Below are 40610 nucleotides of genomic sequence, written 5' to 3' on the forward strand. Positions count from 1 at the left end.
GCTTACTCCGAAGTGAAACTTCGGAGTGGGCGGGGGAGTCTCGTAGCAGATGTCTTAAAGACGGATGCCGAAGGCGACCGGACTGCCGCATTCAGCAGGATGTGACAGTACTTAAGGAAAGTATTCAGAATAACAGGAAGTTAAGATAAACATTTTTATGCAGTTGTCAGGATACGAATCCTGAAACATAAATTCAGTGGCGATAGCTGCGGGGATCCACTGTTCCCATGCCGAACACAGCAGTTAAGGCCGCAAACGCCGAAAGTACTTGGGGGGAGGCCCCCTGGGAGGATAGGAAGCCGCTGATTCATAGAGAGAAGCACTTCGATAATGAAGTGCTTCTTTTTTCATGCAATGAAATAGAGTAAAATATCTTATCTCTTTAACGACGGATGCGAAGCGACGAGACTGCCCCATTCGGGTTCATTGGGAATCTGCTGGATAAATTCGGAGTGGGTGGGGGAGTCTGGCAGCAGATGTTTTAAGACGGATGCCGAAGGCGACTAGACTGCCGCATTCAATTATATTGCTCTTCCACAATCGAAAGTCACTGCTTCGGAGTGGGAGTCTGGTATCAGATATCTTTGACGGATGCGCAGCGACAAGACTGTCGAATTCAGAACCATTGGTATTTCCCAGACAGGAAGCCATAGGCCACTAGTCAGACGTTACCGATACCCTTTGGCATCCTTTTGACGGATGTTAAAGGACCACTCAGGAGCCTTCATGAACTAGCCTCAACAGACCACTCAAGCCTTAAGACTCCAGACTCATTCCTTCACTCCATACCATCATCAAATCTTCATCTCATCATTTAAACCCGTTAAGCGTCTGAGAACATAAAAACTGCCACCAGCTATGATGCTGATGGCAGTTACGTTTTTCCTGATGAAATTCACTTATTTTTACACGATGTCTGTTTCAGGATAATTCGTCGTTGTCGACCGTTATTGTTTCGTTGCTTCCTTTTACGGGGAAGATGACTGAAACGGTGGTTCCTACATTTACGGTACTGGTAAGGGTGATTTCAGCCTTATTGGCCTTGGCGATATACTGGGCAATGGACAGGCCCAACCCCGATCCGCCTGTAGCCTTGGTCCGCGATGAATCGACGCGATAGAAGCGTTCAAATACGCGGTTTAAATCCTTTTCAGGGATACCGATACCGGTATCGGCAACGCGATAGATGACTCTTTTTTCATCCGCTGTGCAGGACAAGGTGATTTGCTTTCCTGCCGGTGTGTATTTTATGGCATTGTCGATAAAAATACGGAGCATCTGTTTGACACTCCCCGGTTCAGCGATGATGACGGCTTTCGCGTTATCCGTAATGCGAATGTCGTGTTCCTTATCGATGAGGGTGATTTCGCTGTACACGTCTTGCAGCAGTTGGGCCGTATCGATTTCCGTAAAGTGTTTGATCAGGGTCCCGTTATTGGAGCGGGCAAAGAAGAGCAGTCGTTCTGTAAGCTGTTTCATGTAGTCCGTCTCTGATTTTATGGCCGTAAGACCTTCGTTGAGGACGGCCGGGTCTTCTTTTCCCCAGCGGTCGAGGAGATCGGCATAACCGGCGATGACCGTAATCGGGGTCCGGAGTTCATGAGAAGCGTCGCTGATAAACTGCTGCTGCTTCTTATATCCATATTCGATTCGGTCCAGGGCCTGATTGATGGTCACGGCTAAGTCGTGGAGCTCGTTTTTATTGTTTGACAGGGCAATGCGGTTGTCGAGGCGATTGACTTCGATGGTCTTTACGGTGTCATTGATGACCTTTAATGGGGCCAGCGACTTTTTCATGAAGTACATGCCGGTGACGATGGTTAGGATTAGGCTGATGAGAATCGAGGCCAATAGCTGTTTGGACAGGAGGGAAATGAAGTTCGTTTCCTTATCCGGCCGCTGTGAAAAACGGAGGTAATAATTCATCCCCTGCTTATTCGTCCAAAGGCGGTAGTAGGAAAATTCTGAAGCTTCGTTTCCTTGCACCTTCGTCGGCAGGGGATTTTCCTCCGGTGTGCTGATGGCGTCGTCGATATAACGGTCGCTGAGCTTTCGAACGGCGTGCGTCGGCCCGTTGTCGATGATGAGGTGGCCGGCGCCGTCATAGATCTGTAAATTCATTTGTGGCGGTATATTGGCTTGAACGAAGATGGTCGTATCGACTTTTCCATACGTATCCAAATAGTGAACGGCGGCTGCTGCATTATCCATCAGTTGATCGCGCAAGGCGTTGTTCATAATATAATGAATGCTGGTAAGTGTCGTGACGGATACGGTCAGCAGGATGAAGAAGACGATAGCGGAGTAGAGCAGGACCATCTTGGCAAAAATCGGCAGCGGTGCGATAAGGACTTGCCGGATCAGCCAGTGATTAATCTTCTGCCACATAGCCGACTCCCCGAACCGTACGGATATAGTTGCGGTAGTCAGGACCGAGTTTGCCGCGAAGATAACGGATATAGACGTCGACGATGTTGGTATCCCCGGCAAAGCCGTAGCCCCACACTTCTTCCAGAATACGCGACCGTGACAGGACGATATTTTTATTCAGGATTAAATAGACCAGGAGTTCAAACTCTGTCTTCGAGAAGCGAATTTTTCGGGGACCGATGACGGCTTCATGGCGGTCAACGAATACCGTCATTTCGCGCAGATGGAGATATCGTTCCTGATTTTCGAGCTGACGGCGTTCTCTCAGGAGTGCCCGGATCCGGGCGAAGAGTTCCTTGCTGTTAAAGGGCTTGGTCAGGTAGTCGTTAGCTCCGCTGTCCAAGCTGTAGACTTTGGTTTCGATATCATCCCTTGCCGATAACATCATAATCGGAACATTCGATAATTCTCTCGTACGTTTACAGATGCTCAGCCCGTCGATATCGGGGAGCATGATGTCGAGGAGTATGAGATCGAAGCGTTCCTGGCAAATGCGGTCTAAGGCGGCGGCGCCATTGTATTCAATCCCGCAGTCATAGCCTTCGTGCTCCAGTTCCATTTGGATGAACCGGGCGATTGGTTTTTCATCTTCAACGATTAAAATGCTTGTGTTTCCAGGCATATAAAAACCTCCGATCAAAAGTAGTTTTACACCCCGTTTACTTATATACTTTCTATTATAACGTATATCCTCTCTCTTTTGTACCGTTGGCTTATGTCTTTTTTGTATCGCTCACCTGGACATTATCACAAAAAAGTCACAACAATTTAATCTATTTTTCATGTTTAGGCATTTACTTTTTCCGAGAACCTGTTATGATAGTAAGTGTAGAAGAGATCATCTACGAGATGTTGGAGATTTAAGTCTGTTCATTACACCCCTCGAACACCCCTATCTTATTTCTTCAACTGCTGAGATATTGTCTTCCCCCGATGATATCTTGCAATAAGAAAAAGCCGGCCCCCCTCGCCGGCTTTTTTCTATGGGTGCAATCATGGCGCTGAACTATGATTTTGAATAAATTTTGAGAAAAATATTTTGTGCTATGCCAAAAAGCTAGGAAATACCTATATCTTCACCCTTTCGGTATTCATTGACAACTTTTAGTATTCGTGCAATAATGAAACAGACGACGGGGGTTACCCCGAACATTGATGTTGGGAGGTGAAAAATATGCATGTTATTTCCGATGAATGCGTAAAATGCGGCGCTTGCGCTAGCACCTGTCCTACGGGCGCTATCGAAGAAGGCGAAACGAAATACGTTGTAACTGATTCCTGCATCGATTGCGGCGCTTGTGAATCCGCTTGTCCTACCGGCGCAATTTCCGCTGAATAATTGCCAGGGCAATTCAATAAGAAAAGAGACATGTATTGACATGTCTCTTTTTTTATTGAATTGTGTCCTTGTCATATGCTAAAATAAAGTGACTGTAAGTTACATAGTAGGAGGAATTTACCTTGTATGTATTAGGCATTGCCTTGGCCGTTGCCTTCGTTGACCAACTCACGAAGTTCGTTGTGCAGCAGGAAATGGCGCTCCATGAATCCATTCCGGTTATTCCGGGATTTTTTCATATTACCTATATTTTGAATAAAGGCGCTGCTTTTGGTATTTTAGAACATCAACAGTGGCTTTTTTTAATTATTGCCCTTATGTTATTCCTTTTATACGGTATTTTTCGGAAGAAAATGCCGAACACTCCTGTGGTTTGCGGCGCAGCCGGACTGCTGTTGGGAGGGGCTTTGGGCAATGCGATTGACCGGACCTTTGCCGGTGCGGTGACGGATTTTTTTGATTTTAGAATTTGGCCGGTCTTTAATGTCGCTGATATCGGCATCGTCGTCGGCGTGGCCTTATTGTTGTGGTATAGTTGGACACATCTGTCGGATAAATGAGGTTGAAACATGGAAAATAAAGTATTGGTTATTACAGAAGAAGAAAAGGGGAAACGGCTCGATGTCTACTTGGCAGCGGCCCTCGAGGTTTCGCGCAGCTATGCGCAGCAGCTCATCCAAGGGGAAGACGTCGTCGTCAATGATAAACAGGTAAAGGCTAACTATCGCTTGAGTGAAGGCGATGTCGTCCAGGTTCAGCTAGACGTGCAGGAAGAATATAACGTTGAGCCCGAAAATATTCCGCTCGATGTCGTTTATGAAGATAAGGATATCATCGTCGTCAATAAGGCGCGCGGGATGGTCGTTCATCCGGCAGCCGGAAACTATGACGGGACCTTGGTCAATGCCTTGCTCTACCACTGTCAGGGGGAACTGTCCGGCATCAATGGCGTCATCCGCCCGGGCATCGTTCATCGATTGGATAAAGATACGTCGGGAGTCATGGTCGCCGCTAAGACCGACGAAGCCCATAAAGGCCTTGCCGAACAGATAAAGGCCCATTCGGCGCACCGAACCTACTGGGCCTTGGTCCATGGCAATATTTCCGAAGAAAAAGGCGTCATCGATGCCCCTATCGGCCGGCATCCGAAGGACCGCATACGGATGGCTGTGACCTTCAAAGGCGGCCGAGATGCCGTTACCCATTTCCGAGTCCTCAAACGGTACGGCGACTATACCTGGGTAGAATGCAAACTGGAAACGGGGCGTACCCATCAAATTCGTGTCCACATGGCTTATATCCATCATCCTGTCGTAAACGATCCTTTATATGGTTATAAGAAAGATGATTTTCCCATTGACGGGCAGGCACTTCATTCGCATTCGCTCGATTTAGTTCATCCCGTCACTAATGAGTTGATGCACTTTGAAGCGCCGGCACCGGCAGATTTTCTCGAATGCCTGAAGCGGGCCGAACAGAGGGAGTGACAGTATGTGGAAAGAAAAGACACTGCTCATGGACGAAAAAGCGATGGGGCGGGCCATTCGCCGCATTGCTCATGAAATCATTGAACATAATAAGGGCCTGGACAGCACCATCCTGGTCGGCATCCACACCCGCGGTGTGCCCTTAGCCAAAAGGCTGGGACAAGAATTGGAGGCCATCGAAGGGCGAAAGGTCCCGGTCTACGATCTGGATATTTCGGCGTACCGTGACGATGGCCGCAAAAGTCCCATTGCCATTACCGATGCCGGTAAGTTCGATGCCGATGGCAAGACGGTCGTTCTCGTCGACGACGTCCTGTTTACCGGACGGACGGTCCGGTCGGCCCTGAACGCCATCATGGAATTGGGGCGGCCGCAGTTCATCGAACTGGCCGTCCTCGTCGACAGAGGCCATCGGGAACTTCCGATTCGGGCCGATTACGTCGGCAAAAATGTACCGACGTCACGAAAGGAAGACGTTGCCGTTCAGCTGAAAGAAACGGACCGACAGGACCGTGTTCTGCTGCGGGAATTGACGGAGAAGTGAACAAGAGGCTGCCGCCCTGCGGCAGTCTTTTTTTATTGATTTCCCCTTTATTTATGCTATACTTAAGAAAAAACATACGTTTTGCTCTATATTCAGAAAGAAGGGGTTGTGATGAAAAAGATTTTAAATGATGTCGATCGCGTCGAAGAGGAAATGATTCAAGGCTTGGTCAAATCGGCACCAAAGATGCTGCGCAAACTCGATTACGGCACGATTGTCGTCAGAGCCGATAAAAAGGAAGGCAAAGTCGCCTTGGTCAGCGGCGGCGGAAGCGGCCATGAACCGGCTCATGCCGGCTATGTCGGCACGGGGATGCTCGATGGTGCCGTCGCCGGGACGGTATTCACGTCGCCGACACCGGACCAGGTTTTAGAAGGCATTAAAGCCGTGGCTACCGATCAGGGCGTCCTTTGTGTCGTCAAAAACTATACCGGCGATATCATGAACTTTGAAATGGCCGTTGAAATGGCGGCCGATGAAGATATCAAGGCAGATTATGTCGTCGTCAATGATGACGTCGCCGTTCGTGACAGTCTGTATACCACGGGGCGCCGCGGTGTAGCCGGTACGATTTTCGTCCATAAAATTGCCGGTGCCAAGGCTGAACAGGGCGCATCGCTGGCGGACGTAAAAAGCGTTGCCGAAAAGGTCGTTGCCAATGTCCGTTCCATGGGGATGGCCATTGAACCCTGCACCGTTCCGGCCGCAGGGAAACCGGGCTTTGAATTGGCCGAAGACGAAATGGAAATCGGGATCGGCATCCATGGCGAACCGGGGACTCACCGGGAAAAGCTGCGTTCGGCTAATGACATCGCCAAGATGCTCCTCGATGCGATTTTGGCCGACCTCGACTATAAAGGACACGATGTCGTCGTCCTGGTCAATGGCATGGGCGGCACACCGCTGATGGAACTGTATATCGTCAACAATTTTGTACAGGACTACCTTAAAGAGCAGGGAGTCCATGTCTATGATACGATGGTAGGCAATTACATGACTTCCATCGAAATGGCAGGTTTTTCTTTGACGCTCCTGCGCCTGGACGATGAAATGAAAGCCCTCTATGACGCACCGGCAGATACCTTAGCTTGGAAAAAATAAAGGGGATGAGTTCATTGGATACGAAGCAGATGGCAGCCATCATTGAAGGAATGGCTAAAAAAATTGAAGCAGAAAAAGACTATTTGACCCAGCTCGACAATGAAATCGGCGATGGCGATCATGGCATCAATATGGCACGAGGTTTTGCGGCGGTAGAAAAGAAACTGCCCGCTTTACGTGACGGCGACATCGGTGCCCTCCTTAAAGGCGTGGGCATGCAGCTCGTTTCCACGGTAGGCGGCGCCTCGGGGCCGCTCTATGGGACGGCTTTCATGAAAGCCGGCATGGCCTGCAAAGGCTTGACGGAAATGGATGGCCCGGCCTTTGTCAAAGCGATGGAAGCCGCTGTGGACGGCATCAAGATGCGCGGCAAGGCGATAGAAGGCGAAAAAACGATGCTCGACGCCCTGTGCCCGGCCTTAAAAGCCATGCAGGAAGCGGTCGCTGCCGGTAAATCGTTGAAAGAAGCCCTGACCGATGCCGCGGCAGCTGCTGAAAAAGGGGTAGAATATACGAAGACCATCATCGCTACGAAGGGACGAGCCAGTTATTTAGGTGAACGCAGCGTGGGCCATCAAGACCCGGGAGCGACATCGGCGCTCTATTTGCTGCAGGTCCTGGCGGAAATGGCATAACACATAGGAGTTGAAAAAAATGGTAGGAGTCGTATTGGTTTCACATAGTCAGAAAGCGGCCGAAGGGGCGGCTGAACTAGCCCTGATGATGGCACCGGATGCGCCGGTTAAGGCGGCCGGAGGTCTTGAAGACGGCAGCTTGGGCACGAGTTTTGAAAAAATCAGCGCTGCTGTCGAAGCGGCGGATCAAGGTGATGGCGTCGCTTTGATCATGGACATGGGCAGTGCCGTCATGACGGCTGAAATGGTTGCCGAAAGCATGGACGATCGAAAGATCAGCCTCTTGGATTGCCCCTTTATTGAAGGCGCGGTCATTGTCGCCATTGAAGCGGCCGGTGGGACGCCCCTTGCGGCCATGCAGGAAAAAGTTGAATCCAGCCGGGATAGAAAGTTGTAAACCCTCACGATGAAACGCTTTTTTAAACGACTTTTCGGCTTCCTTATTTGTCTGGCCGTCATCGTGACCGGTGTCGGCATGTATATCGGAAACCGGGCCTACGAAGAATTTTACGATGCACCGTGGGATCAGATTCTCGGGATTGAAAATCACAGCCGCGACGTCTCGACGATTCGGCAGTGGGAACGGGATCGGGATTGGGAACCGGTCCGGGTCAATGCGCCGGACGGAAAAATCCTGCGCGGGACCTATATTGAAAATCGCCGCGACTCACACAAGACGGTGATCCTCATCCATGGTTTGTACCAAAATAGAACGATGTGTCTGCCCTACATGGACGACTATCGCCGCCTGGGCTATAATATTTTACTCATCGATTTGCGGGGCCATGGTGAAAGTGAAGGCGACCACACGGAATGGGGAATAAGCGAAGTCGATGACTTACTGATGTGGTGTCAGTGGCTGAAAAACCGCGACCCGCAGATGACCATCGGCCTGCACGGCATTTCCCTCGGGGCGTCGATGGCCTTATTATACGCCGGCAGTGAATACGGGCAGGATTTATCCTTCGTCGTCGCCGACAGTGCCTATGGCAACATCATTTCCCTCGGTCGGGAAAAATTATGGCAGGCCGTTGGCGATAAACGGGCTATTTGGGGCTATGACCTCCTCGATCCATTCTTCCAGGCGGCCATGTTCTACCATACCCATAAAATGGTGTCGGCGCTGGAACCGGCACAGGCTGTAAAGCGGATGAAAGTACCCGTACTCTTTCTCCATGGCAGTGAGGATGAACTGGTCCCGGTCAAGACGGCCCGGAGTTTGTATGACAACTGCACGAGTCCTAAAAAAGAAATTCATATTTTTGAAGGATCCCCTCATGCCGTCGGCATTGAGACCAACCGAAGTGAATACATGCGGGTGCTGAGCCAATTCTTAGAGGAGGATGCCGATTCGGTCTAAAAAAAGTCTGAACCTATGCATTTCCGATACTTGACTATTTCCCTATACCCGACTATTATTAGTATAGTACAAAACCGCCATCTACTAGATATGGTAGATGGCGGTTGTATGTCTAGGCTATATTATTAGAGGAGGAAATGGCATGAACGAACAGGAATGGCTCGGCAGTGACAATCAGCTGGGGCTCGATATTTGGAAGAATAAATACTGTAATGACGGTGAAACTTTTGATCATTGGCTTGAACGAATCAGCGGCGGCGACCGCGAAGTGGCTGATTTGATCAAGAAAAAAAAGTTTCTCTTTGGCGGTCGTATCTTAGCGAACCGTGGTCTGGAATGTGAAGGGAAAAAAATTACCCTGTCCAATTGCTACGTCATGACCCCGCCGGAAGACAGTATCGAAAGCATTTTCGACCGGGCCGGAAAACTGGCACGTACCTATAGCTACGGCGGTGGCTGCGGTATCGACATCTCCCAGCTCAGTCCGAAAGGTGCTCGCATCAACAACGCGGCCAAAGAAACGAGCGGTTCCATTTCCTTTATGACCCTCTATTCACTGGTTACGGAACTGATCGGCCAGAACGGCCGTCGCGGCGCACTGATGATCTCCATCGACTGTGCTCACCCCGATGTGCTGGATTTCATTAAGCTTAAGACCGACCTCGATAAAGTTACTAAGGCCAATATTTCCATTCGCCTGAGCGATGAATTCATGGAAGCCGTCAAGGAACACAAGCAGTTCCGCCTGCACTTTACCCGCAAAGAAACGGGGCAGGTCATCGAAAGCATGGTCAATGCCGCTGATGTATTTCGCCTGGTGGCTGAAACGAACTGGGATTATGCCGAACCGGGAGCTCTCTTTTGGGACCGCATCAAGTCGTGGAACCTCTTGGCCAACACCGATGAATTTTCCTTTGCCGGCGTCAATCCCTGTGCAGAAGAACCTTTGCCGGCCGGCGGTTCGTGCCTCCTCGGCAGCGTCAACCTGGCAAACTTCGTAACCTCTCCCTTTACGCCCAATGCCTCTTTTGACTTCGATGAATTCAAGCGCTGCGTCGTCATTGCCGTCCGTGCTTTAAATGACGTCCTGGAAGAAGGACTTCCTCTCCATCCCTTGGAAGAACAGCGGGAAAGCGTCTCGTCATGGCGCCAGATCGGCCTTGGCATCATGGGCCTTGGCGACATGCTCATTCAGATGGGGCTGACCTATGGCAGTAAGGATGCCGTCGACTTCTGTCACGATATCGGCTTTGCCATGGCCGACACGGCGATTGCTGCTTCGGCAGACCTGGCACGCGAACGCGGTGCCTTTGAAAAATGCCATATCGATGAAATCATGAGCACGCCTTACTTTAAAGCCAATACGACGGACGCAACGGCTGAAAAGGTAAAGGAATACGGCCTGCGCAATTCGCAGCTGCTCACTATTGCTCCGACGGGGACCTTGTCGACGATGCTCGGTATTTCCGGCGGCATTGAACCGATTTACGCCAACTTCTACGAAAGAAAGACCGAATCCCTTCACGGGACAGACGTGTACTATAAAGTCTATACGCCAATCGTAGAACGGTATATGAAGGCCCATCACCTGAAAGATGACGGTGAACTGCCGGATTACTTCGTTACGGCTCTGACTCTCGACTATCGGCAGCGCGTCTCCATGCAGGCAGCCTGGCAGCGGCACATCGACGCATCGATCAGCTCGACCGTCAATGTACCCAACAGCTTCACCGTCGAAGATACGGAAAATCTCTACCTCTTGGCCTATGAAAACGGCTGCAAGGGCCTGACCTTATTCCGTGACGGCTGCAAACGGGCCGGCATCCTGACGACCCATGAAGAAGAACAAAAGGTACCGACGGCAGGGGTTGGACTGGAACGTGGTGAAATCGTCAGCATCGACGACAACGTCATCGGCAAGAAGCGCAAGCTCATCACGGGCTGCGGCAGCCTGCACTGCATGGCCTTCTTTGACCCCCAGACCGGGGCTCTTCTGGAAACGTATTTGAGTAAAGGCTCTACGGGCGGCTGCAACAACTTCATGATCGGCCTGTCGCGTATGATTTCCATCAGTGCCCGGGCCGGCATCGATATTTATACCATCGTTGACCAGCTCAATTCGACGGGGAACTGCCCGTCCTATTCGGTACGCCGGGTAACACGCGGCGATACCAGCCGCGGTTCGTGCTGCCCCATGGCCGTCGGCAATGCCCTCCTCGATATGTTTGACGAAGTGCAGCAGGAACTGCAGCAGTCGGCATCCGTTGCCAGTGGTCACACGCCGCCGGTCAAAAAGGCGCCGGTTCGTCCGAGAGCGGAAAAGAAAGTCACGGCTGAAAGCATCCTCTGCCCGCAGTGCGGTGAACCCCTGACCTTCGAAGGGGGCTGCAATACCTGCAAAAACTGTGGCTGGAGCAAATGTAGTTAAGTGAGCGTGGGGCGGCTCATCGACCCTTTCCCATCCCTTACAGGCTCTGCCGCCTTCTGCTGCGTTGTCGTCAGTCGACATAGCGCCGCTATGCCTCCTTCCTCCGCCTTGCATATGACGGCATATCCTGAAATGGATTGTGGGAAAAATCGATGAGTCGCCTCACTTCGTGATTCTGTTTCACTGCAGTTGTAAGTCTCGTAAAGTGTTTTTTACTAAAACCAGTATTGACAGACTGAGGCTTTATGTTTATAATATACATAATTTTACAGAAAGCGATGAAAGAGAAGCAAGTTACGGGTCTTTTCAGAGAGCTGCCGGTCGGTGCGAGGCAGTAAGGCTGTGAGGCGTTCCGCTCTGGAGCTGCAAATGATGAATTTGACGGGTACGCCCGATACAGCGGTACAAGTTGGCCGAAAGGCAAGTTGGGTGGCAACGCGGGAATACAACTCTCGTCCCTTTGATGGGACGGGAGTTTTTTTTATAGCTGAAGACTATCCCTGCGGTCTTCGCTGCATAAGAGGGGGAGAAACATGAAAAGAGTGTACAATTTCAATGCCGGTCCATCGGCAATGCCCTTGGAAGTACTGAAAGAAGTGCAAGACGAATTTCTCGATTTCAATGGAACCGGAATGAGTATCGTTGAAATCAGTCATCGCAGTGCCGCCTATCAAGCCATGCAGGACGACACCGTGGCTATGCTGAAGAAGCTCCTGGCCGTTCCCGACGACTATCATATCGTCTTTATCCAGGGCGGCGGCAGTATGCAGTTTACCATGCATGCGGCAAACTTCCTGAAGACGCGCGGCGGGTATCTGAATACCGGTGTCTGGTCGAACAAGGCCATGGAAGCCGCTTCTTTCTTTGGCGAAACCTATGAGGTCGCCTCGAGTAAGGCCGACGGTTTTTCGTATATTCCAAAAGCCGATACCTTTGCCGTAAAAGAAGGTACGGACTACGTCTATATGACGTCGAACAACACGATTCACGGGACGGAATGGAAAACCTTTCCTTCCTTCGACGTGCCGCTGTTTTGCGATATGTCCAGTGATTTCCTCAGCCGGCCTGTCGATGTCAAGCAGTTCGATTTCATCTATGCCGGCGTTCAGAAAAATGTCGGCCCGGCCGGTGTCGTCGTAGCCATCATCAAAGATGATCTCTTGAAAAACGTTTGCCGTGATCTGCCGGTCATGATGCAGTATAAGACCTACGTCGACCATGATTCGACGTACAATACGCCGCCGGTATTCAATATTTACTTCGTCAATAAAGTGTCTCACTGGCTTGACCGCAATGGCGGCCTTGCGGCGATGGCCAAGTGTAATCAGGAAAAAGCAGCCATCGTCTATGACGCCATCGACAGCAGCGACGGCTTTTACCGCGGCCATGCGGCTGTGGATTCGCGCAGCTTGATGAACGTCACCTTCAATCTGCCGACACCGGACCTTGAAGCGCAGTTCATCGCGGCTGCGGCCGAACAGGACCTCATCGGTATCAAAGGACACCGCTCTATCGGCGGCTGCCGGGCTTCGATTTACAACGCCGTTACCGAAGAAGGGTGCCGGGCCCTGGCGGATTTCATGAAAGATTTCCATAAAAAGCATTAAATATGTATATATAGAATCATGGTATAGGGGGATATGAAAATGAAAATTTTAGTCAGCGATGACGTATCGATGAAGGGCGTGGAGCTCCTTCGTGAAAATGGTTACGAAGTCGACGTCAAGAAAAATCTCGATGAAGAGGGTCTCATCGCCTGCATTGGTGAATACGACGGTCTCATTACTCGTTCGATGACCCACGTTACGGAAAAGGTCATCGCCGCAGCAACCAAATTAAAAGTTGTCGGCCGCGCCGGCGTCGGTGTCGACAGCATCGATTTGAAGAGCGCTACGGCTCGGGGCATTGTCGTCGTCAATACGCCGACGTCGAATACCCTGGCCGCGACGGAACACACCTGCGCTATGATCATGGCCATTACCCGCCACATTCCGCAGGCCCACAATTCCCTGATGGCCGGCAACTGGGACCGCAAGACCTTTACGGGCATCCAGCTCCAGAATAAGACCCTCGGCATCATTGGCGTCGGCCGTATCGGTTCGCGCATTGCCAAACGGATGCAGGCCATGGAAATGAAGACCATCGGGTATGACCCGTACATTCCGGAAGAACGGTTTAAACAGCTCGGTGTCGAACCCGTCGATTTGGATACCCTCCTCGAACGGTCGGACTACATTACGATGCATACGCCGCTGACCAAGGAAACGACGGGCCTCATCGGCAAGGATGAAATCGCTAAGATGAAAGACGGCGTGCGGGTCATCAACGTCTCCCGCGGTGCCGTCCTCGACATCAACGCCCTGGCCGATGCCTTAAAGAGCGGCCACGTCGCCGGCGCCGCCATCGACGTCTTCCCGACGGAACCGCTGACGACGGATATCAATCCTTTCGTCGGTATGGACAATGTCGTCATCACGCCGCACCTCGGCGCTTCGACGGTTGAAGCCCAAATCGGTGTTTCCGTCGACGTTGCCGAAGGCGTCATGGAAGCCTTGAAGGGCGAACCTGTTGCCACAGCCGTCAACATGGCTCCCGTGCCGCCTCACGTCTATAACGTCATCCATCCTTATTTCGATCTCATGGAACGGATGGGGAACCTCGGCGTTTACCTCGCCGATGCGCCGATGAAGGAAATCGAAGTCGAATATACGGGCGAACTGGCCGATACGGAAACGCGCCTCTTGACGACGGCCGTTCTCAAAGGGGCCTTGAATCCCATCCTTCAGGAATCGGTCAACTACGTCAATGCTTCTGAAGTGGCCAAGAGCCGGCACATTGCTGTCAAAGAAATCAACAGCCAGTCCAATAACTACTTCGTAAACTCGGTTACTGTCCGCGTCCGGACCAATAAGGGCGAACACGCCATCGTCGGCGTCTTGTTTAATGGGACGGAAGCTAAAATCGTCCAGATCGATGAATACCGCGTCGACTTTAAGCCTGAAGGCTACTTGCTCCTCGTACCGCACGTCGACCAGCCGAATATGATTGGTCAGATTTCGACCATCCTCGGCCAGGCTCATATCAACATCATGGGCATGCAGGTCGGCCGTATGACGACGACGGGCAACAACATCATGGCCATTGCCGTCCAGGACGATATTCCCAACGACATCATGGTTAAACTCCGTTCGATCAACGGCATTCTCGACATCAAGCTCATTCACTGTGACACACACTAAAAGGGGAAGATTATGGTACGCATCATACTTATTCGCCACGGCGAAACACAATGGAACATCGAAGGCCGTTATCAGGGCCAGGAAGATACGCACCTCAGCGAACGGGGACAGCTCCAGGGCCGCATGGTGGCCGATGGGTTAAAGAATACGCCCATTGACGTCGCTATTTCAAGTCCCCTCGAACGGTCTTATATGACCTGCTCGTTCTGCGCGTCTCTTCATGGCCTTACGGTCTTAAAAGACGATCGCCTCCTGGAAATCAATCACGGCGATTGGGAAGGGCGGTTGGCCGATGATATCAAAGCCAACTATCCTAAGGAATTTCAGCGCTGGCATACGGCACCTTACACGGTCACCATGCCGGGGAAGGGCGGCGAGTCCTTGGAAGATGTCCGTCGCCGCGTCCGGGCCGCCTTCGATGAGTACGTCCAGAAATATGAAGGCAAGACGGTCTTGGTAGCAGCCCATGATGCCGTCAACAAGGCCATCATCTGCGACGTCTTGGGCCTTGATATGAGCCATTTTTGGCAGATCAAGCAGGACAACACCTGCATCAACGTCTTAGAATATCAGGATGGGACCTGGCGCCTGGTCCTGCTCAATTCGACGAATCATATGGGCTATTTGTTCAGCGGTATTGAACAAAAAGGGTTATAAGACTACCGAAGCGAGGTAGTCAGAGTATATTTACAGAGGAAGGAAGCAGTTATCATGTTAGATACGAAATTCATCCGCGACCACGTAGAAGAAGTAAAGGAAAATATTAAGAATCGCCATGCTCATGCCGACGTCGACGCCTTCGTCGCCTTAGACGACAAACGGCGTGAAATCCTTCAAAAAGTCGAAGCCATGAAGAATGAACGCAATACCGTTACCAAGGAAATCAGTCAGCTCAAACGGAATAAAGAAAATGCCGATGCGCAGATTGCAGCTATGAAAAAACTCGGCGACGACATCGACGTCCTCGATAAGGAAGTCAAGGCCGTAGAAGCCGATATGCTCGCCATCCAGCTCATGATCCCCAATATGTGTCATCCGTCGGTTCCGGTCGGCAATGACGACAGCGACAACCCGGAAGTCCGTAAATGGGGCGAACCGAAACAGTTCGACTTTGAACCGCTGAACCATTGGGACGTCGGCGAACGGTTGGGCCTTCTCGACTCCGAACGGGCTGCCAAGGTCACCGGTGCCCGTTTCTACTACTACGTCGGTGCCGGCGCACGTCTCGAACGCGCTGTGTACAATTTCATGCTCGACCAGCATACGGAAAAAGACGGTTACACCGAAGTCATTCCGCCGTATATCGTCAACCGCGACTCCATGACCGGTACGGGTCAGCTGCCGAAATTTGCCGAAGATATGTATAAGCTCAATGTCGAAGGCGAAGAAATGTACATGATTCCGACGGCCGAAGTTCCGCTTACCAACTATTATCGCGGTGAAATCATCGACGGTGATAAACTGCCGATTTACTTTACGTCCCTGACGCCGTGCTTCCGCGCCGAAGCTGGCTCTGCCGGCCGTGATACGCGAGGCCTCATTCGCCAGCATCAGTTCCACAAGGTCGAAATGGTAAAATATTCGGCTCCGGAAACGAGCTACGACGAACTCGATAAATTGACTCAAAATGCCGAAGACATCTTAAAAGCCCTGGGCCTCCCTTATCACGTCGTCTGCCTCTGCACTGGCGACATCGGTTTTTCGGCAGCCAAGACCTTTGACGTCGAAGTCTGGTTCCCAGCCCAGGGGAAATATCGTGAAATTTCTTCGTGCTCCAATACGGAAGACTTCCAGGCACGGCGGGCCAACATCCGCTTCCGCCGGTCGCCGAAGTCGAAGCCGGAATTCGTCCACACCTTAAACGGTTCGGGCCTGGCTGTAGGCCGTACGGTTGCCGCTATTCTTGAAAACTATCAGCAGGCTGACGGCTCGGTCGTCGTACCGGAAGTCCTTCGTCCGTACATGCACTGCGACGTCATTACCAAACAGAAATAGAAAGCGCTTCTATCATGATGCGGCTAAAAAACTCCTGTTCAAAAGCAGGAGTTTTTTACTTTGCCTAGAAATAATACTATATATGTGTTTTCGTTATTTTTAGACAAGGAGGTTCCTTATGAATCGCGTATTGACCTTGGAGTTTGTCCGCGTTACAGAAGCGGCAGCGGTGAAAGCCGGCCGTCTCATGGGGAAGGGCGATAAGAATGGTGCCGACCAATTGGCTGTCGATGGTATGCATTCGATCCTGTCGACCGTTCCCATCGACGGCACCGTCGTCATTGGCGAAGGGGAAATGGATGAAGCCCCGATGTTATATATCGGTGAAAAAGTCGGCGCCGGCGGTACGGAAGTCGACATTGCCGTCGATCCGTTAGAAGGCACGAACCTGACGGCTAAAGGGCAGGACGGTTCCATTTCCGTCATGGCCATCGCCAAGAAGGGCGATTTGCTCCATGCACCGGACATGTACATGGAAAAACTCTGTGTTGGACCGCGGGCCAAAGGCCGTATCGACTTGACCCAGTCTATCCCGGAAAACCTGCGCCGCATCGCCGAAGGCTTAGAACGAGGCATCGATGATTTGACCGTCGTCATCCTCGACCGGCCGCGCCATAAAGATCTCATTGACGAATGCCGCAGCGCCGGCGCCCGCATCAAGCTCATTACCGACGGTGACGTTTCGCCGGCTGTCGATGCCGGTATCGAAGGCTCCGGTGTCCACGTCGTCATGGGGATCGGCGGTGCGCCTGAAGGCGTCCTGGCGGCAGCGGCTTTGAAGTGCCTCGGCGGCGATATGCAGGCCCGCCTCATTCCCTATACGGACGAAGAACGGCAGCGCTGTTTGGATATGGGCATCAAAGACATCAACAAAGTCATGACCCTTGACGATTTAGTAAAGGGCGACGACTGCATTTTCTCGGCAACGGCCATTACCGATACGCCCATGATGCGCGGCGTCCAGTATTTTGGTGGCGGTGCCCGGACGATGTCCGTCGTCATGCGTTACCGCAGCGGAACGATTCGTTTTATCGATACCTTCCACCGCTTCAACAAAGAGGCTAAATGGAGTATCCACCTATAACATTTCCTTTATAAGGTATTCTTAAAAAAGGGCTTGTTGCCTAGGCGACAAGCCTTTTTTTTTCTGTCCTTTTATGGTAGAATGATTTGATAGTAATTATATGCTCAATAAAATGGCATCTTCAGGCGCTGTGTCTTTGAAGGCCATTTAGATAAAACTACTCGAATACTATTAGGAGGCACCAGAATTGGAGAAACTTGTTATTCATGGTGGAAAGCCCTTACAGGGCACTGTTCGCGTCAGTGGGGCTAAAAATGCCGTACTGCCCATTATCGTCGCATCTATGCTGGGAACGACGAAAAGTACATTGACCGAGATTCCGAAGCTCGCTGACGTCCATACCGTCTGCGACGTCATCGAATCCCTCGGCGTCCATATAGAACATCCCGAGAGAGATACGCTTATCATTGATGCCCATGAGTTGACATCGACGACGGCACCGTATGACCTGGTCCGCCGCATGCGTGCATCCTTCTTAGTTATGGGACCGCTCCTGGCCCGCAAAGGCCGGGCGCAGATTTCTCTGCCCGGAGGCTGCTCCATCGGCGCCCGTCCCATCGACCTGCACCTCAAGGCTTTTGAAGCTATGGGAGCCGTCATCAATCTTGAAAACGGCGACATCGAAGCCGTGGCCCCTAACGGACTGCAGGGCGCTCAGATTTACCTTGATTTCCCCAGTGTCGGTGCGACGGAAAACATCATCATGGCCGCATCCATGGCCAATGGCAAGACGGTCTTGGAAAATGCCGCTGAAGAACCGGAAATCGTCGACTTGGCAACCTACCTGAACAGCATGGGGGCCAACATCCGCGGTGCCGGTACCAACGTCATCCGTATCGAAGGGGTAAAAGAACTCCACGGTGCCAGCCACGCCGTTATTCCCGACCGCATCGAAGCCGGTACCTTCATGATCGGCGCCGCCATGACGCAGGGGAACATCTTCGTTGAAAATGCCATTTCAGAGCATTTGAAGCCCCTTATTTCAAAATTAAAAGAAGTCGGTGCCGAAGTCGAAGAAGAAATCGACGGTATCCGCGTCATCGGCCATGCGCCTTTGCGCCCGGCCGACATAAAGACCTTGCCCTATCCGGGCTTTCCGACGGATATGCAGGCTCAGTTCATGGCTTTGACGACCCTTTGCCAAGGCACGAGTGTCGTCACGGAAACGGTCTTTGAAAACCGCTTCATGCACGTCGATGAATTTAAACGGATGGGTGCTAAAATCCGCATTGAAGGACGAAGCGCCATCGTAGAAGGCATAGAACAGCTTAAAGGCGCCTCGGTCAATGCCACTGACCTTCGTGCCGGAGCCGCTTTGGTCCTGGCGGGCCTGGTGGCTGAAGGCGAAACGGAAGTCGGCTATCTATACCACATCGACCGTGGTTACGATAATTTTGTATTAAAATTACAAAGGCTAGGTGCAGATATTGTTCGCGTCAATATTGAGGAAGAAGAAAACTAAAAAAAAGGTACAGCCGAGACAGTCCCGCTCGTTCTTTTTATCGAATTGGTTCGGCAGCGACATCGCCATCGACCTGGGGACGGCCAACATCATTGTCTTCGTTAAAAATAAGGGGATCGTCGTCAACGAGCCGGCCGTCATCGCCGTCGATACGATGGAAAATAAGGTCGTTGCCATCGGCCGCGAAGCCCAGGCTATGATTGGGCGGACGCCGCGCAACATCCACGCTTACCATCCCCTTCGCAGCGGCGTCATCGCCGACTACGATGCAACGGAGTACATGCTGCGGTATTTCATCCGCCGGGCCATCGGAAAATCCCTGTTTTTCAAGCCCCGCGTCGTCATCTGCGTGCCGTCGAGCGTTACTAACGTCGAACGGCGGGCCGTTATCGAAGCGGCCATGCAAGCCGGGGCCAGAAAGACGACGGTCATGGAAGAACCGCTGGCAGCGGCCATCGGAGCCGGTCTCGATATTGCCACGTCGAACGGGTCCATGGTCGTCGACATGGGCGGCGGTACGACGGACGTTGCCGTTCTCAGTCTAAGCGGGATCGTTATCAGTGAATCCCTGCGTATCGGCAGCAACACCTTTGATGAAGCCATCATCCGTTATTTGGAAAAGATAAAGCACGTCACCATTGGCCAGCATACGGCCGAAGAACTGAAGATCCTCATCGGCACGGCCATGAGTGACGGCCGCCGTATGACCGCTGACGTTCGCGGTCGCAGCACGGAAACGGGCCTTCCCGTATCGATCGATATCGATTCGCAGGAAATCCGCCTGGCCATCGACGAACCGATTCAGACCGTCCTCAAGACGATCGTTTCCATCTTAGAAAAAACACCGCCCGAACTGGCTGCGGATATTGCCGACCACGGCATCGTCCTCACCGGCGGCGGATTGCTTCTCGATAGTTTTGACCGGCTTATTTCTCAAACGACCGGTATGGCAGCCTATCTCTGCGAAGATCCGCTGCTCTGTGTGGCTCACGGTGCCGGCAAGGCCGTGCGGGAAATGGACCGCTTAAAAGATAGTTTTGATGATTTATAATTGTTTCGCTCTTTCAGTGAAATAGAAATGGAGGGAGCCGTCATGAAAAAACTTTACAGACTCGCCGTATTAGCCGGGCTCGCCGGCATGTTGTCGATGCCGGCAGCTGCGGCCGATGTATCTTATATAACGGTATTGAGCGGCAGCGTCGTCAGTGTAGCCCCTGTCGGTGCCGCTGTTAAAGAAGGAGATGTTCTCCTTACGGTCAATTCCTTAGCCGGTCCGATGCCGGCAGCCCGTTCTGATAAGGACGGCGTTGTCAAATCGGTCCTCGTCCAGCCGGGCTCGCAGGTACAGCAGGGCGCCGTTGTCGTCGTGGTGGAAACGAAATGATGAAATACACCTTGACGAAAAAAGCCTCTGCTTTACGGCGTATGATGGGCCGGGTCTGTTTGACTGCGGCCTTTTCCTGTCTTTTGGCGTTTTCGGCACAGGCTCAGGAATTTATGAACGTCAGTGACGTCCAGATCGGCATGACCGGCTATGCCAAGACTGTCGTCCAAGGGACGGAGATCCAGACCTTCCCCGTTGAAATCTTAGGGGTCATGAAGAATAGCGGCCCGTCGGGCGACTTGATCCTGGCCAAGTTTTCCGGCCCCCTCATCGAACAGACCGGCGGTATCGCCCAGGGGATGAGCGGCAGCCCGGTCTATATTGACGGCAAACTCCTCGGTGCCGTTGCTTACGGCTGGTCCTTTACCAATTCCCGTATCGGCATGATCACGCCTATCAACGATATGTTAAAGCTGTGGAATGTGCCGACGAAGGAAGAAATTCGGCCCTTCAATGCCCGCGAATCGTCGCTGATTCCCATTGCCACGCCCCTTATGATGTCTGGCTTTGATTCCGTGTCAGCGGACTGGATGAAGAGCAAACTGCCGGATTATAATTTCATGCCCGTCGATACGGCGTCGGCCAGCACCGATGACGTCGCCATGCCTTTAGAACCAGGCAGCAGCGTGGCTGCAGCCTTCGTCAACGGCGATATGAAGATGGGCGCTATCGGTACGGTCACCTATGTCGACAACGACCACATCGTCGCCTTTGGTCATCCTTTTTTGAAAAAGGGCAGCATCAATTACTTCATGCATAATGCCTATATCTTTACGGTTGTCAACAACCTGTCCAGTTCTTTCAAATTAGGCTCTATCGGGGCTGAAGTCGGCAAGATTACCCAGGACCGGGGCGCCGGTATCAGCGGCCAGTACAACTACCTGGCACCGGGCATTCCGGTTACGATTAACGTGCGCGATACCGATACCGATACGGCTATGACCAAGCGCGTCAAGATCATTGAAGATAATGAACTGACGCCGGTCCTGGCGGCGACGACGGTCTATAATACGGTCAATAAGACCATCGACCGCACCGGCGGTGGGACGGCGACCCTGTCCTATACCATTCGCTCGTCCAATGGCCGCGACAAGGATATCACCCGCCATAATATGTATTATTCCGAAGAAAACATCAATGAAAAGAGCATTGATGAACTGTACAACGTCCTCGATATCTTAAAGCACAACGAGTTTATCGACTATCCGGTCCTCGATATCACCATGAACGTCGATATCACTCAGGCCCGCAAGTCGGCGTCCATCGTCGATGCCACGGCGGCACCGGTCGTCGTAAGCCCCGGGGACAATGTGTACTTTAAGGTCAAGCTCCACCCGTACCGCGGTGTCGATGAAGTAAAGACCATGAGCTTTACCGTTCCCAAGGATCAGCCTTTAGGGGACATGGTGTTGGAAGTCCGCGGCGGCGGTGTCATTCCTCTGCCGTATTTAATTGAAAAGCAGCGCTACAACTTGACCGATGAAATCATCAAGCGCCTGCGCCGCTACAAGGACTTTGATGCCTTGAAGAAAGAAATCGACAAGGAAGACTCGAACAATGACTTGGTCATCGAAATCCTCGATCCCGGGGTCAGCATGATCAACGAAAGCGATACCAAGGTTTCCAAGGAAAAGATTCGCGGCAAAGAGCCCGGAACCAGTGCCAAGGATGTCGTCAAACCGAGTAAGCACAGTGTGGGCGATGACAATAAAAGTGATGCCAAATCGTCCATTGCTACGCCGTACATCGTCAAAGGCGACGGCCAGATTACGATTAAAGTCGTAACGCCGGAAAAACGCGATGCTTTCCTTGCTAAGAACCACAATATCAATGAAGCCAAGGCGATTATCGGTGATGAAGCGGAAGGGGCGTCCCAAGAGGATGACGTCGTAAAATCCGACAAGACCGATGACAGCAAGGACACGGATAAAAAGAACGACAAAGATCAGGATAAGAATCAAGATAAGGATGGCGGTAAGGAGAAAGATTCCGTCATCCGGTCGGTCGACCTCGATATGTTCCACTGAGCATAAAACGAGCCCTTTTATAAGGGGAGGCGGCCCAGCGGTGTATTGCTTGAAAAGGGCTGTCTTCGGACAGCCCTTTTTACTTGCCATTTTCCGCATAAAATGCTATTATTTTACCTATGGAAACTCAAATCATGAATTTAGTTTTCAGCCTTTATTTTCTCACAATTTAGGCACAATTAAATATTGGTGTTTTACATCCATTTTTAATAATGGTATAGTAAAAGTAGTCTAATACTTAGGGAAAGGGCGGTATTTCATGCAGAAACTTTTAGAAGACATCGGGAACTTTACCCTCCATGTCTTTGAACAAGTCGGTGTCATCGCCATCCTTTTTGCCCAAACGCTGCGCCAGCTTCCGAAGAACCAACGGCGGCTGATGTTTAACCAGATGGCTCATCTCGGCGTCAATTCACTGCCTATCGTCAGTATGACCTTGCTCTTTGCCGGCATGGTCATGACCTTGCAGATCGTCGACATTCTCCTGCGCTATGGAGCACAGTCGACCTTAGGCGGCGTCATGTCCGTTGCCATGGGCCGTGAATTGGGACCTATCTTAACAGGTGTCGTCATGGCCGGCCGCGTCGGCGCTGCTATGACGGCAGAAATCGGGACGATGAAGGTTACCGAGCAAATCGATGCCCTGCGCTGCATGGCCGTCAATCCTATTGCTTATTTGGTCGTTCCGCGGTTTATTGCCTGCGTCATCATGGTACCGATGCTGGCTTTTTACGGCTATGTCATCGGGACAGCCGGCGGCTACGGCGTAGCAACGCTCGGGGCCGGGCTGACGCATTTCACATATGTAAATTCTATTGAATTATTTACGAACATAAGCGATGTCGTCCTGGGCATGGTCAAAGCTATGTTTTTTGGCGGCATCATTGCCCTCGTTGCCTGCAATGAAGGCATGAATGCCAAAAGCGGTGCTGAAGGCGTCGGGCAGGCGACGACGAAATCCGTCGTGACATCGATTATATTCATTTTTATCTGCAATTATATCTTATCCGTTTTATTATATTGAGGAGGATCATGATTCGTCTTCGCGATGTGACCGTCGCCTATGGCGACAAAGTCATACTGGATAATATTAATTTAGACATTCATCAGGGGGAAACCTTGGCCGTCCTCGGTGCCAGCGGTTCCGGCAAGAGCACGATCCTGCGCCTCATCATCGGTCTGCAAAAGCCGACCAAAGGTCATGTTTTCTTTCAGGATACGGATATTACCGCTTATGATGAAGACCAGCTGATGGAGGTGCGCCGCCATATGGGGATGGTTTTTCAGTACTCGGCCCTCTTCGATTCGATGACGGTCGGAGAAAACGTCGCCTTCGGCCTTCGGCAGCACACGCACGACGATGCGGCGACGCGGCAGCGGATCGTCAAGGAAAAACTGCATCTCGTCGGCCTCGATGGGATTGAAGATATGATGCCTAATAATTTATCCGGCGGTATGAAAAAACGAGTCAGCCTGGCCAGGGCCATTGCCCTCGATCCGCAGGTCATCCTCTACGATGAACCGACGGCCGGCCTCGATCCGCTTCGCTGTATGGACATCAATCGCCTGGTCGTCAACATGCAAAAACAACTTCATGCCACGTCGGTCATCGTCACCCACGATATGGATTCAGCCTTTTTTGTCGCTGACCGGCTGGCTTATTTACAAGACGGGCGCTTTCGGCTCATCGCCGATAAAAAAAGTTTCGCCCAAACCGATGACGAGGACGTTCAGCGCTTTATCCACGGCGGTCGTCTTCCGGAAGAAAGAGGGGATAGTCTATGAAATGGAGTGCAGAGGCCAAGGTAGGTTTCGTTACCATCGTCGCTGTTCTCTTGTTCAGCGGCGTCATCATAAGTTTGGCCCATATTGAACTCTTTGGCAAGCCGGGCTTTGTCATCCATACCGAATTTAACGATGCCAACGGCCTGCAAAAGGGCAACTCTGTCCGCTACGTAGGCGTTCACGTCGGTAAGGTTGAAAAGGTAACTCCGTCGCGCAACGGCGTCGACGTGACTATGAAGATCGACAAGGGAACCGAAATCCCGCGGGATTCGAAAATCGTCATTACGACAGACGGACTCTTAGGGGAGAAAATTGTTTCTATTTCTCCCGGTTCCGACCGCAGCCATCTTCTGGTTGACGGCGATTATATCGACGGCAAACAGGGCAAGACCATGGACGATATGATGGACAGTGCCAGCAAACTCATGGGCAGTGCCGATGAGATGGTCAAGAGCCTCAATGCCGTTATCGGCGATGAAAAGACGCAGGCTGCCATGCGCGGTTCCATTCAAAATATCGATGCCATTACCGGACGAACGAGTCAGATGCTCGATGCCAATGCGGCCAACGTCGAAGCCATTACGGCCAATATGGCAGCGGTGACGGCGCAGATGAATGCGTCCATGCAGAATCTCGATGGAGATGGCGCAACTTCGGCCAATGCCCGGGAAACGGCTGCCAATATCAAATCTATTACCGATCGCTTTGAAAACATTGCCCAGTCGATGGAAAAAATGACGACCGACCCCAAGACCCAGGCCAATATCCAGACGACCCTCGATAACACGGCCCAGATCACGACCAAGGTCAATAAGATCCTTGGCGGCGCGTCGGATATCAAAGTCGAAGGGGAAGGCGGGCTCTTATATAACACGACCAAGAACGAAACGAGTGCTTCTGTAAATTTTAGGGTGTACCGCGGCGATACCTTTGGCCTGATCGGAGCTGAAAATATCGGTAACGGTACGAACCTCAACTTACAGTACGGCCGTCGCAGCGGCATCTTTGACCTGAGGGCCGGATTGATCAACGGCGACCTCGGTATCGGTACTGACTTATTCCACGACGGGCCGTTCCGCTTGTCCCTTGAAGGATACGATCCCAACGATTGGCGCTATCGCCTGAAAGCCCAGTATCGGCTGACGTCGGATCTCTATCTCTTCAGTCAGTTCACGCGGCCTATGAGTCGTCATGATGGCGGCAATTATTATGGTATTAATTATGCTTTTTAGCAAACTACATATAACCGAAACAGGGGGTACCCATGATGAACAACAAACTGTATAAGAAATTGGTCATCGCCATGATGATTACAACCATAAGCACAGTCGCCGTTGCGTCCGCAGACGATTCGACGGCATCGGTCCGTCCTGTCGATCTGTCGCAAGCCGATGCCGTTCAGGCCCGAGCCAAAGCGGAAGATAAGGAAATCAAAGCCCAGCAGGCCCAGCAGAAAAAGGCGGCCAAAGCCGAAGCCAAGGCTCGTGCGAAAGCGGCTGCGCAGTCCACGGATATTACGCCGGAAATGCGTGAAACGCTGGCTCAGCAGATTGCCGATGATTCGGCGAAATTGGCCGATAAAGAAGCGGCTAAGCGGGCGAAGAAAAATGAAACCGATCCGGTCATCGTCGTCGGCCGCGTGCCGACCAATGGCGTCGTCGATTTGACCTTGCCGCGCACCGTTCAGATGGCCCTCGATTACAACCGCGACATCAAGAATTCCAAGTATTCCCTGAGGAAGGCTGAATATGCTATTGACGAAGCCCGAGCCGGCAGAGCCCCCGTCGTCGATTATACCTTCAGCGCTCAGCGGGCCAGATCTGCTGCCGCTTCATCGAACAGCACCAACGCTATTTCCAACGCCTTTGGAAACACCCTGGCCGTGTCCATTCCGCTCTATACGGGCGGTAAGGTCGAAGGGAATATCGACGTTGCCAAATTGAGTAAAGTCAATGCCCAGGAAGAAATCCTGCGGGTCGAACAGGCGACGAAATATTCGGCCGTTGAAGGCTACTATGCCCTCCTTGCCTATCAGGAATTACAAGGCGTCTATCAGGAAGCCGTCACCAACCTCCAGGGCCATTTAGATAATGTACAGGCGCAGTACAACGTCGGGACGAAGGCCCGCGTCGATGTCCTGTCGTCTGCCGTTTCCCTGGCCAATGCCAAGACGACGGCCGTTACGGCAGAAAATAATGTGGCCATTTCCGAATCGAATTTAAATAATATCCTCGGACTGCCCTTACAGACGCAGCTCAACCTGGCCGATCACCAACTGCCTTTCAATACCTACAATATTTCCCTTCAGGAAGCGACGGACTACGCCATGAGATATCGTCCGGAAGTCCTCCAGGCGGCCCTTGCCGTTCAGGAAGCGGAACGAAACATCTCCATCGCCGATGCTGGCAATAAGCCGACCGTTTCCGTTAGCGGCGGCAACGGCTGGTCGGACGATAACTTCCCCGGATTCGATTCCGATCGCCGCAGCTGGAATATCGGAGCCGGCGTAACCTATACCTTCTATGACGGCGGCGCGACAAAGGCTAAAGTCAACCAGGCAAAACAAGACCTCCTCGTCGCCCGAGAAACAGAACAGGCTACGCGCGAATCGGTACAGCTGGCTGTAAAGCAGGCTTACCTCAATATCCGCAGTGCAGCTCAGAAGGTCGCCGAAACACAGACCATTGTCGACCAGGCTCGTGAAAACTATCGTATTCAGAACATTCGCTATCAGGCAGGGGTCGGCATCAACCTGGACGTCCTCGATGCCCAGCTCAGCTTGAACGAAGCTCAGGTCAATCATATCCAGGCTCTGTACGACTATAACGTCGGCATTGCCAAACTCGAACAGGTCATGGGTGTCGACGTCGAATCGGGCGTCATCCATCCGTCTTTCAACGGGACGGGCGGTCAATATTAAGGAAAGCCAGACGATGACAGGTTTTTAACAATTTTCGGAGAAACGTTCCGAATTGTCATCTATTTCTTGATTTTCCGCAATACCCTAGGTAGAATAAAGAGAGAATTAGAACGTGTAATTCTCTCTTTTTTCGTATGTGGAGCTTGCTTATGAAGAAACAATGGATTGCTGCCTGCGGTTTTTCCGCTTTTTTTCTGTCTGCCGGCTTAGCCCTGTGGATGGAAAAACCGGCTTTAACCCAAATGGCGAGCAATATGATTACGACAACTGCAAACAGTAAACTGAATGGAACCTTGGGGTTCTCTTCTCTCGATATATCCTTGACCGGCCAAGTCGTATTGGCAAAACCGGTCATTAAGGATCCGCAGGGCCGAATCGTTTTCGAAGGCGAGGACGTCCGCATCTATGTCAATCCCAGTAAGATCGTAACGGCATTAAAAGAGGGAGAAATGCTTCAGGCACTGGATACGGCCGATGTCAATAAGCCGGTCCTTCATCTGTGGCAGAATAGTGACGGATCGTGGAACGTCACTTCGATCCTAAAAAAGACCGACAGCACCAGTGACTCCGGTTTTCGCGGCGTCATCCGAGTTCATGACGGTACGGTACGGGCACAACTTCCCGACAATACCCTCGTCGTCGGCAATGATGTTACGGCCAGCGTCTCTTTTGCCGACTATCCTTCCATGGCCATCGATGCCGATATGGCCGTCGACGGGAAGAAAATCACCGCCCATGGTTCCTATGCGTCGAGCCGCCAATATGACTTTGTCATCAACGCCGAAGCCGTTGACGGACGGTATGCGTCCTTCCTGATTCCGGCCTCGAACGATGTCGTCCTTCAGAAGGGAACGGTCAAAAATGCGAAGGTACGCGTTGCCGACAGTCATAAGGGCTTTTTCATGTCCGGGCAGGCTGATTTTGCTGACGGTAAATTGGATGTAAATGGTATTGCCGTCGATGAATTAAAAGGCCATGCCGATCTTACGACCAACGACGTTACCTTGTCAGGCGTAGAAGGTCTGGCCAACGGTCAGTCCTTCCGCATTGACGGCAAGGTCGTAACCAATGGCGACGTGCCTGTTTTCAACCTCAACGTCGACGTACCCGGTGCCGATGTGACGGCTTTTTCGAGCTACCTTCCGGATGGATTCAGCGGGACGGCGGACTTTAAAGGCGTCGTTTGGGGTTCGGCACAGGATGTCAGCGCCAAGGGGACCGTCGGCCTTCATAACTTTACCTATAACGGGTACACCGTCGATGAAGCTTCGGCCGATGTGAACTACAGCGATCAGGCGGTGACCATCGATTCCCTGTCGGCGAAGGCCTTTGGAGCCGATATCCGCGGCAAGGGCCAGTATGATGTGAAAACGGGAGCCTATGCCGCCGAAGCTGACGTCAACGGCCTCGATGTGACGGCTGTTCCTAAGATGCCGGTCGCAGCTATGGGCGTCGTGTCGGCTTCGCTCCGCGCTGTCGGCAACAGCCAAGACAGTTCGATTGCTGCGACGGGGACGGTACAGGCTTCGAATCTCTCTTACAATGGACTTACAGCAGACCAGGCCTCGGCTGATGTAACCTATGACGGTCATATCGTTACCGTCCATAATGGTCATGCCGAAGCCGGCAGCGGCAGTCTTGATATCAGCGGCTCCTATGATGTAGACCAACAGCGGCCGCAGTTTTCCTTTACGGCCCACGACCTGCCTCTCGACATGGCCTCACCGCTGTTATCGATTCCCATGAGCGGGACGGCTGATGCTGCCGGTCATATAGATGGGCAAAATTGGGATTTGGCCTTCAGTGCCAAAGACGGTCAGATCAAGGGCATGGCCTTTGACAGCATCAATGGGTCGGCCCACGGTCAGGGAAAACAGATTGAAATTCCGGCGCTTTACTGGCGACGCGGCGAAGGCCTTCATACCTTGACCGGCCGGGCTGACCTCGACAGCCGGACTGTCGACGCTTCGCTTACGACGTCCCATATTCGCGTAGAACAGCTCTTGCCCCTGGTTGGCAAGGACGATTTGCCGCTCACAGGCTGGGCCGATAATACGGTGACTATAAAAGGTACCTTAGACAATCCGTCGGCTGTCGGTTCGTTCCGCCTGACCAGCGGCTCCTATGCCGGTTATTTGTATAAGAATATCAGCGCCGACTACCGCCTCGATAAGGGGACGGTCTATTTGTCAAACGGTGACATTTCGTCCTATACGGCTTCGGTAGCCCTCGAAGGCTCCATTGGCGATACCTTGAACCTCGATGTAACGGGGAAGAATATCGACGTTTCTCGTCTGGCCCCACAGAACCAGACGCCGCGCAGCGGTTCCTTTAATCTGACGGCTCATATTGGAGGAACTATGTCCGCTCCGACGGCAACCGGTTCCCTGACGGCGGCTAATTTGGTCGTCAACCAGATGGTGCTCAACGATATCCACGGCGAATTCGCCTATTACGATAATATCCTGCGTCTGACCAACCTGCACTTCTCGCAGCTCGACGGCAATTACGATGCCAATTTGATCTACAATACGAAAACCTCCTTTATCCGGGGGCAGGCGACGGTTGTCAATGGCGACATTGCCGGCCTGATTAAAGTCGCCGATTTTCCGGTGCAGGATATTACGGGGAAACTGAACGGGCAAATCGATGTCAGTGGTACCAGTGACAATCCGACCGTTTCGATGAAGGGCAATATCAGCCAAGGCACGTTTGGCGGCGAAACCATCGATCCGTCTGACGTCGATATCAGCCTGGAACAAGGCATCGTCAATATCAATCAGCTGGCCCTTAAGATTGGCGACGGTACCTTAGCGGCCAAGGGTTCTTATGCCCTTCACGGACCGGTGGCCTTATCGGTAGCTGCGAAACAGTTCCCGTCCAAGGCCTTGATGACGGTCTTGGGGCAGAAAGATTTTGTCGTCGACGCGCCCATCGACTTTGCTGCCGATTTAAGCGGTACCTCTGATGACCTTCAGGCCGACGTATCGGCTCAACTTGGAAGCGGCACGGCCAATGGCATTTCCATCAGCGGAGCCTTTGCCCTGTTCAATATTCGCCGCGGCATGATTACCGTCCAGCAGGCCAGCGCCAGCCGCGATCCCTATAAAATCAGTGCCAAGGGGACGATTCCGGTCAGCGCCCTTTCCGGCGGTAAGACCGATGAATCGATGGATGTCGACGTCCAGCTTGCCAATACAGGTCTTGATATCCTGACCTTCCTGACGCCCTATGTGACGGAAGCCGACGGACAGATCCAAGGGGCCGTTAAGGTCAGCGGAACGTTGGCGGCGCCTCGAGTTACCGGTGACGTTACCGTTCAAAACGGGACCATTAAGTTCAAGGATACGGCTTACCCCTTGAGCGACATCAACGCAGATTTATCCTTCAAAGGACAGAGTGCCGTCCTCAGCGGTAAGGGCACCATGGATAAGAAGGGTAAGAAGGATCCCGGCAGTATCAGCCTCAGCGGCAACGCTTCGTGGAGCGGACGCAGCCTCGATACGTATTCCTTCTCCGCTGATTTTGCCGACCTCTACGTGGATAATCCTTATTATAACGGTCCTCTTACGGGCTATATCAACGTCACTCCCGGTGACGGGCGGCCGAAAATCGGCGGTCTCATGAATATCGACAATGCGACGATCGACGTGCCCCTGTCCCTTAGCGAAAGCTCGTCGACGCCTGATTTGGACCTCGACTTTACCGTATCCTTAGGTGATAAGGTCCGCCTGTATAACTCGGCTCTCTATGATCTCATGGTGACCGGCGCCGTTTCCTTTAAGGGCAGTCTTGAACATCCCAATCCGTCAGGTCGCTTTGAGGCGACGCGCGGTTCCGTCCATTATTTGGATACGAACTTCCGCGTTTCCAAGGCTATTGCCGATTTTTCGCGCTACGATTCGCTCCTGCCGTATATCGATGCCGAAGGCATCAGCCGCGTCGGTCAATATACGGTCATGCTGACATTGCGCGGGCAGGCCGACAACATGGATCTCCTGCTTCGCTCGGATCCGCCGCTTACCAAGCCGCAGATCGTATCGCTCATTACCCTGCGCAACAGTAATGGTCGTCCTCAGAGTTCCATCGGTGAAGAGGATATGAGTTCTCTCCTCGGTTCGGGCATACGCATGACGCTGAACAGTCTGGGCATTACCCAGAGCCTGGAAAAAGCCTTGTCCTTAGACATGCTGACCGTCACCAACGGGTCTCTTGACCTCAATGACAGAAACGCCGATGTCAGCAACAACTACTATAATATCGAAATGGGGAAATACCTGTTCAATGATTTTATGGTTACGGCTGCTTTTGGCCTCAATCACAATGACAACCGTTTCGGGATCATGTATGATTTGGGAAGCCGCTTCAGCCTCAGCGCCTGGACGTCGAGTGACAATAATTTTGTCGGCGCCCTCTATAAATACAATTTCTAATCTATCTTTATTAATGCTTTTAACGGAACACGTGAAAGGAGGTGAAAGGCCATGCTGGAAGATTATTTACAGGAACTGCAGAAGATAGCCTTATTGCAGCCGGAAGAGGAAGCGGCCTTGTGGCAGGCTTATAAAGAAGGCGGCGATGCCAATGCCCGCAGCCGTCTTATTGAGCAGTATCAGCCCTTGGTATTTAAAGAAGCCATGCGCTGGCATATCCATCCCGATCTCTTACTCGATGCCCTGCAGGAAGGGACCTTAGGCCTTATGGATGCCGTCGAACGCTATGACCACCGCCGCGGCGTGGCCTTTCCCTTATTTGCTGTTCACCGCATCCGCGGGGCCATCCTCGACTATTTAAAACGGGAAGGTGCCGTCAGTGCCATGTCCCTCGATGCACCGGATGAACAGGGCATGACCCTGCAGGATACGCTGTGCGACGACAGTCCCGATCCGGCCGAAGCGGCAAGCCGCCAGTTCCTCTTGGAAAAAGTCAGCGGCGTCCTGAACCGTCTGCCGGAAAAAGAACAGGCCGTCGTCGAAGGCGTTTATTTGAAGGATGTGGAGCAGAAGCATTTAGCCAAGGCCCTCGATGTCAGTCTGCCTTACGTATACCGCCTGCAAAAACGGGGGATTCGCCGGGTGAGGGGGATGCTAAGCCGCTTCATTCACGACAGTCGGGATTAAATTTTTTGTAAGTTCGTAAATTTGGCCTGTTTTTAGGTGAAAAGAATTGGAAAATGCTGTAAAATATAGATTATGGCATATTTTTGCTTTCTTTTGCCGGTATAAATTCATATGGCCTTAACCGATATTATAAACGTATTCGTTTATACAGAAAGGAGAAGGCTGTATGAAACGCTCCCAAAACGATACCCTTCACCGCGTTCGGGCTGTTCAGTCCTGGCTGGAAAAGGCGGAAGCATCCTTTGACAAAGAGTCCGAGATCAAAGGCGAACTCAATCTGATGCTGGCCGAGGCGGAAATGAAAAATTTGCGCCGACACCGCCCTGCCCATAAGCGCCTCCTGCGCTGGGGTGCCATCGTCACGGCCCTTTGTCTGGTGACGGGAGGCTGGTATCTTTTTCATCAGCCAAGGCAGACTGACTTATCGAGGCCGGTAGAAGCATCGGTTTATGGAGAACGGCCAAAGCATGAATCAGGCGATACTGCAGACCATGCAGCACCGCCGGCTGCTGATTCCCAAGAGGCTGCCGGGAATTCCGGCCCTGATCAGGGAACGCAGCTCTCTGTTCAATCCTTGCCGCAAACGCCGACGGCGGCAGCTTCTGCTGTTGTCGACGAACTGGCTGAACAGCCGTCCGCTCCGGCTGCAGGCGACCAGGAAACGGCATCGCCCGCAGTGCGGGAAGAAAAGGCAGTCCTGTCGGACAGCCAATTACAAGCTACTGTACAAGAAGCGCGTCATACCTTACGCGGTACGGGTGTGGCGAAATAACTAATGGAGGATTTCTATGAATATGCGGAAGAAGAAACTGCTCGCGCTGATGGTAACCAGTGCGATAATGACTTGCCCCGTCTGGGCAGAAGATACGACGGCGACGACCGGTTATGAGGCGTCGACTACCGGAACCGTTACGACTTCAGGGTCGGCAGCGGCACCAGCTGATGATGATAAGAAAACTGCTGTCAACGCAGTCGTAACTTCGCCGAATGATGAGTCCAAAGAAGAAGCGATCCAAGCTGCTAAATCCGGCCTGACGGGCTATGAAACGGAAGAAGAGCTGGCCTCGATTGCGGCCGGTAAGAGCCCCGAAGCTGTCCAGCAGGAAGCAGAAGAAGCAGCTCGTAAGGCCGAAGAAGCCCGGAATCCCGAACCCGTCGATACGACACCGCAGATTTCCGGTGAAAAAGTGGCTTACATGAGCGGGACCAGTGATATGCAGTTCGATACTTCTATTCCCGGATATCCCATGGCAGTCATCCAGCCCGGTCAGGACGTATCCCTGCCTTACGGTGAAGCTGTCACTGATGATGAATTGAAACCTTACGTCAACAAGGTAGCGACATCGGTTTCGGTCAGCCCCGTACCGGAACCGCAGATCGAACAGAATATCCTGCCCCGTCTGGCTATGCGCGTCGGCGATGCCATCAACATGGACTATATCCGTCATGACCTCAATGTCATCGGCGCTACGGGTTTATTTTCAACGGTTAAACCGGCCTTTACCAACGTTCCCGAAGGCGTTACCTTGAATTATACCGTTCAAATGAATCCCGTCGTTAAGAAAATCGATATCGTCGGCAATGAATCGATCAGCACCGGCGACTTGATGAAACTCGTCGCTACGACGCCGGGCACGACGCTGAATACGGCCGTCGTCAGCCACGATGTAGCCAATATCAATACGGCCTTTGCCAATGCCGGCTATATGATGAGTCACGTTTCCGACGTCCGCTTGGACGACGAAGGAACCCTCCATATTGCCATTACCGAAGCTCGCATTGAAAATATCAACCTCCGCGGCAATACTAAGACTCGCAACAACGTCATCATGCGTGAACTCCGTATGAAGAAGGGCGATATCTTCAATAAAAATGCTGCCAGCCGTAGTATTCAGCGTGTCTACAATACGGGCTATTTTGAAGACGTCAACGTCCGCCTCCTCCAGGGGCAGAAAAATGCGCAAAACGTCATCGTTGAAATTGATGTTACGGAACAGAAGACCGGTTCTGTCACCATCGGTGCCGGTTATTCCGATTCTGACGGCTTAGTCGGTATCCTCGGCCTCAGTGAAACCAACCTCCGCGGTACTGGCGATAAGGTCAATATCAGCTGGGAATTTGGCGGCAATACTGATTCCAATAAGAACTATATCTTCTCCTATACGCATCCCTACCTCAACGATGCCGGTGACTCCATTGGCTTCAGCCTCTTCGACCGCGAATCGGAATACGAAGATTACAATGAAAAAGGCAACTCCGTCGCCGACTATGATCGCCGGACCACGGGCTTTAACGTTACCTACGGCCGCGTTCGCAGTGAATACGTCAGCGACTACGTCACCTTGGAAACGAAGAAAACGAAATATACCGACTATAACAGTGGTGCCGACTATCAATCCTGGGTCGATGGAACCGGTGAATATTATGGCTATTGGGGCGGCAGTGCCGATGCCTATCGCAATTATTTAAAGAATAACTTCGGCCGGACCAACAGCATGACCTGGTCTCACGTGTTCGATAACCGCGACAACGTCTACGATCCGACGAGAGGTAAACGCTTGGCCTTTACCGGTGTCTGGGCCGGTCATGGTATGGGCGGTGACTTCGACTACTTCAAGTTTATTGCTGAAAATCGTCTGTACTATAAGGTCGGCCGGGCTCACGTCATCGCCGTCCGTCTCATGGGCGGTATTGCCACGGGCGACATGCCGTACAACGACCTCTTCACCTTGGGCGGCGCCGATACGCTTCGCGGCTATGAAGACGATGAATTCCGCGGCAACAAGATGTATGAAGCGACCGTCGAATACCGCTATCCGATCGCTAAAAAAATCCAAGGCGTCGTCTTTACCGACATGGGTAATGCCTGGGGCGGCGTAGAAAACATTCCTTGGTATAACGGCAATAATAAGATCCACTATTCCGGCGGTATCGGCTTCCGCATTACGACGCCGATCGGCCCGATCCGTTTGGACTACGGTATCGGTGATGAAGGCGGCAAGTTCCACTTCAGCTTTGGTGGTAAGTTCTAAGGTCATGAAAGGTCGTGGATGATGAGAATCCGCACTGTTTTATTGACTGTCTTTGCCGTCTGTGCTAGTCTTAGTAGTGTTACCGCTGCCTCCGTAGAACAGGTGGCGGTACACGTGTCTTCTGTCGAAGAAGCGGTTCCGCCGTTGGTACAAAAACGGATTGCTGCCAGCATTCAAACCGTCGGTAATCACGTCTTCCTCAACCAGGACAGCGATGATATTGCCGGCCGTTCCGCTGAGTATGAGCGAATCATCAATGATATCATCAACCGCGTCCTCATTGGCTACACCGTAGAGTCTATCGCCATCAAACCGGGAAGCCGGACCGACCTCGACGTCCGTATCCGGCCCTGGGGCGATACGATTCGCAAGGTGAATATGACGATTGATTACGGGGCCCTGCCGGAGATGGGGCAGAAGCTGGTCGATAAAGACCTGGCGAATGCTGGGGATATGGTGGAAAACCTGCTCATCGGCCTGCCTGTCGATGCCCTCGACTGGGCGAATGGTGCCGTAAAATCGGTCATGGAGACGGAATTGGAGACGAGAGTCCCCGAGTTTTATCCGCATATCGTGATCCGCGGCGGTACGGAAACGGATGTGACGGTCTATATGATGCCCAAACTTCCTGTTGTTCGCAATGTCCGCGTGGCCATCAAAGGGGAAGACGTGCCGAAGGTCATCTTCCTTAGTGCCCGGAACAATCTGGAGCATACCTACGCTGGCCTTGAAGGACTGCCGGTGGCTTTCGTTCGCCGCCATGAACAGGATGTCATGGCAGCCCTTTCCGGCGACGTGCAGCGGCAGTGGGTCATCAAGCATTATGGACTTCACGTGACGCCGTCCCTTGCCGTCGATGAAGACACGACGATCAATGTCATGCCGGAGACAGATTTTTACGACATCCGCGGCGGCGCCTATCTCGATGTCGGCCGCAGGAACAGCGAGGACGATGACACGGTTCTCATGGCCCACCTGGGCCGGAAAATCGGGACCCATCACGAGGTGTATGGCGAGGTCAAATTCATGCCATCACACCTTGAGTGGAATGTCATTCCCGGATACTTCTACCGCTTTACAGGCGGCACCGAGACGGGCTATCAGTTTGAAAGCCTCGACGACAGCCATCACCTGTGGCTTCGACAGCCTTTGGGCAGCCGTTGGGCTCTGCGGTATGACCGCGATTTGACGCATACCGAAAACGAAGTAGGGCTTCAGTATCGCGTCGACGATTATGTTGGCTTAGAGTATGTCGTATCCGACCATGATCATTGGCTTCGGATCATCGGTTATTTGTAAGATAAAGGAGATTTTCTATTATGATGTCTGAAATGGGTAAGAAACGCAATATTAAAATTTTCTCGGCAGTCATTGCCGCTATCTTTGTATTCAGTATCGCAGGCCTGGCTATCATGCAGACCGGCAATCCGGTAAATGCAGCACCTTCGAGCAATATCGGCGTCGTCGATACCAGCAAGATCATTACGCCGGATAACCAGGATGCCGTTGAAGTACAGAAACAGATCCAGCAGGCCGGTGAAGATATGCAGAAACAGTTTGAACAGCAGTCGGCCAACATGGATGACCAGCAGAAACAGGAACTCTTCCAGAAGATGCAGGGCGAACTGGCTACCAAACGTCAGGAACTCTTTAAAGGCCTGAAAGACAAAGTCGATACGGCTGTCGGCAATGTAGCCCAGACCAAGGGACTCAGCCTGGTCGTTGAAAAGAGCGTCGTCCTCTATGGCGGTACGGATATTACCGATCAGGTCACCAAAGAATTGAACCAGAATTCGAGTGCTTCCTCCAGCAGTGCCAGTGGTTCCGGCAGCACCAGCAACAACCAGTAAGGAGTTCTTATGAAACGGATATATGCGGCAGCCGGTGCCGTGGTTATCTTCGTCTGCCTCTTGGCCGGTTGGTGGTTTTTCAGCCACCGGAATCCATCCGCGCCAGCGGCAGCAGCGACGCCGGTCTATGCCTATGCAGACTTGGAACACGTCGTCATGAGCCACCCGCGCTACAGCGAGTATCACCGGTTAGAACTGGAATACAATGCCATGGTTGCCCAATATCAGTTTGAACAGTGGAACTATTCCCGAAAGGCTCAGGCCGAAGGCCTATCGATGCAGCAGTTTGCCGCTGTCGATGCCGTCGGGACGGCGGCTCTCAACCAGGAATTACAGGCCAAAGTTGCCATCAAGCAAGACGAGCTTAACAACCGTTTAAAACAGCAGTATGATGCCCTCGTCGAAGAAAAGAAAAAGACGACGCCGGTCATATCGGATGCCGATGCCTTAAAAATCGTCAATCTCCAGCTGAAGTTGAAGACCCTGGATCTTTCAAAAGAAGAGCGGGCCGCGACGGAAGAACAGCTGCAGGCCCTTTTGAGAGGCAGTAATGCCGACGTCCGGGTGACGGGCAGTACGGCTGATGAAATCGCCGCGGCTATGGCGCCTTATAAGGCCCAGGCCAAGAAAGAACTCGAAGACTATGCCCAGCAGGTCAAGACCGATCTCGAAGGGCGCAAACTTCAGAGTCAGGCGGCTTTCCAACAGCAAATCGGGACTTTGAAAGACCGCCCCGAACCGGCTGTATGGAATAAAGAGTGGAAAGATAAGCTCGATGCAAAAGAAAAAGAAATGAACGATGTGAAAGAAGCCATTATGGCAGATATCCGCGACAAGGCTGCTGCCGTTGCCCAAGAACAGGGCATCGACATGATTTTTTCCGACTATGAAGGTGTCGGTACGGCAGCCGATGTGACCGATGATATCATCGCCAAATTGGCATAACAGGAGGCTTTTAGGAATGAAAAAAGTTTGGAAGCGCTTTGGAATCGTCGCAGTCATGGTAGCTCTTACAGGAGCTCTTGCCGGATGCGGCGGTAAAGATAATGTAGGTGTTGTCGACATGTCGCGCATACAGAAAGAAGCGCCCCTTGTTCAGCAATATAAGCAGAAGACAGAAGATAAACAGAAGGCCATCGATAAAGAACTGCAGGATGCCAAACAGACCATGTCTGCGGAAGATTTCCAGAAGAAGCAGCAGCAGGCTCAGCAGGAACTCAATATTTTCGGCGCCAGCATGCAGCGTCAGTTCATGTCGGATCTCGAAAGCCGACTGGGCGATATCGCCAAGGATAAAAACGTCGGCATCATCGTGATGAAAGAAGCCGTTCCTTCCGGCGGCATCGATGTTACCGATGATCTTATTGCCAAAATGCAGTAAAAAAGGGGTTGTATATAGTGAATAAAACAGTACAGGAATTAGCAGCATTGCTGGGCGGGACGGTCATCGGCAACGGTGAGGCCGTCATTGGTGACGTAAAAAGCTTGGAAGAAGCAGGTAAGGACGATATTACCTTTGCCGTCGATCCGTATACGGAATATTTGCCGAAAGTCCACGCCGGTGCCGTCATCGTCGACAAAGAAGTACCGGCCGGTGATAATACCTTGGTCATCGTAGAAAATCCCCGTCTGGCTTTTTCGCAGCTCCTGGTCTTGTTCCACCCCCGTCAGTCGATTACGCCCGGTATCCATCCGACGGCCATCGTCGATGAAACGGCTGTGATTGGCGACGATGTTTCCATCATGCCTTATGCCGTCATCGGTAAAAACGTTGAAATCGGCAAAGGATCGGTGATTTATCCCTACGTCTTTTTAGGCGACCATGTCAAAATCGGCGAAGGATCCGTTCTTTATCCCGGCGCCGTCATCCATGAACACTGCGTCCTCGGGAAAAATGCCGTCATCCGGGCCCATGCCGTCATCGGCGGTGAAGGCTTCGGCTTTGCCACGGAAAAAGGGAAGCATACCCGCATCCCCCAGATCGGCAATGTCATCCTCGGAGACGATGTCGAAATCGGGGCCTGCACCTGCCTGGACAATGCCACTCTCGGTGCGACCCAGGTCGGCAGGGGCACTAAAATCGACAACTTGGTCCACCTCGGCCATAACGTCGAAATCGGGGAAGACTGCTTTATCATTGCCCAGTCCGGCATTGCCGGTAGCACCAAGGCCGGCAATCACGTCATCTTTGCCGGACAGACAGGCTGCACGGGCCACGTCACCATTGGCGACAACGCTGTCTTTGCCGGTAAGTCCGGTATTATCGGCAATATCAAAGGCAATCAGACCTATGCTGGCTTCCCGGCACGGCCTCATATGGAATGGAGCCGTACCCAGGTTTTCTTGAAGCACTTGCCGGAAATGGCCAAGACCATCAAGGACCTGCAGAAAAAGATTGCCAAATTAGAACAGAAATTAGAACAACAGTAAGAGGGACAGGCTTATGTACACCTTTATGAAATGTCTGAGCTGGATCATCTGTCATCTTCCTGGCGGCTGCTGCCGCAGCCTGGGCATTTTTTTGGGTTCTTTTTTCTGGACCTTCGTCCCCAAGAAACGGAAAGTGTTGGCTCAGCAGCAAATCTTGGACTGCGGCATTACGGATGACCCGAAACGGGCCATGGCCATTGCCAAAGCCAGTACCCAGCGCTTCGGGCCGATGATGATAGAAGTGTTGCGCTATCCGGTTTATACGAAAGAAAAGCTGGATGAGAAGGTAGCCTTTAAAGGCCGCGAACACCTGGAAGCACTTAAGAAAAGCGGGGAGGGGGCGATTTTCATGGCCTCCCATGCCGGCAACTGGGAACTCTTGGGAGCGGCACTGGCCATGAACGGCTATCCCCTCATTTCCGTCGCTCAGGAACAAGGCAGTCATAGCGCCGATAAGTTTATCAACGAATATCGGGCTATGATGAAGCAGCACGTCACCTATAAGACGGGCATCCGCGACATGGTACGATTCCTCCGGGATGGCCATTATATCGGCCTCCTCATGGATCAGGATCCAGGATATACAGGCATCATGGTCAAACTCTTTGGCCGCGATACGCTGACCCCTGACGGACCGGCTAAGATGGCGGGCATCGCCAACTATCCCATCGTCACCGTCTTCATCCGGGAAGACCGGCCCTATCACCATGTCATTGAAGTATACCCGCCATTTCGCCCTTATACGGCCGATCATAAGCTCTCGAAAGACGAAAAAGAGCGGATCATGTACGAAACGACGCAGGAACTCAACGATCGTTTGGAAGCCCATATCCGTCAGTACCCGGAAGATTGGTTCTGGCTGCACAACCGCTGGAAATGGACAAAACGCTATAAAGAAAAGCAAGCTGAAAAAAGAGCTGCCCAATAGTGAACCGCCCCCCTAAAGTTGGACCAAAAA

General features: G+C 52.1%; 34 protein-coding genes and 1 rRNA gene. 33 read left to right on the plus strand and 2 right to left on the minus strand.

Annotation, left to right across the window (positions count from 1 at the left end; translation table 11 throughout):
* Positions 1 to 192: 192 nt before the first annotated feature.
* Positions 193 to 308, plus strand: a 5S ribosomal RNA gene (gene rrf, locus HMPREF3201_RS03880).
* A gap of 613 nt (positions 309 to 921) precedes the next feature.
* Here rrf and HMPREF3201_RS03885 read toward each other — a convergent pair.
* On the minus strand, positions 922 to 2388 hold the full coding sequence (locus tag HMPREF3201_RS03885; protein ID WP_062411837.1) for a sensor histidine kinase: 1467 nt from the start codon (positions 2386 to 2388) through the stop codon (positions 922 to 924).
* Positions 2372 to 3052 (minus strand): response regulator transcription factor, encoded by a 681-nt coding sequence (locus HMPREF3201_RS03890; protein ID WP_062411838.1) that lies wholly within the window; start codon positions 3050 to 3052, stop codon positions 2372 to 2374. The genes HMPREF3201_RS03885 and HMPREF3201_RS03890 overlap by 17 nt, the downstream gene beginning before the upstream one ends.
* A 552-nt stretch (positions 3053 to 3604) precedes the next feature.
* Between HMPREF3201_RS03890 and HMPREF3201_RS03895 the strand changes: the two genes are divergently transcribed.
* The 32 genes from HMPREF3201_RS03895 to HMPREF3201_RS04050 all read left to right on the plus strand — a co-directional run bounded on the left by HMPREF3201_RS03895 (position 3605) and on the right by HMPREF3201_RS04050 (position 40580).
* Entirely contained in the window at positions 3605 to 3769 is a 165-nt protein-coding gene (locus HMPREF3201_RS03895; protein WP_014015850.1) for a DUF362 domain-containing protein, read from the plus strand.
* A 122-nt stretch (positions 3770 to 3891) separates the two neighbouring features.
* Entirely contained in the window at positions 3892 to 4329 is a 438-nt protein-coding gene (gene lspA, locus HMPREF3201_RS03900) for a signal peptidase II (RefSeq protein ID WP_062411839.1), read from the plus strand.
* Between the two features lie 9 nt (positions 4330 to 4338).
* Positions 4339 to 5256, plus strand: coding sequence for an RluA family pseudouridine synthase (locus tag HMPREF3201_RS03905; RefSeq protein WP_062411840.1), 918 nt, complete (start codon positions 4339 to 4341; stop codon positions 5254 to 5256).
* 4 nt (positions 5257 to 5260) lie between these two features.
* Positions 5261 to 5800, plus strand: coding sequence for a bifunctional pyr operon transcriptional regulator/uracil phosphoribosyltransferase PyrR (gene pyrR / locus HMPREF3201_RS03910; RefSeq protein ID WP_062411841.1), 540 nt, complete (start codon positions 5261 to 5263; stop codon positions 5798 to 5800).
* A 111-nt stretch (positions 5801 to 5911) separates the two neighbouring features.
* Positions 5912 to 6901, plus strand: coding sequence for a dihydroxyacetone kinase subunit DhaK (gene dhaK / locus HMPREF3201_RS03915; protein ID WP_062411842.1), 990 nt, complete (start codon positions 5912 to 5914; stop codon positions 6899 to 6901).
* Positions 6902 to 6906: 5 nt separating this feature from the next.
* Entirely contained in the window at positions 6907 to 7536 is a 630-nt protein-coding gene (gene dhaL, locus HMPREF3201_RS03920; RefSeq protein ID WP_172980571.1) for a dihydroxyacetone kinase subunit DhaL, read from the plus strand.
* 19 nt (positions 7537 to 7555) lie between these two features.
* Positions 7556 to 7933, plus strand: a complete 378-nt coding sequence (dhaM, locus tag HMPREF3201_RS03925; protein ID WP_062411844.1) for a dihydroxyacetone kinase phosphoryl donor subunit DhaM — start codon at positions 7556 to 7558, stop codon at positions 7931 to 7933.
* 9 nt (positions 7934 to 7942) lie between these two features.
* A complete protein-coding gene (locus HMPREF3201_RS03930; protein WP_062411845.1) occupies positions 7943 to 8896 on the plus strand; it encodes an alpha/beta hydrolase in 954 nt (317 codons plus the stop codon).
* 142 nt (positions 8897 to 9038) lie between these two features.
* Positions 9039 to 11324: an adenosylcobalamin-dependent ribonucleoside-diphosphate reductase gene (locus HMPREF3201_RS03935; RefSeq protein WP_062411846.1), complete on the plus strand. Its 2286-nt coding sequence runs from the start codon at positions 9039 to 9041 to the stop codon at positions 11322 to 11324.
* Positions 11325 to 11857: 533 nt separating this feature from the next.
* On the plus strand, positions 11858 to 12931 hold the full coding sequence (gene serC, locus HMPREF3201_RS03940) for a 3-phosphoserine/phosphohydroxythreonine transaminase (RefSeq protein WP_072272013.1): 1074 nt from the start codon (positions 11858 to 11860) through the stop codon (positions 12929 to 12931).
* A 39-nt stretch (positions 12932 to 12970) separates the two neighbouring features.
* Positions 12971 to 14563, plus strand: coding sequence for a phosphoglycerate dehydrogenase (serA, locus tag HMPREF3201_RS03945; protein WP_062411847.1), 1593 nt, complete (start codon positions 12971 to 12973; stop codon positions 14561 to 14563).
* 12 nt (positions 14564 to 14575) lie between these two features.
* A complete protein-coding gene (locus tag HMPREF3201_RS03950) occupies positions 14576 to 15220 on the plus strand; it encodes a histidine phosphatase family protein (protein ID WP_062411848.1) in 645 nt (214 codons plus the stop codon).
* Positions 15221 to 15274: 54 nt separating this feature from the next.
* On the plus strand, positions 15275 to 16558 hold the full coding sequence (gene serS / locus HMPREF3201_RS03955) for a serine--tRNA ligase (RefSeq protein WP_062411849.1): 1284 nt from the start codon (positions 15275 to 15277) through the stop codon (positions 16556 to 16558).
* A 118-nt stretch (positions 16559 to 16676) separates the two neighbouring features.
* Positions 16677 to 17642: a class II fructose-bisphosphatase gene (gene glpX / locus HMPREF3201_RS03960; protein ID WP_062411850.1), complete on the plus strand. Its 966-nt coding sequence runs from the start codon at positions 16677 to 16679 to the stop codon at positions 17640 to 17642.
* A gap of 187 nt (positions 17643 to 17829) precedes the next feature.
* The gene (murA, locus tag HMPREF3201_RS03965) at positions 17830 to 19104 is read left to right on the plus strand and encodes a UDP-N-acetylglucosamine 1-carboxyvinyltransferase (RefSeq protein WP_062411851.1); all 1275 of its coding nucleotides are present in this window, start codon (positions 17830 to 17832) and stop codon (positions 19102 to 19104) included.
* Positions 19085 to 20155 (plus strand): rod shape-determining protein, encoded by a 1071-nt coding sequence (locus tag HMPREF3201_RS03970; protein WP_072272014.1) that lies wholly within the window; start codon positions 19085 to 19087, stop codon positions 20153 to 20155. The genes murA and HMPREF3201_RS03970 overlap by 20 nt, the downstream gene beginning before the upstream one ends.
* 42 nt (positions 20156 to 20197) lie before the next feature.
* Positions 20198 to 20488 (plus strand): biotin/lipoyl-containing protein, encoded by a 291-nt coding sequence (locus HMPREF3201_RS03975; RefSeq protein ID WP_062411852.1) that lies wholly within the window; start codon positions 20198 to 20200, stop codon positions 20486 to 20488.
* Positions 20488 to 22515: a SpoIVB peptidase S55 domain-containing protein gene (locus tag HMPREF3201_RS03980; protein WP_062411866.1), complete on the plus strand. Its 2028-nt coding sequence runs from the start codon at positions 20488 to 20490 to the stop codon at positions 22513 to 22515. Before HMPREF3201_RS03975 ends, HMPREF3201_RS03980 begins: the two co-directional genes overlap by 1 nt.
* Before the next feature lie 259 nt (positions 22516 to 22774).
* The gene (locus HMPREF3201_RS03985) at positions 22775 to 23539 is read left to right on the plus strand and encodes an MlaE family ABC transporter permease (protein WP_062411853.1); all 765 of its coding nucleotides are present in this window, start codon (positions 22775 to 22777) and stop codon (positions 23537 to 23539) included.
* A gap of 8 nt (positions 23540 to 23547) precedes the next feature.
* On the plus strand, positions 23548 to 24300 hold the full coding sequence (locus HMPREF3201_RS03990; protein ID WP_062411854.1) for an ABC transporter ATP-binding protein: 753 nt from the start codon (positions 23548 to 23550) through the stop codon (positions 24298 to 24300).
* Positions 24297 to 25532, plus strand: a complete 1236-nt coding sequence (locus HMPREF3201_RS03995) for an MlaD family protein (RefSeq protein ID WP_062411855.1) — start codon at positions 24297 to 24299, stop codon at positions 25530 to 25532. Before HMPREF3201_RS03990 ends, HMPREF3201_RS03995 begins: the two co-directional genes overlap by 4 nt.
* Before the next feature lie 35 nt (positions 25533 to 25567).
* Positions 25568 to 27220 (plus strand): TolC family protein, encoded by a 1653-nt coding sequence (locus HMPREF3201_RS04000; protein ID WP_172980572.1) that lies wholly within the window; start codon positions 25568 to 25570, stop codon positions 27218 to 27220.
* A gap of 149 nt (positions 27221 to 27369) precedes the next feature.
* Positions 27370 to 31653: a translocation/assembly module TamB domain-containing protein gene (locus HMPREF3201_RS04005; protein WP_062411856.1), complete on the plus strand. Its 4284-nt coding sequence runs from the start codon at positions 27370 to 27372 to the stop codon at positions 31651 to 31653.
* 51 nt (positions 31654 to 31704) lie between these two features.
* Positions 31705 to 32340 carry a sigma-70 family RNA polymerase sigma factor gene (locus tag HMPREF3201_RS04010; RefSeq protein WP_062411857.1) on the plus strand — a complete coding sequence of 212 codons (636 nt, stop codon included), beginning with the start codon at positions 31705 to 31707 and terminating at the stop codon, positions 32338 to 32340.
* A 166-nt stretch (positions 32341 to 32506) separates the two neighbouring features.
* Positions 32507 to 33112 carry a hypothetical protein gene (locus HMPREF3201_RS04015; protein ID WP_062411858.1) on the plus strand — a complete coding sequence of 202 codons (606 nt, stop codon included), beginning with the start codon at positions 32507 to 32509 and terminating at the stop codon, positions 33110 to 33112.
* 16 nt (positions 33113 to 33128) lie between these two features.
* Complete coding sequence (locus tag HMPREF3201_RS04020) at positions 33129 to 35372, plus strand: BamA/OMP85 family outer membrane protein (RefSeq protein ID WP_062411859.1); 2244 nt, start codon at positions 33129 to 33131, stop codon at positions 35370 to 35372.
* A gap of 114 nt (positions 35373 to 35486) precedes the next feature.
* A complete protein-coding gene (locus HMPREF3201_RS04025) occupies positions 35487 to 36671 on the plus strand; it encodes a hypothetical protein (RefSeq protein WP_231726825.1) in 1185 nt (394 codons plus the stop codon).
* A 20-nt stretch (positions 36672 to 36691) separates the two neighbouring features.
* The gene (locus HMPREF3201_RS04030) at positions 36692 to 37222 is read left to right on the plus strand and encodes an OmpH/Skp family outer membrane protein (RefSeq protein WP_062411860.1); all 531 of its coding nucleotides are present in this window, start codon (positions 36692 to 36694) and stop codon (positions 37220 to 37222) included.
* A 9-nt stretch (positions 37223 to 37231) separates the two neighbouring features.
* Entirely contained in the window at positions 37232 to 38167 is a 936-nt protein-coding gene (locus HMPREF3201_RS04035; RefSeq protein WP_062411861.1) for an OmpH/Skp family outer membrane protein, read from the plus strand.
* A 16-nt stretch (positions 38168 to 38183) separates the two neighbouring features.
* Positions 38184 to 38603 (plus strand): OmpH/Skp family outer membrane protein, encoded by a 420-nt coding sequence (locus HMPREF3201_RS04040; RefSeq protein WP_044503265.1) that lies wholly within the window; start codon positions 38184 to 38186, stop codon positions 38601 to 38603.
* Positions 38604 to 38620: 17 nt separating this feature from the next.
* Positions 38621 to 39652, plus strand: a complete 1032-nt coding sequence (gene lpxD, locus HMPREF3201_RS04045) for a UDP-3-O-(3-hydroxymyristoyl)glucosamine N-acyltransferase (RefSeq protein ID WP_062411862.1) — start codon at positions 38621 to 38623, stop codon at positions 39650 to 39652.
* 13 nt (positions 39653 to 39665) lie between these two features.
* On the plus strand, positions 39666 to 40580 hold the full coding sequence (locus tag HMPREF3201_RS04050) for a lysophospholipid acyltransferase family protein (RefSeq protein ID WP_062411863.1): 915 nt from the start codon (positions 39666 to 39668) through the stop codon (positions 40578 to 40580).
* The last annotated feature ends 30 nt before the right edge of the window (positions 40581 to 40610 follow it).

Source organism: Megasphaera sp. MJR8396C (genome assembly GCF_001546855.1).
Lineage (GTDB): Bacteria > Bacillota > Negativicutes > Veillonellales > Megasphaeraceae > Megasphaera.

Bases quoted from the DNA above. Each gene is read 5' to 3' on its own strand.
- HMPREF3201_RS03935 (WP_062411846.1), top strand. From the start codon at position 9,039: ATGAACGAACAGGAATGGCTCGGCAGTGACAATCAGCTGGGGCTCGAT.
- HMPREF3201_RS03990 (WP_062411854.1), top strand. From the start codon at position 23,548: ATGATTCGTCTTCGCGATGTGACCGTCGCCTATGGCGACAAAGTCATA.
- HMPREF3201_RS03980 (WP_062411866.1), top strand. From the start codon at position 20,488: ATGAAATACACCTTGACGAAAAAAGCCTCTGCTTTACGGCGTATGATG.
- glpX (WP_062411850.1), top strand. From the start codon at position 16,677: ATGAATCGCGTATTGACCTTGGAGTTTGTCCGCGTTACAGAAGCGGCA.
- HMPREF3201_RS03950 (WP_062411848.1), top strand. From the start codon at position 14,576: ATGGTACGCATCATACTTATTCGCCACGGCGAAACACAATGGAACATC.
- dhaK (WP_062411842.1), top strand. From the start codon at position 5,912: ATGAAAAAGATTTTAAATGATGTCGATCGCGTCGAAGAGGAAATGATT.
- serS (WP_062411849.1), top strand. From the start codon at position 15,275: ATGTTAGATACGAAATTCATCCGCGACCACGTAGAAGAAGTAAAGGAA.
- HMPREF3201_RS04010 (WP_062411857.1), top strand. From the start codon at position 31,705: ATGCTGGAAGATTATTTACAGGAACTGCAGAAGATAGCCTTATTGCAG.
- HMPREF3201_RS04015 (WP_062411858.1), top strand. From the start codon at position 32,507: ATGAAACGCTCCCAAAACGATACCCTTCACCGCGTTCGGGCTGTTCAG.
- HMPREF3201_RS03890 (WP_062411838.1), bottom strand. From the start codon at position 3,052: ATGCCTGGAAACACAAGCATTTTAATCGTTGAAGATGAAAAACCAATC.
- dhaL (WP_172980571.1), top strand. From the start codon at position 6,907: ATGAGTTCATTGGATACGAAGCAGATGGCAGCCATCATTGAAGGAATG.
- HMPREF3201_RS04000 (WP_172980572.1), top strand. From the start codon at position 25,568: ATGAACAACAAACTGTATAAGAAATTGGTCATCGCCATGATGATTACA.
- HMPREF3201_RS03995 (WP_062411855.1), top strand. From the start codon at position 24,297: ATGAAATGGAGTGCAGAGGCCAAGGTAGGTTTCGTTACCATCGTCGCT.
- HMPREF3201_RS04035 (WP_062411861.1), top strand. From the start codon at position 37,232: ATGAAACGGATATATGCGGCAGCCGGTGCCGTGGTTATCTTCGTCTGC.
- HMPREF3201_RS03975 (WP_062411852.1), top strand. From the start codon at position 20,198: ATGAAAAAACTTTACAGACTCGCCGTATTAGCCGGGCTCGCCGGCATG.
- HMPREF3201_RS04040 (WP_044503265.1), top strand. From the start codon at position 38,184: ATGAAAAAAGTTTGGAAGCGCTTTGGAATCGTCGCAGTCATGGTAGCT.
- HMPREF3201_RS04050 (WP_062411863.1), top strand. From the start codon at position 39,666: ATGTACACCTTTATGAAATGTCTGAGCTGGATCATCTGTCATCTTCCT.
- HMPREF3201_RS03930 (WP_062411845.1), top strand. From the start codon at position 7,943: ATGAAACGCTTTTTTAAACGACTTTTCGGCTTCCTTATTTGTCTGGCC.
- HMPREF3201_RS03985 (WP_062411853.1), top strand. From the start codon at position 22,775: ATGCAGAAACTTTTAGAAGACATCGGGAACTTTACCCTCCATGTCTTT.
- HMPREF3201_RS03885 (WP_062411837.1), bottom strand. From the start codon at position 2,388: ATGTGGCAGAAGATTAATCACTGGCTGATCCGGCAAGTCCTTATCGCA.
- serA (WP_062411847.1), top strand. From the start codon at position 12,971: ATGAAAATTTTAGTCAGCGATGACGTATCGATGAAGGGCGTGGAGCTC.
- HMPREF3201_RS03895 (WP_014015850.1), top strand. From the start codon at position 3,605: ATGCATGTTATTTCCGATGAATGCGTAAAATGCGGCGCTTGCGCTAGC.
- HMPREF3201_RS04020 (WP_062411859.1), top strand. From the start codon at position 33,129: ATGAATATGCGGAAGAAGAAACTGCTCGCGCTGATGGTAACCAGTGCG.
- HMPREF3201_RS04030 (WP_062411860.1), top strand. From the start codon at position 36,692: ATGATGTCTGAAATGGGTAAGAAACGCAATATTAAAATTTTCTCGGCA.
- HMPREF3201_RS03905 (WP_062411840.1), top strand. From the start codon at position 4,339: ATGGAAAATAAAGTATTGGTTATTACAGAAGAAGAAAAGGGGAAACGG.
- pyrR (WP_062411841.1), top strand. From the start codon at position 5,261: ATGTGGAAAGAAAAGACACTGCTCATGGACGAAAAAGCGATGGGGCGG.
- HMPREF3201_RS04005 (WP_062411856.1), top strand. From the start codon at position 27,370: ATGAAGAAACAATGGATTGCTGCCTGCGGTTTTTCCGCTTTTTTTCTG.
- dhaM (WP_062411844.1), top strand. From the start codon at position 7,556: ATGGTAGGAGTCGTATTGGTTTCACATAGTCAGAAAGCGGCCGAAGGG.
- serC (WP_072272013.1), top strand. From the start codon at position 11,858: ATGAAAAGAGTGTACAATTTCAATGCCGGTCCATCGGCAATGCCCTTG.